This window comes from Chrysosporum bergii ANA360D (assembly GCF_029891735.1).
Taxonomy (GTDB): domain Bacteria; phylum Cyanobacteriota; class Cyanobacteriia; order Cyanobacteriales; family Nostocaceae; genus Umezakia; species Umezakia bergii.
In genome coordinates this window covers 1-52,340 of record NZ_JANQDH010000115.1, presented here as the reverse complement: position 1 = coordinate 52,340, position 52,340 = coordinate 1, and the positions used below count along the sequence as shown (strand labels likewise).

47 protein-coding genes are annotated in these 52,340 nt (G+C 41.3%); 29 read left to right on the top strand and 18 right to left on the bottom strand.

Going from position 1 to position 52,340, the window contains the following annotated elements:
- Nucleotides 1–32: 32 nt before the first annotated feature.
- A complete protein-coding gene (locus NWP17_RS16570) occupies nucleotides 33–236 on the bottom strand; it encodes a hypothetical protein (RefSeq protein WP_280655978.1) in 204 nt (67 codons plus the stop codon).
- 8 nt (nucleotides 237–244) lie between these two features.
- Here NWP17_RS16570 and NWP17_RS16565 point away from each other — a divergent pair, with 8 nt between their 5' ends.
- The gene (locus NWP17_RS16565; RefSeq protein WP_280655975.1) at nucleotides 245–1,636 is read left to right on the top strand and encodes a malic enzyme-like NAD(P)-binding protein; all 1,392 of its coding nucleotides are present in this window, start codon (nucleotides 245–247) and stop codon (nucleotides 1,634–1,636) included.
- Between the two features lie 167 nt (nucleotides 1,637–1,803).
- Here the strand turns inward: NWP17_RS16565 and NWP17_RS16560 are convergent, their stop codons facing one another.
- Nucleotides 1,804–5,361: a CHAT domain-containing protein gene (locus NWP17_RS16560; protein WP_280655974.1), complete on the bottom strand. Its 3,558-nt coding sequence runs from the start codon at nucleotides 5,359–5,361 to the stop codon at nucleotides 1,804–1,806.
- A 108-nt stretch (nucleotides 5,362–5,469) separates the two neighbouring features.
- On the bottom strand, nucleotides 5,470–6,153 hold the full coding sequence (locus NWP17_RS16555; RefSeq protein WP_280655973.1) for a hypothetical protein: 684 nt from the start codon (nucleotides 6,151–6,153) through the stop codon (nucleotides 5,470–5,472).
- Nucleotides 6,154–6,530: 377 nt separating this feature from the next.
- Between NWP17_RS16555 and NWP17_RS16550 the strand changes: the two genes are divergently transcribed.
- Nucleotides 6,531–8,426: a DNA polymerase III subunit gamma/tau gene (locus tag NWP17_RS16550; protein WP_280655972.1), complete on the top strand. Its 1,896-nt coding sequence runs from the start codon at nucleotides 6,531–6,533 to the stop codon at nucleotides 8,424–8,426.
- Nucleotides 8,427–8,439: 13 nt separating this feature from the next.
- Here NWP17_RS16550 and NWP17_RS16545 read toward each other — a convergent pair whose 3' ends face one another.
- Nucleotides 8,440–9,849: a glycosyltransferase family 2 protein gene (locus tag NWP17_RS16545; protein ID WP_280655971.1), complete on the bottom strand. Its 1,410-nt coding sequence runs from the start codon at nucleotides 9,847–9,849 to the stop codon at nucleotides 8,440–8,442.
- A gap of 424 nt (nucleotides 9,850–10,273) precedes the next feature.
- Here NWP17_RS16545 and ebsA point away from each other — a divergent pair, with 424 nt between their 5' ends.
- From ebsA to NWP17_RS16520, 5 genes are all read left to right on the top strand, one after another.
- Entirely contained in the window at nucleotides 10,274–10,657 is a 384-nt protein-coding gene (gene ebsA, locus NWP17_RS16540) for a type IV pilus biogenesis protein EbsA (protein WP_280655970.1), read from the top strand.
- Nucleotides 10,658–10,810: 153 nt separating this feature from the next.
- Nucleotides 10,811–11,893, top strand: a complete 1,083-nt coding sequence (locus NWP17_RS16535) for a phosphotransacetylase family protein (protein ID WP_280655969.1) — start codon at nucleotides 10,811–10,813, stop codon at nucleotides 11,891–11,893.
- 282 nt (nucleotides 11,894–12,175) lie between these two features.
- A complete protein-coding gene (locus tag NWP17_RS16530) occupies nucleotides 12,176–12,679 on the top strand; it encodes a DNA-processing protein DprA (protein WP_280655968.1) in 504 nt (167 codons plus the stop codon).
- 156 nt (nucleotides 12,680–12,835) lie between these two features.
- On the top strand, nucleotides 12,836–13,237 hold the full coding sequence (locus NWP17_RS16525; protein WP_280655967.1) for an MAPEG family protein: 402 nt from the start codon (nucleotides 12,836–12,838) through the stop codon (nucleotides 13,235–13,237).
- 83 nt (nucleotides 13,238–13,320) lie between these two features.
- On the top strand, nucleotides 13,321–13,812 hold the full coding sequence (locus NWP17_RS16520; RefSeq protein ID WP_280655966.1) for a YajQ family cyclic di-GMP-binding protein: 492 nt from the start codon (nucleotides 13,321–13,323) through the stop codon (nucleotides 13,810–13,812).
- Between the two features lie 145 nt (nucleotides 13,813–13,957).
- Here NWP17_RS16520 and NWP17_RS16515 read toward each other — a convergent pair whose 3' ends face one another.
- Nucleotides 13,958–14,422, bottom strand: a complete 465-nt coding sequence (locus NWP17_RS16515; RefSeq protein WP_280655965.1) for a hypothetical protein — start codon at nucleotides 14,420–14,422, stop codon at nucleotides 13,958–13,960.
- Nucleotides 14,423–14,803: 381 nt separating this feature from the next.
- Between NWP17_RS16515 and NWP17_RS16510 the strand changes: the two genes are divergently transcribed.
- Nucleotides 14,804–15,529: a tetratricopeptide repeat protein gene (locus tag NWP17_RS16510; RefSeq protein ID WP_280655964.1), complete on the top strand. Its 726-nt coding sequence runs from the start codon at nucleotides 14,804–14,806 to the stop codon at nucleotides 15,527–15,529.
- A gap of 207 nt (nucleotides 15,530–15,736) precedes the next feature.
- Here the strand turns inward: NWP17_RS16510 and NWP17_RS16505 are convergent, their stop codons facing one another.
- Both NWP17_RS16505 and psaM read right to left on the bottom strand, forming a co-directional pair.
- On the bottom strand, nucleotides 15,737–16,138 hold the full coding sequence (locus NWP17_RS16505) for a slr1601 family putative cell division protein (protein ID WP_280655963.1): 402 nt from the start codon (nucleotides 16,136–16,138) through the stop codon (nucleotides 15,737–15,739).
- Nucleotides 16,139–16,531: 393 nt separating this feature from the next.
- Nucleotides 16,532–16,627 carry a photosystem I reaction center subunit XII gene (gene psaM, locus NWP17_RS16500; RefSeq protein ID WP_006196319.1) on the bottom strand — a complete coding sequence of 32 codons (96 nt, stop codon included), beginning with the start codon at nucleotides 16,625–16,627 and terminating at the stop codon, nucleotides 16,532–16,534.
- A 157-nt stretch (nucleotides 16,628–16,784) separates the two neighbouring features.
- Between psaM and NWP17_RS16495 the strand changes: the two genes are divergently transcribed.
- From NWP17_RS16495 to NWP17_RS16485, 3 genes are all read left to right on the top strand, one after another.
- A complete protein-coding gene (locus NWP17_RS16495) occupies nucleotides 16,785–18,041 on the top strand; it encodes an FGGY-family carbohydrate kinase (protein WP_280655962.1) in 1,257 nt (418 codons plus the stop codon).
- 99 nt (nucleotides 18,042–18,140) lie between these two features.
- The gene (locus tag NWP17_RS16490) at nucleotides 18,141–21,149 is read left to right on the top strand and encodes a valine--tRNA ligase (RefSeq protein WP_280655961.1); all 3,009 of its coding nucleotides are present in this window, start codon (nucleotides 18,141–18,143) and stop codon (nucleotides 21,147–21,149) included.
- A 163-nt stretch (nucleotides 21,150–21,312) separates the two neighbouring features.
- Nucleotides 21,313–21,753 carry a hypothetical protein gene (locus NWP17_RS16485; protein ID WP_280655977.1) on the top strand — a complete coding sequence of 147 codons (441 nt, stop codon included), beginning with the start codon at nucleotides 21,313–21,315 and terminating at the stop codon, nucleotides 21,751–21,753.
- Between the two features lie 104 nt (nucleotides 21,754–21,857).
- On the opposite strand, the gene NWP17_RS16480 is transcribed toward NWP17_RS16485, so the two are convergent.
- Complete coding sequence (locus NWP17_RS16480; protein ID WP_280655960.1) at nucleotides 21,858–23,864, bottom strand: ABC1 kinase family protein; 2,007 nt, start codon at nucleotides 23,862–23,864, stop codon at nucleotides 21,858–21,860.
- A 373-nt stretch (nucleotides 23,865–24,237) separates the two neighbouring features.
- Here NWP17_RS16480 and recN point away from each other — a divergent pair, with 373 nt between their 5' ends.
- The 4 genes from recN (at nucleotide 24,238) to NWP17_RS16460 (ending at nucleotide 29,278) form a co-directional block, all read left to right on the top strand.
- Nucleotides 24,238–25,962 (top strand): DNA repair protein RecN, encoded by a 1,725-nt coding sequence (gene recN / locus NWP17_RS16475; RefSeq protein WP_280655976.1) that lies wholly within the window; start codon nucleotides 24,238–24,240, stop codon nucleotides 25,960–25,962.
- Nucleotides 25,963–26,194: 232 nt separating this feature from the next.
- Nucleotides 26,195–26,794 carry a nicotinate-nucleotide adenylyltransferase gene (locus tag NWP17_RS16470; RefSeq protein ID WP_280655959.1) on the top strand — a complete coding sequence of 200 codons (600 nt, stop codon included), beginning with the start codon at nucleotides 26,195–26,197 and terminating at the stop codon, nucleotides 26,792–26,794.
- Nucleotides 26,755–27,501, top strand: coding sequence for an NUDIX hydrolase (locus NWP17_RS16465; protein ID WP_280655958.1), 747 nt, complete (start codon nucleotides 26,755–26,757; stop codon nucleotides 27,499–27,501). Before NWP17_RS16470 ends, NWP17_RS16465 begins: the two co-directional genes overlap by 40 nt.
- Before the next feature lie 58 nt (nucleotides 27,502–27,559).
- Nucleotides 27,560–29,278, top strand: a complete 1,719-nt coding sequence (locus tag NWP17_RS16460; RefSeq protein WP_280655957.1) for an NAD+ synthase — start codon at nucleotides 27,560–27,562, stop codon at nucleotides 29,276–29,278.
- Here NWP17_RS16460 and NWP17_RS16455 read toward each other — a convergent pair.
- Nucleotides 29,267–29,947, bottom strand: coding sequence for a tetratricopeptide repeat protein (locus NWP17_RS16455; protein WP_280655956.1), 681 nt, complete (start codon nucleotides 29,945–29,947; stop codon nucleotides 29,267–29,269). The genes NWP17_RS16460 and NWP17_RS16455 overlap by 12 nt on opposite strands.
- 455 nt (nucleotides 29,948–30,402) lie before the next feature.
- Here NWP17_RS16455 and NWP17_RS16450 point away from each other — a divergent pair, with 455 nt between their 5' ends.
- Nucleotides 30,403–31,029, top strand: coding sequence for a hypothetical protein (locus NWP17_RS16450; protein WP_280655955.1), 627 nt, complete (start codon nucleotides 30,403–30,405; stop codon nucleotides 31,027–31,029).
- Between the two features lie 283 nt (nucleotides 31,030–31,312).
- Here the strand turns inward: NWP17_RS16450 and NWP17_RS16445 are convergent, their stop codons facing one another.
- On the bottom strand, nucleotides 31,313–31,573 hold the full coding sequence (locus tag NWP17_RS16445; protein WP_280655954.1) for a hypothetical protein: 261 nt from the start codon (nucleotides 31,571–31,573) through the stop codon (nucleotides 31,313–31,315).
- A 71-nt stretch (nucleotides 31,574–31,644) separates the two neighbouring features.
- Nucleotides 31,645–32,328, bottom strand: coding sequence for an iron-sulfur cluster biosynthesis transcriptional regulator SufR (gene sufR, locus NWP17_RS16440; protein WP_280655953.1), 684 nt, complete (start codon nucleotides 32,326–32,328; stop codon nucleotides 31,645–31,647).
- 266 nt (nucleotides 32,329–32,594) lie between these two features.
- On the opposite strand from sufR, the gene sufB reads away from it, so the two are divergent.
- From sufB to NWP17_RS16410, 6 genes are all read left to right on the top strand, one after another.
- Nucleotides 32,595–34,034, top strand: a complete 1,440-nt coding sequence (gene sufB / locus NWP17_RS16435; RefSeq protein WP_280655952.1) for a Fe-S cluster assembly protein SufB — start codon at nucleotides 32,595–32,597, stop codon at nucleotides 34,032–34,034.
- 79 nt (nucleotides 34,035–34,113) lie between these two features.
- Nucleotides 34,114–34,896 (top strand): Fe-S cluster assembly ATPase SufC, encoded by a 783-nt coding sequence (sufC, locus tag NWP17_RS16430; protein ID WP_280655951.1) that lies wholly within the window; start codon nucleotides 34,114–34,116, stop codon nucleotides 34,894–34,896.
- Nucleotides 34,896–36,242: a Fe-S cluster assembly protein SufD gene (gene sufD, locus NWP17_RS16425; RefSeq protein WP_280655950.1), complete on the top strand. Its 1,347-nt coding sequence runs from the start codon at nucleotides 34,896–34,898 to the stop codon at nucleotides 36,240–36,242. Before sufC ends, sufD begins: the two co-directional genes overlap by 1 nt.
- Nucleotides 36,243–36,248: 6 nt before the next feature.
- Nucleotides 36,249–37,511 carry a SufS family cysteine desulfurase gene (locus tag NWP17_RS16420; RefSeq protein ID WP_280655949.1) on the top strand — a complete coding sequence of 421 codons (1,263 nt, stop codon included), beginning with the start codon at nucleotides 36,249–36,251 and terminating at the stop codon, nucleotides 37,509–37,511.
- A gap of 190 nt (nucleotides 37,512–37,701) precedes the next feature.
- On the top strand, nucleotides 37,702–38,301 hold the full coding sequence (locus tag NWP17_RS16415) for a hypothetical protein (RefSeq protein WP_280655948.1): 600 nt from the start codon (nucleotides 37,702–37,704) through the stop codon (nucleotides 38,299–38,301).
- Nucleotides 38,302–38,426: 125 nt separating this feature from the next.
- Nucleotides 38,427–39,089: a class I SAM-dependent methyltransferase gene (locus NWP17_RS16410; protein ID WP_280655947.1), complete on the top strand. Its 663-nt coding sequence runs from the start codon at nucleotides 38,427–38,429 to the stop codon at nucleotides 39,087–39,089.
- A gap of 139 nt (nucleotides 39,090–39,228) precedes the next feature.
- On the opposite strand, the gene NWP17_RS16405 is transcribed toward NWP17_RS16410, so the two are convergent.
- On the bottom strand, nucleotides 39,229–41,076 hold the full coding sequence (locus NWP17_RS16405) for a sensor histidine kinase (RefSeq protein WP_280655946.1): 1,848 nt from the start codon (nucleotides 41,074–41,076) through the stop codon (nucleotides 39,229–39,231).
- A gap of 359 nt (nucleotides 41,077–41,435) precedes the next feature.
- Nucleotides 41,436–41,744 (bottom strand): hypothetical protein, encoded by a 309-nt coding sequence (locus NWP17_RS16400; RefSeq protein ID WP_280655945.1) that lies wholly within the window; start codon nucleotides 41,742–41,744, stop codon nucleotides 41,436–41,438.
- A gap of 34 nt (nucleotides 41,745–41,778) precedes the next feature.
- Here NWP17_RS16400 and NWP17_RS16395 point away from each other — a divergent pair, with 34 nt between their 5' ends.
- The 5 genes from NWP17_RS16395 (at nucleotide 41,779) to NWP17_RS16375 (ending at nucleotide 45,760) form a co-directional block, all read left to right on the top strand.
- A complete protein-coding gene (locus tag NWP17_RS16395) occupies nucleotides 41,779–42,045 on the top strand; it encodes a reverse transcriptase N-terminal domain-containing protein (protein WP_280655944.1) in 267 nt (88 codons plus the stop codon).
- Nucleotides 42,046–42,589: 544 nt separating this feature from the next.
- Nucleotides 42,590–44,020 (top strand): form I ribulose bisphosphate carboxylase large subunit, encoded by a 1,431-nt coding sequence (locus tag NWP17_RS16390; protein ID WP_280655943.1) that lies wholly within the window; start codon nucleotides 42,590–42,592, stop codon nucleotides 44,018–44,020.
- Nucleotides 44,021–44,050: 30 nt separating this feature from the next.
- A complete protein-coding gene (gene rcbX, locus NWP17_RS16385; RefSeq protein WP_280655942.1) occupies nucleotides 44,051–44,452 on the top strand; it encodes a RuBisCO chaperone RbcX in 402 nt (133 codons plus the stop codon).
- Nucleotides 44,453–44,503: 51 nt separating this feature from the next.
- Nucleotides 44,504–44,833 carry a ribulose bisphosphate carboxylase small subunit gene (locus tag NWP17_RS16380; protein ID WP_280655941.1) on the top strand — a complete coding sequence of 110 codons (330 nt, stop codon included), beginning with the start codon at nucleotides 44,504–44,506 and terminating at the stop codon, nucleotides 44,831–44,833.
- Nucleotides 44,834–45,067: 234 nt separating this feature from the next.
- The gene (locus tag NWP17_RS16375) at nucleotides 45,068–45,760 is read left to right on the top strand and encodes a Uma2 family endonuclease (protein WP_280655940.1); all 693 of its coding nucleotides are present in this window, start codon (nucleotides 45,068–45,070) and stop codon (nucleotides 45,758–45,760) included.
- A 23-nt stretch (nucleotides 45,761–45,783) separates the two neighbouring features.
- On the opposite strand, the gene mgtE is transcribed toward NWP17_RS16375, so the two are convergent.
- The 3 genes from mgtE to NWP17_RS16360 form a co-directional block, all read right to left on the bottom strand.
- Nucleotides 45,784–47,151 (bottom strand): magnesium transporter, encoded by a 1,368-nt coding sequence (gene mgtE / locus NWP17_RS16370; RefSeq protein ID WP_280655939.1) that lies wholly within the window; start codon nucleotides 47,149–47,151, stop codon nucleotides 45,784–45,786.
- A 237-nt stretch (nucleotides 47,152–47,388) separates the two neighbouring features.
- Nucleotides 47,389–48,204: a superoxide dismutase gene (locus NWP17_RS16365; RefSeq protein WP_280655938.1), complete on the bottom strand. Its 816-nt coding sequence runs from the start codon at nucleotides 48,202–48,204 to the stop codon at nucleotides 47,389–47,391.
- Between the two features lie 37 nt (nucleotides 48,205–48,241).
- Nucleotides 48,242–48,592, bottom strand: coding sequence for a phage holin family protein (locus NWP17_RS16360; RefSeq protein ID WP_280655937.1), 351 nt, complete (start codon nucleotides 48,590–48,592; stop codon nucleotides 48,242–48,244).
- 429 nt (nucleotides 48,593–49,021) lie between these two features.
- On the opposite strand from NWP17_RS16360, the gene NWP17_RS16355 reads away from it, so the two are divergent.
- Nucleotides 49,022–49,411: a hypothetical protein gene (locus tag NWP17_RS16355; RefSeq protein WP_280655936.1), complete on the top strand. Its 390-nt coding sequence runs from the start codon at nucleotides 49,022–49,024 to the stop codon at nucleotides 49,409–49,411.
- A 10-nt stretch (nucleotides 49,412–49,421) separates the two neighbouring features.
- Here the strand turns inward: NWP17_RS16355 and NWP17_RS16350 are convergent, their stop codons facing one another.
- Both NWP17_RS16350 and NWP17_RS16345 read right to left on the bottom strand, forming a co-directional pair.
- Nucleotides 49,422–50,549, bottom strand: coding sequence for a site-2 protease family protein (locus NWP17_RS16350; RefSeq protein WP_280655935.1), 1,128 nt, complete (start codon nucleotides 50,547–50,549; stop codon nucleotides 49,422–49,424).
- Between the two features lie 132 nt (nucleotides 50,550–50,681).
- Nucleotides 50,682–51,803, bottom strand: coding sequence for an HhoA/HhoB/HtrA family serine endopeptidase (locus NWP17_RS16345; RefSeq protein WP_280655934.1), 1,122 nt, complete (start codon nucleotides 51,801–51,803; stop codon nucleotides 50,682–50,684).
- A 184-nt stretch (nucleotides 51,804–51,987) separates the two neighbouring features.
- Here NWP17_RS16345 and NWP17_RS16340 point away from each other — a divergent pair.
- Nucleotides 51,988–52,340: Uma2 family endonuclease (locus NWP17_RS16340; RefSeq protein WP_280655933.1), on the top strand; the 353-nt coding region annotated here is incomplete at its 3' end.

Sequence of the window (52,340 nt, the reverse complement as noted above, 5' to 3'; positions counted from 1 at the left end):
ATCGCTTCTCGGTACACTCAGAGTTAATCAAGTTAACTGGTGGCTGATTTGGCAATGGCGCTTAGTTGCAAACCTGGGGGATAGCTACCTTCTTGTTTAATACGCTTAATTTCTTCGTTGGTGATGGGTAATTTTAACTTTAATGGTGTAAGATAGAACGCACACCAGCACAATTTTATCAAGCGATCGCTATGATTTAACTGAAATTCGATATAAAATCTAAAGCCTGAAGTCAAAAATTACAATGACACAGCTAACTCCTAATTCTAGTTTTAGTTTGACCCTGCGTTTACAAATTCCCAACCGTGTGGGAATGTTAGCATCAATTACCCAGGCGATCGCTGCTAGCGGCGGTAATCTAGGACACATTGATTTAATCGAGCAAACCCGGCATGAGTCTACCCGCGACATTACCGTAGATGCGGCTAGTACCGAACACGCTGAGACTATTGTCCAAGCAGTCAAAGCATTACCAGAAATTCAGGTACTCAGTGTTTACGATCGCACTTTTAATTTGCATCGTGGCGGCAAAATTAGCATTAATAGCCGTATTGCGTTAAATAGCGTTTCGGACTTAGCCATGGCTTATACTCCAGGGGTGGGGAGGATTTGTACAGCCATCGCTCAGGACCCAGAAGAAGTTTACAACCTCACCATCAAACACAATACTGTAGCTATTGTCACAGATGGGAGCGCGGTGTTAGGTTTAGGAAATCTCGGACCTAGTGCAGCTTTACCAGTGATGGAAGGTAAAGCGATGCTATTTAAAGAATTTGCTGGGCTTGATGCTTTTCCGATCTGCCTTGACACCCAAGATACAGATGAGATTGTGCGAACAGTTAAGAATCTGGCTCCGGTTTTTGGTGGTGTAAACTTAGAGGATATTGCTGCTCCCCGTTGCTTTGCCATTGAAAAGAGATTACGAGAAGAACTAGACATCCCTGTTTTTCATGATGACCAACACGGTACAGCTATTGTCACCTTGGCGGCTTTATTTAACGCATTAAAACTGGTAAATAAGTCAATAGCGGAAATTCGCATTGTCATTAACGGTGCTGGGGCTGCTGGGGTAGCCATCGCCAGGTTACTTCGCAAAGCAGGAGCAGAAAAAATTTGGATCTGTGACTCCAAAGGAATTATCTCCACTAGTCGGACTGATTTGACCCCAGAGAAGCAGGAATTTGCTGTTAAAGCCCAGGGGACTTTGGGGGGTGCAATGCAGGGCGCAGATGTATTTATCGGTGTCAGCGCACCGGGAGTTTTAACACCAGAAATGGTGCAAGGAATGGCCAAAGACCCCATTGTTTTTGCCATGGCTAATCCCATTCCCGAAATTCAGCCAGAATTAGTTAGTAAAGTGGTAGCGGTAATGGCTACAGGTCGTAGTGACTACCCCAATCAAATTAATAACGTTTTGGCTTTTCCGGGGGTTTTTCGTGGTGCTTTAGATTGTCGCGCCCAGTCTATTACTACTAATATGTATTTAGAAGCAGCCAGTGCGATCGCTTCCTTAGTTAAACCTTCGGACTTACACCGGGAATATATTATACCGTCAGTCTTTGATAAACGGGTTGCATCTGCTGTTGCAGCTGCTGTACAACAAGCAGCCCGTCAGGAAGGAATTGCGAATAGCTAATTGCCGAATAGTGGGAAGATGAGGGTGATGGTAATTTTAACCACTTCCTACTTTCGACTTCTACTGGACAGGAATAAAACCCCCTCGTTCCACTGCTTCTTGTCCTGTAGAAGATAAAGCCAACTCAACAAATTGTTTGACTACAGGGCTAGTTTTACTGGGCAATTCTAAATAAACAACTCGTAAGTGAGGTTAATACCTGTAATTTTATATCCTGCCCAGTAGTAAGGATGACTATAAAGTTTTTTATCAGGAACCATCTTACTAGTTCTATATAAATATGTTGCCAAATAAGCCTTAACTTTTAATTGATCAGGATCTAAATTATTGAGTAAATCCTCATACCATTTAGTCAGGTCAAGGGCGGTGAGTTCTTTTAACCATAAGGTTGCTGCTGCTAAGGCGGTAACTGGTGATTGATTGAGTTGTAGTCTTCTATAAAAATCAATCATCACTAAAGCGCTGCTAGATGATTCCACAGTCCATAAACTGCTCACGATATACGGCACTCCTCTGGCAATAAAAGCAGTGGTTAAATCTACATATTCAGTGATAATATCTTCGTATTTATTTGTCTCATTATCACCAGAGGCCAGAGTAACTAACTTATAATGATTGAGATTTCTTTCACAGATTTTTGCCAAGGTGATTTGTACTTCATTCCCTAAACTTAATGCTGATTTTTTCGGTTCATGAACGTTGTTAACCATGCTACCGGCAAAATGAAAAATATGATAATGCTGATCAAATAAAGCATTTTCTACTTCATTTTTGCTCACATTATCGTTTTGAATACATCGAGAATTATTAAACATCTGGCTAATAATATCAGATGCAAACTTGGTAAACTTTAGTAGGGAATAATTGGCGCTGTTGGCTGACTCCAAACTCAGCAAGGTTTGCTGATCTGCCCATGTCCATGTACTTTCAGCTTTGACAGATAAACCTTTTTGCACCGTGGGTAAATAGCTAATGATAAAATTACCAGGTAATTCTGGCTGAGAAAGTGAAGCAATATTAAACAAAGTATGAAGGGGCAATAGATGTAACTGGCGGTGGGGAATTAAAATCAGTTGGGTGATGTCTTCTAGTTCTTGTGTAATGGTGGGAATTTGAAGAATATCGGTGAGTTTGAACAGCCTTGCTTGCATATCCACCCGCCAGGTATGATTGCTTTTGCTGTGTTGGTCTTGGGCTTGACGGAGATATGCTTGGTATGATTGATGCCAATCTTCCAGCCAATTTTCAAATTCAATTAACCGTCTCACAGCTTCTGGTAAAGGTAATTCATCAACAAACTGGGGGTTTTGTTGTAAATCTATTTGGTTGACATTTTGTATGGGTGTAAAGACTAAAATAGGTGAGGGGGCTTGGTGTTTGATGATAAAGGTATGTAGAGCTACTGGGCTGATATGCCAATAAATAATTGCTGTATGGGGATTGAGGAGTTGTTGAACTGAATTGTAATAGTGTGTGTAAATTTTTTCATGCCAATCATATAGTAGCCAAGTTAAACAAGAATTTTTACCTTGTTCTGCCATTTCCCAGGCTTCTACTATGTCGCCGTATTCCACAGCTAAATCTACCTCTAATTGACCAATTCCTGCAAATTTTAGGGCTAGTTGTTTTTTACTGTCATCACCACGAGTTGATTCTGTGAGGATTTGTGCTAATAAATCGGCTGCTTGTTGCTGTAGTTCTTGGGCTTGTGTTATTTCACCAGTGCCTAAAAGTGTTTTAATTAGAGATTGCAAAACCTCTAAATGCAACTCGGCAAAATCTGCTGTTGTCAGAGTTAACAGGGCTTGGTGATATTCAGCTATGGCTTGATACCAATAAATACGAGATGTGGGAAATTTCTTACCTAGCTCATAGTAAGTGTTACCCTTGGCTATGTGCAGTTTACCCCAACCTTCCGGGTGGGTATCTGGGCGAATATGTTTCACCCCTTCCTCTAAACTGGCTAGTTTACCTTCATAGCCTCCCTGTTGCAGGGCTGGGTTTTGTGTGGCAATGTTGGCGGAGAGACTGAAGTTTGTTGGGGTAACTAAATTACTCGCGGCTATCCCCCGACCAATCCAAGCTTCCCAATAGTCAGGTTTAATTTCTAAGGCTTTATCATAGGCTGCGATCGCTTCTGCATATCTTGTCAGATAAAATAATGCCACTGCCTGATTGTACCAAGCCAAGTGAAAATCTGGTTTGATAGCTACAGCCTGGTTATAGGAAGCGATGGCCTCTTCCCTTTGTCCTAAGTTGTCTAAAGCTATGCCGCGATTATAGCAAGCCAAATATAAATCCGGTTGGGCGGCTAGTGCTTGATCCCAGGAAGCGATGGCTTCAGACCAATTTCCCAAATTAAATAATACTACACCCCGGTCAATCCAAACTTCATAGAAATCAGGTTGAATAGCAATAGCTTGGTCATAAGAAGCGATGGCCTCTGTATATTGCTGAATTACAGCCAAAGCTATACCCCGGTAATACCAGTTTGTTGGGTCTTGTGGTTCCAGATGCAGGGCTTGATCATAACTAGAAATTGCTTGTTCAACTTCTCCTAATTTAATCAAAGCCAAACCCCTGCTAGACCAAGCCTCTGGATTTTGGGGCTGAATTGCTATAGCTTGGTCAAAAGAAGCCACAGCTTCTGCAAATCGTCCTAATTCTCCTAAAGTCCCACCCCGGTAATACCAAGACTTGTAATGGTGGGGTTTGAGTGCTATGGCTTCATCATAAGAAGCGATGGCTTCAGGAAAACATTGGAGATGAAATAAAGTTAAAGCATGATTAAACCAATATTCAAAGGCATCGGGATTCATTTCTATAGCCTGAGTATAACAAGCGATCGCCCCTTCCAAATCCCCTATTTTTGCTTGCTGAAGACCCTGATAAAACCAATCTTGGGCTTGAACATTAGCTTGATCAGCAATAATAGCTGGGATTGCTCTCCATGGTGACAGATTACCTGGTAACTGTTGGACTAAATTGGCACTTTGATCTACTCTAACCAACAATTCATCTTCCGACTCTGATGAGACTTGACTAAAATTGTCCATGACATCTTCATCAGTGGGGGTAGCGACGGGTGCTGTTGTTGGTTCCTCTGCTTCACCTGAATATTCCCAAGTTAATTTTCCTCCATCCTCCGTCAACATTTCCCCAGCTGGCTCAACCGGCGGTGTTGCTGGGGTAGTTGTTAATTCTAGGTCGTCAGACTCCCATAACAATTCCCCCAAGTTGCGTATTAACTCCACTCCTGGAGAGTCTAATGGGGGAAGGGTAGAAGTTATGGTTTCACTTTCTTGGGATTCTTGCTCATCGTCGCGCAACTCCCCGGTTAATAAGCGGATACCAATATCATAAGAAAGTTCACCAACCTTACCAATACCCAGTTCCCCCAATTGCACCATCTGTGTTGCTAACTGATGATTAGGTCTTGGTGATAAAAGCAATTTTTCGGCAAATATCAGCAGCCAATCGATCCACCGTTCAACACTGATGCGATCTTCCATGCGCTGTAGATATTCTATTGCCCATTGTTGTCCTCGTCCCTGCTGTACGCCTGCCAACAACTGGGTATATAAAAATTCCAGATCCGCATTAGTGAGTTCTGGTGGTGGTTGTGTCACCTCCAGTTCTGGTGCAGCCCTGAAGGAATTATTTTGCTGATCATCAACAGAGTGGTTAGAAAACTTTTTCAACCACTGCAATAGCTGGGTGAGCATCTGCCATACTCTTGGATTTATTTTTCTCCTAGATTATTGTACAGATGGTTGTGTTCAAAAAATCTTTAATTACTTAACAGCCGCTGTAATTAAACAGGCTGTTCACCTTTAATCTGTTTTTGATTGACTGGGGGCATAATATTGATTTATGAGTACCTGGACAATTATTTGTGGATCATCTGTCTCAATGCCCAATTGCTGGGCAAGTTGTTGGCGTAAATTCTCATCCTGCTGCAACATAATCAACAGCTGATCTAGGGTGACAGTTTGGCTTGTACCCTCACTGGGCAAATTTTCTGACTGACCCACTTCTTCTACCGAGTGATTATTAGGGGGTGCTGAAGTAGTATGACTGGCATCTGGCCCGTCATATTCCCATATTGGTTGTATTGTTTGGGGAGAAAGGCGTGTTAATAACTGCATACCAATTTCATAGGACACATCCCCCACTTCACCAACTCCTAATTCCCCCAGTTGCACTAACCGCGCGGCTAACTCATTGTTAGGTGTGGGTGATGCTAACAGTCTTTGCCCAAAGCGCCGTAACCATTCTACCCAGCGTTCAGTAGAGACACGATGCTCAATATTATCTAGCCACTTTTGCGCCCAACTTTGACCTCTGGCTTGATGCACCCCTTCTATAAGTTGATTGAAAAGAAATTCTAAATCAGTATCAGTCAGGGGTGGTGCTGGTTGTCCTGGTACATCATCCCCCCTGTGGGTAGGAGTTCTTTGCCCTCTAAACCACTGGCGAAAAAGATTTTTGAACCATTGAATTATTTGCCTGAGCATTTGCTGCACCATTGAGTATTATTGATTAAAATCCGGAGACTATGGACCCATACCATTTACCATTGGGGTAAACAATATCGCAGGTTTTAGGATTTCCCCATAACCGAGGTTTACCACGCATTGGAATTTGAGTTATTTTGGCTAATTTTAAATAGCCGTTATGGCGAACTCGGCCCAAGTGAGGTACATCCTTAGCGGGCAAGACTTGTACTGAGCGCTTAGTACTGAGCTTAGTCGAAGTATAGTCGAGGTAGGCCTGCGCTACAAGACGATCATTTATAATAGTTCCATCCTAAATTCGACTCAGTGCTACTAAAAAAAATTAAAAGGAAATTAGCTAGTTAATCATGTGCTAACGGCACTAAAGTCTTTTATCCATGTCTTACCAACCCCTCCATCACAAATATCGCCCTAAGAGTTTTATTGAACTGGTGGGACAGGAAGCGATCGCCACTACTCTCACCAATGCCATCCGCACAGCTAAAATTGCCCCTGCTTATTTGTTCACAGGCCCTAGAGGTACGGGAAAAACCTCTAGCGCTCGCATTCTCGCTAAGTCCCTCAACTGTCTCAAGAGTAACCAACCCACCGCTGAACCCTGTGGGGTGTGTGATGTTTGTCAAGGTATTACCAAAGGTTACTCTCTCGATGTTATAGAAATTGATGCCGCCAGTAATACTGGTGTTGATAATATCCGCGAATTAATTGAAAAGGCACAGTTTGCCCCAGTCCAGTGTCGCTACAAGGTTTATGTCATTGATGAATGCCATATGCTCAGTACCGCAGCATTTAACGCGCTCCTGAAAACCTTAGAAGAACCACCATTACACGTAGTATTTGTATTAGCTACAACTGACCCGCAACGAGTATTACCAACGATTATTTCACGCTGCCAAAGATTTGATTTTAGAAGGATTCAGTTAGAGACGATGATTAAGCATTTAAGTACCATCGCCTCTCAAGAAAAAATTAATATTTCTGCTGATGCTTTAACCTTAATAGCCCAAATTGCTCAGGGAGGGTTGCGAGATGCAGAAAGTTTACTGGACCAATTAGCTTTGTCTGTGGGTCAAGTAACACCTGAGAAAGTTTGGGATTTAGTCGGATCGGTGAGTGAACAGGACTTACTAGCCTTGTTAAATGCCATGGCTGAAAATGACCCAGAAGCAGTTTTAGATTGTAGCCGTAAAATTCTTGATAGTGGTAGGGAACCACTGACTATCTTACAAAATCTCGCTGCCTTTTACCGTGATTTACTCATAGCCAAAACAGCACCCCATCGCCAAGATTTAGTGACCTGCACTCAGCAAACCTGGACAGCATTAGTCCAATTTGCCCAACAACTGGACATGACAACAATTTTGCGGGGACAGCAACATCTACGCACATCTGAGGTGCAACTTAAAAACACTACCCAGCCCCGTTTATGGTTAGAAGTAACATTGTTGGGTTTATTACCAAGTGCCAATATTCAACCTCCAACAGCCAGTACACCCCAGGTAGTCACCACCAGAAATTTAAGTAATAATTCTTACTCAATAGCCGATCCACCATCTCCACCGACAAATCAAAATACCACTGTTAAACCACCAACCCCTACCACACCCCCACCAGTCACTCAGCCACCAGCAACCGATGAACCAGCACCTCCCCAGGAGATTATGATCACATCAGAGTATAACTTAACTCAAATGTGGCAAAAAGTACTGGTTAATATTCAGATGCCTTCTCGACAAGCTTTACTTGGTCAAATGTGCCAAATTATCGAGTTTGATGGCAGCATGGCTCGTATTGCCGTCAAGGGAACTTGGTTAGACACCCTCAAATCTGATCTACCCATGATTAAGGCTGCTTTTCAACAAACTTTCCAGCGGGAAATCCAGGTTTATCTAGAAAAGGGAACTTCTTCTAGTTCCAACTCCAGAAAAAAAAATCCCCAGCCCCAAGACTCTACTAGTCTGAAGCAACCACCAGCAACTAAGTACAATCAGCCAACTGTATCTGTAGCACCAGTGGCTCCTCCACCAACACCAGCACCAACAGCAACAACAAGCCAATCAACAACAAGTGCAGCTAAGGTGAAAAGTTTGCCCCCGCAGATCCAGCCAGCACCCCAGACCAATTGGGAAACTGACGAAGTGGCGATCGCTGCCCACCGTTTAGCGGAATTCTTCCAGGGGGAGGTTATCCGCCTCACAGATGATGATGGTAGTTCACTTGAATCCATAAATACATCTGAGTGGGCGGAGGAATCAGAACTTGATGATGCGTAATTTTATTAATAAACTAATCACTACTTCCTAAATGAACTGTTTTCACCCATTTTAGTCGCTTTGGTCTGACGGACATCCGAGCAGTGGTACTACTCATCACTACTAACCAATGCAACATATACACAACTCCACGCAGTGTTTGCAGCAACAACAAAAATGGGCTGGTAATATTGAGTTTTTTATCTCCACGGATACGAATAAGTCCAGCAAACATCCCCACAACAGACATACTCACTGATAAACTAGTTACCGGGGCTAACATTGGTAAACGATGCCGAGCCACCGCCATTAATAAATCTGGAATTGCTGCTGTAGGTAGGATATACATAGTCAGCATAAACATGAGCATATCCCAAGTTTTTCGCATCCCCATGCGGTTTTTGACAATCAGATCCCAGTAATCCAAATAGCGTTGATAGCCGCCTTCTGCCCAACGATTACGCTGATGCCAAAGGGCGAGAGCAGTGGTAACGCCTTCTTCTTCCACAGCCGGGTAAAATGTACACTCAATGTCCCATTTATCCAGATGTAGACGGAAAGTCATATCTAAATCATCAGTGATGGTTAGTTCATTCCATCCGCCACAACTTTCTAAAGCTGTACGCCGGACAAATTGACCATTTCCACGCAGTTCGCCAATACCACCAATGGCAACACGTTGTTGCTGAAACCAGGTATCTAAAGCCATTTCCGCCATTTGCCCCTGAGTCCAAAAATTTTCCTTAGCGTTGGCGATGGCTTTTCGCACCTGCACCGCTCCCACTTTTTCTCGCTGGAACAAAGGTGCTACTTGTAGCAGTAAGTCTGGAACTACCTGAGCATCAGCATCAAACACTGCTATGATTTCCCCATTGGTCAATGGCAAGACTTGATTTAATGCTCCGGATTTGCCCCCTGTGGCTTGCGGAGAACGCCTGAAAACATTGAGTTGTTTATATTCTTGGGCTAGTTCCGCTAACAACTCTGGGGTTTTGTCGGTGCTGTTATCGTCAACTATCCAGACTTCATACTGACCATCTGGATATTCCAGACTACAAAGATTCCTAACTAACTTACCAATAACTGCTTCTTCATTTTTTGCTGCTACTAAAACAGATATGGAGGGTAAATCTGCCTGCATTTTTTTGGCATAGCGGCGGGGTTTGGCAAATACCACCACTAAAGCGTGAAATCCTAGGAGAGTAGTTAGCCCTAGAACGAGTATTGAACCCCAAGAGGCTAAATGCAGAGCAATTGTACCGCTCCACACTACAGTCAAAACCAGAGCGGCTTTGCGTCTACGTCCTTGAAACCGGGATGGTAGAGACATGGGACAGACCTCTACCACTGACTCTTCCTCATCCGCCGATTGGTCAGATAATAGGGAGTTAAGTTGGTCAAGCTCGTGGTAATAATCGTTTTCAGGCCAGGAATTCGCCGGCATAGGTTACTTGATTCAAAAAGCAGTATTGTTATAAACCTGAAAAAGCGGGAATTCAAACACTCAAACACTCAAACACCCCATTTGCACAGACTTTGACAACCAATTACGGATCAGTAAGTGCAAAGTAGTGGCAATTTGCTTGTGAGTGGAAACTGCAACAGCATTATCCAACGCCTGACAGCGTAGATTTTTGCTTTTATTGCCCCGGCTTCTTCTTTAAAAGTGAATGTAGCTTTATTGTAACCGAATTTTAACATTTCTTAGCACTATGTTTTGATAGTTTCGATTATTTAAACATTTTTACATTTCTACATAATATTAGCCACCAATCACAGTAGGCAAAACTGTAAGAGCGTATACTGAAAAGAAACATCACATCATCAAACACCAATGACCACTGCTATAACTTGAGGAATGTTTAATTATGTCTATTGCTCAACTACAACCTGCTACTCAACAACAAACAAGCGTTTATTTACCTTATATTCAAGGTACGAAGCGTAACTTTTTACCTCTGGCCTTGAGTCTGTATCAAAAAGGCACTTTAGAAGGACAGCGCAAAATTGAAGGTAGTAGCAGTATTCCCTTTGTGGCTTCTTGGAATGTTGCTACCCTGCCTTCTGATTTAACACGTTGCCGAATACAGTTTGACAGCAATGCTGAACTCACCTATGAAGTGATGATGGCTAGTTTTGAATTTATCGGTTTTTTAACAGAAGTGTTGGAAAATTATAAGCGCTATCGCTTAACTGATTTTTCACAAGCTTTCTACCGGAAAGTCTTGCGTGTGGACGAATGGGCTAGTTAAAAAATTGTCAAGATTGTCGATTTGAGATGAGAAGATATTGATTAAGTTGATCAAAACTCCACCTTTTCAGCACTCTAGCCTGTTGCCAGAACCAACTAAAATTAGGAAACACCTAGCTGAGTTCTACTTCCTTTTGCAATTAGGAGTGCGTGTGTGCCAAAATCTGCCAAATATTTGCTGATTGGCTCAACTAAGACCTATAGTGGCAAATCTGCAACAGTCTTGGGTTTGACTCATCAGCTACAGCAAAAAGGACTAGATATTGCCTACGGTAAACCTCTAGGAACCTGTTTTAGTTCATCTGGCGGAACTGTAGTTGAAGAAGATGTGGAGTTTATTGCCCATACTCTTAGCTTGCCCACAAATCGTGTTGCAGCCACAATCCTGGCTTTAGATGAAGTTAATGTCCAGAAACGCTTGCGGGGCGAAGACCAAACTGATTATCGACAGCTCTTAAAACAACAATATTCCCAAATTTATCAGGGAGATTTAGTTGTATTAGAGGGTCCCGGTGATTTGACACAAGGGAATCTTTTTGATTTGTCTTTGTTACAGGTGGCTGAAGCTTTAGATGCAGCAGTACTATTGGTGGCTCGTTATCATTCCCTGCTCTCTGCTGAGGCAATATTGTCTGCTAAACAGCATCTAGGCTATCGTCTGGTGGGAGTTGTTATTAATGATATACCGAGCCAAGAACAACAAACAGTGGATAATCTGTTATGTCCATTCTTGGAACAACAAGACATTCCTGTGTTAGGAACTTTGCCAAAAAGTGACTTGCTACGCAGTGTCAGTGTGGGCGAATTAGTCAATCAGTTAAGTGCTGACGTTCTCTGTCGTGGCGATCGCTTGGATTTGATGGTGGAGAGTTTGGCTATTGGGGCAATGAATGTCAATTCAGCTGTGAGGTATTTCCACAAACGCCGCAATATGGCAGTAGTCACCGGAGGCGATCGCGTGGAAATTCAACAAGCTGCTTTAGAAACTTCCACCCAATGTCTGATCCTGACCGGACAATTGCCACCACCAGAGTTTATTCTCAACCGTGCTGAAGAATTAGAAATCCCAATTTTATCTGTTGACTTAGATACCCTGACTACAGTGGAAATTGTTGACCGCACTTTCGGACAAGTGCGTCTCCATGAACCCATAAAAGTCGAGTGTATTCGCCAGTTAATGGCTGAAAATTTTGATAGCGATCGATTGCTGTCTAAATTATGGAATTCTTCAGTTTAAGTTTACAGTCAACCATGAATTGACCCCAGCCTATTTTGTTGATGCTGGGGTTTCTACATCCCCAGCAGTAGGTTGAGATTTCTGACCCCTCTCACCCATGCTGATTACTCTTGCATTATTATAACACACTAAAAAGCTGTCCTATCAGCACGGGGCTTGTATCCCATTCTTTTGGTCAGGGATAAAATCCGGAAAATATAACAATATGTAACTTAAGTTCACTTCTCACCTACACTCTGTTTGGTAAAATATCCTGGTTGTTTAATTTGATTACGTTCATCTTTGACCCAGTCAACAGACCTCATTAACCTCGACACATTAGCACAGGAACTGGCTACTATTCAGCAAACAGGTTCTAAGCGAATCGCCTTGCTGGGTTCCCGTCATGTGCCAATTACCCATCAAAATTTGATTGAAATGATGACCTATGCCCTAGTTTTATCAGGCAATCGCGTGATTACCTCTGGGGCTACAGGGACAAATTCAGCGGCCATCAAAGGCGCAATGCGGGCTGATCCGAATTTATTGACAGTGATTTTACCCCAAAGCCTGGAACGTCAGCCCCATGAATCCCGTGAACAGCTAGAACAAGTGATGCACCTGGTGGAAAATCCCGGCAATGATCATTTGTCTTTAGCGGAAGCTAGTTATATTTGTAATAAGGAGATTGTCTCCCGTTGCCAGCAACTAGTCTGTTTTGCATTTCACGACAGTGGTACGCTGCTACAAACTTGTAGAGATGCAGAAGAACAAAGAAAAGTGGTCACCCTGTTCTACTTTGACTAACAAGTCAATAAGACCTCCCTTGGGTAATGATAGATATAGGAAACTGCGAATTGGTAATAGGTAGTTAGGTTAGCCCAATTACCTGTTACCTAATTAATCACATTCAAGTAACAACTAGTACTATTAATGGATTTAATCACCCTATCGCCACTGCCTATGTCTAGTATTTTTTTGTACTCCATTGCTGCTGCTGCCATTCTCATTTATCTGCCGTATTTACTGGTAGCTTATGCTCGCTTCCAGATTGGGTATGAAGCCCTTGTTGCTCCTCGCGCCCAGTTTGATAAATTGCCTCCCTATGCTCAAAGAGCAGCTTGGGCACATCAAAACTCTCTTGAAGCATTTATGTTGTTTGCTAGCGCAGCATTGATGGCATATGTAACTGGTGTAAATTCTTCCACAGCAACAATCGCAGTTCTGGCGTTTGTTGTGGCCCGGTTCCTATACTCAATTTTTTATATTTTGAATATACCCCTATTGCGATCACTGATGTTTGCCGTTGGTTCTGTTAGTTATGCTACTCTATTCATTCTCAGCATCATTCAAGCTAATAGTTAATCTGGGAATCACCGAAGTATCAACGGCGAGCAGAGCTACTGGCTAAAGTTAACAAATCTAAAATCTAAAATCTAAAATTGCCTATGGCTTCTACATATTCCTTTGACATTGTGAGCGACTTTGACCGACAAGAATTAGTAAACGCTGTTGATCAAGTTGCTCGAGATATCAAGAGTCGTTACGACCTCAAAGATACTCAAACTACTATTGAGTTAAACGAGCAAAGCATTAATATCAGCACTGACAGCGAATTTACCTTAGATTCTGTCCACAACATTTTGCGGGAAAAAGCAGCCAAGCGTAACCTCTCTCAGAAAATTTTTGAGTTTGGTAAAGTGGAATCAGCTAGCGGTAACCGTATACGTCAAGAAATCACACTCAAAAAAGGTATCAGTCAGGAAATAGCTAAACAAATTTCCAAACTGATTCGCGATGAGTTCAAAAAAGTACAACCCTCCATTCAAGGTGATGCTGTAAGGGTTTCAGCCAAAGCCAAGGATGACTTACAAAGCGTTATCCAGCGTCTGAACCAAGAGGACTTTCCTGTAGCTTTGCAATTTACTAATTATCGTTAGAGCAGGTGTGGGGTGGATCAATATCCACCCTTAATTTTTTTTAACTAAGACCGTCCATCAATGCTTTTTTGAAAGGCTCGACTATCAGAGATGCGGATAGTCAACTACGAGCGCCACCGCCAAGTTTTAGCATAATTACCTGAGATTAAAGAACTTTGTGAGTGTGGGAATGCTGTTTCACGTTGTCTTCTTTATTAACAACTCTAGTGGCATTAAGCACTCTTTTATGCTGGATAGAATACATAAAATCACTGTAGGTTGTACCTAGGGCAATGAGGGATCGTGCTGTTTGATGGCGCTTGTAAGTGCGAGCAGCAGCAAACACCCGGTCTGCAAATTCTTCCGCAATTTGAGCCGAGTTGGGAAAGCAGTCTGGTAAAACTGGTATATTGCCATGGAGAACAGAACCTAGGGTAGTTGCACAGGCTAGCTTATAGGAAGTGGGGATACCTTTTAACAAAGCTTCTAAAGCAGCAGAGGGAATTGGTTCTACAACTTCAACTTCATGTACTTCCCCGTCTTCCTTGATGAAGCAGGTACAGAGACCCATAACTACATAATCATCAGCAGCTAAATCAGGAGCATCTTCATAGAAAATTGCTGTTGTCATAAAAAATTTCTCAAAACTTAAACATTACTGGCTCGCAGCATTAGTCTGGGGACACATTTGCACTTACGCCTATTGATTCTCCGCCGGACTAAAGGAGCAGTATAGGGGCTTTTTGGCATTCTAGCAATTTGTTGCTCTCACTATTTGATTAATCTTCAAGATTAATATTTATTCTTTCTGGAATTCAACTTAGGGTTGAAGTATTAGTTATTAAATTTCAGCATTAATGGTTGAAGTGAGATGAAATCTACCAATTTTTAGTCTGGATACTTAGAAATTAAGTAATGATAGACACCTAAACAACTGACACAGGGGCGAAACTACCATGACAACAAAAACTGTAATTTGATTTCTTAGAGCAAGTAGCTCAGGCAATAAAATATGAATAAGTATTCATTTTTAGCTTCTGGTAACCAGCAAAAGAGGCGATACAATTTTGTTCCAAATAGCACGTTTTATGCTATTGCGCATGAGAATGACAGTATCGGTGGTTGTGGTTTAGGGGATGAGGACTTACGCTCTTGCGCTTTAAGTTCAGCCCGACAAGGAAATTATGCTCAGGCCATCGCATTACTAACGGAATTGATTCATCGCCGTCCGCAAAATTCCATTAATTACAACAATCGGGGATTAATTTATTTTCAGAGTGGCGAAATGCCAAAAGCTTTAGGTGATTACAACACAGCACTGAGATTGAATCCTAATTTGGCGAGTGCTTATAACAATCGAGCTAATTACCATGCAGCTTGTGAGGATTTCACCGCCGCCCTGGCTGACTACGACCAAGCCATTGATCTAAATCCTAGTTATGTCCGAGCGCGGATTAACCGAGGAATTACCTTACGGGACTTGAAAGAATACGAAGAGGCTATTGAGAATCTGGAAGTAGCAATGCTTTTCGGGCAGTTAGAAGGTCATATCTGGGCAGAACTGGGCAGAACCTACCATCTCTGGGGTGATTGGAATTGTGCGATCGCTGATTATCGTCGCGCGCTCTCCCAACTACCGGAAGTAGATCCCCACAGGGAAATATCTGGTTATCCATTGCGTTTACACATCGAAAATTGGTTAAACGAGCTCTTGTCTCCCAAAAATTTCCATAACTAATTTCCATAACTAAATTTTGGACAGCTAAACTGCAGACGTATGAAGGTTTTACGTCGGAGATGGGGGCAGTTAAAATACAAGATGGGCGCGTCAGACTCCATAAATGCTGTAAATAGACTTATATTTTATGTCTGACGCACCCCAGCATAAATTTTTGGTGGGGCGCTTGGGTGATTCCTAACATGGTAAATATTATTCCCGCAATCATCACTCTAATACTTTAACTTCTTGACCATCTTGATTGACGAAGACTACCGGAAGTTGATCAGGCTCAAATCTGTAGGCCTGCTGTTGTCTGATACTATGAGTTTGATGGGGATCAAAATTACGTTTAAATTCTCTCTGTAAACTCTCCACACGTTCTTCCATCAGCTTGACTTCTGTACTGACTTCTCGCAGTCTGTCTTGCTGTCTCCATTGATAAGGAATAAGTTGCAATAGGCCAGATAGTGCGGCTGCGGAAATGGTCAAATTAACGACTATCTTGGCGGTGGTTTCCAAGGCCATCACCTGGTAGGAACGTTGACGAAGATGCCGTTTTGGTCTAGGAGTAATCCGGCGTTGTTGTGTAGGTTGTAGCGGTGGTCTAGAAGGTTGACTCGCGTTCATTATGCTAAAATAACCTTATTGATTTAATGGCATCATCATACAAAGCACACTGGCAATGATTACAGCCTTAGTTAGCTGTCATATTACTTCATTTTTTGGCAATTGCTACACGTATATTTAATGTAAAAATTAAACATAAAATACGTAAATAGCCAGTATAGGAAAGCCTTTAGCATCTGACCACCAAGGACTAGTCTACCTGATGATTTTTTTGGAAAAAATTATATCAATAATATTTAACTATGTCAAAAATATAGCGGCGAATCAAGTTATGGATCAGTGAGTACTTATTATTTTTCTGTTTGGTTGTGAATAAAACAACCATTACTAATTCGATGGTTGTTTAACAGTGGGGTGGTGATATACCCCACTTAAGCATCTCAGAACCAGGCGTTATTTATACAGTTCTGTTGCTAAACGCCAAGCCAGAATTCCTGGAATCAGCGCGACAGCCAAAGCAATATACACTTGAGTATCTGATATAGGCACGGTGGGAACCCTCCTGAGCTTGAAAATATTGAACAGTTCGTTTACTACTTTTCACTGTTTTGCCAAAAATGTCGAATATCTTGTAACAAGATGCAACATAAACAGTGATCAACCAGTAGCTATTTATTAATTTTCATCAAAAACAGTTGATCAAACCATGAATTTTTATTTAGGAATGGATTTTGGCACATCTGGCGCTAGGGCTGTAGTGATTAATCATCAAGCTTCTAGCATGGCAGAAATCAAGTATCCCTGGGTAGATGAGGCTGGTGCTGATTTAGCCACTACTTGGGAAACAGCTTTATTCACTCTGCTGGGACAAATACCAGAAAAATTGCGGCGAAACATTCAGGCGATCGCCATCAATGGTACTTCTGCCACGGTTTTGCTGTGTGATGCCATTGGTAAACCTGTAGATGCACCTTTATTGTACAACGATGGGCGAGGATCAGTGGTGTTGCCGCAGTTGAGAAACATTGCACCTTTACATCACAATGTCTTAAGCGCCACTTCTAGCCTAGCCAAACTGCTGTGGATGATGCAGCAACCGACTTTTAGCCAAGCTAGATATTTTCTGCATCAAGCCGACTGGTTAGGGTTTCTGCTGCATGGGCATTTAGGGGTCAGTGATTATCACAACGCTTTAAAGCTGGGCTATGATGTGGAAAACTTAAAATATCCACAATGGCTGGAACACCTGCAATTACCTATTCAACTACCCACCGTTCTACCTCCTGGTACTCCCATAGGCAAACTGCGCCCAGAAATTGCCTCTCAGTTTAATTTCCCTGGTGATTGCTTGGTGTGTGCGGGTACAACTGATAGTATTGCAGCTTTTTTAGCTAGTGGGGTAACATCCCCAGGGGAAGCTGTGACCTCTTTAGGTTCAACTTTAGTAGTAAAACTCTTGAGTCGTACCCGGGTAGAAGATGCACAGTATGGAATTTATAGCCATCGTCTGGGTAACTTATGGCTGACTGGGGGTGCTTCTAATACAGGGGGTGCGGTACTAAAACAATTTTTTAGTGATGCTGAGTTAGAAAAGTTGAGCAGCAAGATTGATGCCACAAAAGCCAGTGAATTAGACTATTACCCATTATTGCAGCCGGGCGATCGCTTTCCCATTAATGATCCCCATCTACCACCCCGATTGACACCACGCCCTGATGATCCTGTGGAATTTCTGCATGGGTTGTTAGAAAGTATAGCCAAAATTGAAGCTCGCGGTTATGAACTATTAGAGGAAATGGGGGCAGATAAATTAACTCGTGTTTATACTGCTGGGGGTGGTGCTGCTAATTCTAAGTGGTGTGGGATTCGTGAACGACATTTAAACGTTTCGGTGGTTGCTTGTATGAATCGGGAAGCGGCTTATGGTACGGCGCTGTTAGCGAGGAGAGGAGTGAGAAGGTGAGGGTTATTTGCTGCTAATGTGGATTTTTGGCTTTCCCTCAAACCCCTTGTCAGGCTATGGCAAAATTTATAGAGTCCTTCCACAGTTAGTTTTCCCTGCATGACGGCAAATATTACCAACCTCCCCAGTCTCTACGACCCTTTCACCACAGAAGCGAAGTGGCAAAAATTTTGGGAAGAAAATCAACTCTACAAGGCTGACCCCAATCATGGTGGTGAACCTTACTGCATTGTGATTCCTCCTCCTAACGTCACCGGCAGTTTGCACATGGGTCATGCTTTTGAAAGTTCCTTAATTGATACCCTCATGCGCTATCACCGCATGAAAGGACGTAACGCCCTATGGCTACCTGGTACAGACCACGCCAGCATCGCTGTTCACACGATGTTGGAAAAACAACTCAAAAAAGAAGGTAAAACTCGCTACGAATTAGGACGCGAACAGTTCTTAGAACGTGCCTGGCAATGGAAGGCTGATTCTGAAGGTACAATTGTTAATCAGTTAAAACGCCTGGGTGTCTCTGTTGACTGGTCACGGGAAAGGTTTACTTTGGATGAAGGTTTATCAAAGGCGGTTCTGGAAGCTTTTGTCAGTCTCTACGAGTCAGGTTTGATTTATCGTGGAGAATATTTGGTGAATTGGTGTCCTGCTTCTCAGTCGGCTGTGTCTGATGTGGAAGTGGATAATCAGGAAGTTGATGGCTATCTTTGGCATTTCCGTTATCCCCTCAGCGATAATTCTGGGTTTGTGGAGGTGGCTACTACTCGACCAGAAACTATGCTGGGTGATACGGCTGTGGCTGTTAATCCCGATGATGACAGGTATAAACATTTAGTTGGTAAGACCTTAACTCTGCCAATTGTACTCCGGCAAATTCCCATTATTGCTGATCAGTTTGTTGACCCTGAATTTGGGACTGGTTGTGTCAAGGTGACTCCCGCCCATGACCCCAATGATTTTGAAATGGGTAAGCGTCACAATTTGCCGTTGATCAATATTATGAATAAGGACGGGACTCTTAATGACAAAGCTGGAGAGTTCCAAGGTCAAGACCGGTTTGTGGCTAGAAAAAATGTGGTGGCTCGCTTGGAATTAGACGGTGTGCTGGTGAAGGTGGATAATTATAAGCATACTGTTCCTTATAGCGATCGCGGTAAGGTTCCGGTTGAACCACTGCTGTCTACTCAGTGGTTTGTGAAAATTCGCCCTATGGCTGATCAGGCTTTAGATTTTCTTGACAACCAAAATTCACCAGAGTTTATCCCCCAGCGCTGGAGTAAGGTTTATCGTGATTGGTTGGTGAAGTTAAAGGATTGGTGTATCTCTCGTCAATTATGGTGGGGTCATCAAATTCCCGCTTGGTATGCGGTAAGTGAAACCAATGGTCAAATTACTGACTACACACCTTTTGTGGTGGCTAGGTCAGCAGATGCTGCTTGGGAACAGGCTAAAGCACAATTTGGGGAAAATGTCCAGCTAGAACAAGACCCAGATGTATTAGATACTTGGTTTTCTTCTGGGCTTTGGCCGTTTTCTACTTTGGGTTGGCCAGAACTAACTGACGATTTAGCCACGTACTACCCTAATAGTACTTTGGTGACTGGCTTTGATATCATCTTTTTTTGGGTTGCTAGAATGACCATGATGGCAGGACACTTTACTGGTACTATGCCATTCCATGATGTTTACATCCACGGTTTAGTTTTGGATGAAAACGGTCAGAAAATGTCCAAAACTAAGGGGAATGGTATTGACCCATTGTTATTAATTGACAAATATGGTACTGATGCTCTGCGCTATACTTTAGTTAAGGAAGTGGCTGGGGCGGGTCAAAATATCCGCTTGGAATATGACCGCAAAAAAGATGAGTCTTCTTCTGTAGAAGCATCTCGCAATTTTGCTAACAAGTTGTGGAATGCAGCCCGGTTTGTGATGATGAATTTGGACGGACAAACCCCAGCACAACTGGGTCAACCAATGGCTAGGGAATTAAGCGATCGCTGGATTCTTTCTCGCTATCATCAATTTATCAAACAAACTAGTAATTACATTGATAATTACGGTTTAGGGGAAGCTGCAAAGGGTTTGTATGAATTTATCTGGGGTGATTTTTGCGATTGGTATATTGAGTTAGTTAAATCCAGGTTACAAACAGATGCAGATCCCGCATCCCGTCTAGTGGCGCAACAAATTCTCGCCTATGTACTAGAAGGAATTTTAAAGTTACTGCATCCTTTTATGCCTCACATTACTGAGGAAATTTGGCAAACTCTCACCCAACAACCAGCAGACTCTTTACAAAGTTTATCTTTACAACTCTATCCCCAAGCAGATGATAACTTGATTAATCCAGATTTGGAGGCACGGTTTGAACTGCTAATTGGTACAATCCGCACAATTCGCAATTTACGGGCTGAGGCGGATATTAAGCCGGGGGCGAGAATTACCGCCAATTTACAAACTGCTAATCCCCAAGAGCAAGAAATCCTGACCACTGGACAAGCTTATATTCGAGATTTGGCCAAAGTGGAGAATTTAACTATTGCTGGTGGGGAAAAAGTCAGCCCCACAACGGCTACAAAAAAACCTCAGAGGGGTTTAATAACCATTGGCTTAATTATGGCCGGGCTGGTTTTGGTACGTGTAGGTTGGACTACAGCAAATGCGGTTTATCAAGTTCCTTTTCTAGGTAAATTATTTGAAGTAGTTGGTTTTGGTTACACATCTTGGTTTGTTCTCCAAAATCTGATCACAGCCGAGGCTAGACAAAAGTTATGGGCTAGTTGGTTTTCGCCCCGTCCGGAAAAATCACTGACAACATTACAACCACCCCCAGCAGCAGAAAATGTGATTGCTGGCGTTGTGGGTACTGTACAAGTGGTAATTCCTTTGATTGGGGATGTGGTAGATATTGCTACTTTACGCGCTAAACTGGAAAAAAGCCTCAATAAAGCAGAAGCAGAGGCTAAGTCTTTGAGTGCAAGGTTAAGTAACGCTAAGTTTGTGGATAAAGCCCCCCCGGAAGTGGTGGAGGGTGCAAGAGCATCTTTAGCAGAGGCTGAAAAACAAGCGGAAATTTTGCGCGATCGCCTGGCTAGTTTAGGGTAGGTATAAAGGGTAATGGTTGAATTTCAACCGTTACCTATCAAAACATAGTGGGAACGTCAGAAACCCTACGCTAAAGCCTAGGGGATGAAACGCGGCTAAACAGGATTTATCCTGTGGTATCGTTAACAAAAGGCGATGGGAAATGTCAACTAAGCCTGAAACTATGCTGTATCTCGCTCAAGTACATAAAAACACATTCTTAAATAAGTATCAGTTACGCTTGTTAGCACGTCAAGAAAGTGAAAACCTTTGGGTAGTTATCCAGGAGGAAACTTTGATTGTGTTAGACCAAGAAACTACTGTGAGTGAAACTGTGAGTGAAAATTTACTGGTTTTAGTCCAGCTTTCCCCCACTGGTGAAATTGAAAATTTAGAAGATGCTACTAACTGGGTAGTAAAATTAGTACAGAACTACCTAAGTAGTGGTATGACACCGGCGCAGTTACGACAGGAAGCAGAACGGGCGGAAAGTTGGCGACAGTCCCTCACCCTACAAAACCAAGACTTAGCCCGTCGTTCTTTGGAATTAGAAGCCCGTCGGGAACAGATTCAAGCTTTAGAAGAAAGTCTCAAACGTCACAGAAACGGATACAGCCAAGACTAATAAATTCTCAGGAATATTGACACCCCTCCCCGCTTGCTCTGAGGAGGGTGGGGTGAGGAGTCTGGGATATAAAACCTTGATTCGGCTATTGGGTTTTAAAGCCTTTAAATTTTTGCAGGGTTCATTGGTACTGTTTTATTCCTGGTGCTGGTAATGTTTACTTCTTCCCCGGCTAATAATTCCCGAATTAAACGTGTTATGGCTTTTTGCACTAAGCGATGAGTAATTTGTTGACCTAAACGCTGTACACCTGGGTTGAAGAATAGTTGGGTAACTTGGGGGGCCAGTTGCACTGGATCAAAACCACGGGTTTCCTGGAGTATATTTACAATGCGTTTAATATGCTCTAGGGTTTGTTGTTGCTCAACTGTGGCTCCGGGAGTTTCGTTAATAGCTGTTAAACCTACTCGTTCTCGCAGTACATAGGTGAAGTTGTGCAAAAGATTTCTGCTTACAGCATTGACTCCATTTAAAAATTCATCTACTATCCTGTCGCGAATGAATGAACCACGTTCGGAAGACAGAAATTCTAGACCCTGGTTTAAAACTAAGTTAAAGTCGTAGTCTTGATTTCTCTTCGCATTACGCAATAAGTTTTCTAAACGATTCCAACGGAATTTTTCATCTTTAAACAGCAAGTCTTGGAGAGATGTTCTTAATTGGGTGGATGGGTCAGTTAATAAACGTTTAGCAACATAAGGATAAGCTTCGCTGAGAACTTTGAAGTTGGGATCTATATATATTGCAATACCTTCAAGGGTAACTAGGGAGCGAATAATTAAGGCGTAGTAAGGAGGTACGCGGAAAGGATACTCATACATTAGGGCTGAGAGTTCATCAGTAATGCTTTTAATGTTCAAGTCAGCAACACTGGCTCCTTGAGCATCAGCAAACACTCTGGAAAATGCAGGAATAATTGGTGTTAAGTCTGTATCTGGGGCTAAAAAATCCAGCTTTACATAGTCTTTGGCTAAACCTTCAAAATCACGGTTAACAACGTGAACGATCGCTTCTATTAAACCATAGCGCTGGGGGGGCTGTACTTCACTCATCATGCCAAAGTCCAGATAAGCTAATTTGCCATCTGGTGTGGCTAACAAGTTCCCTGGGTGGGGGTCAGCGTGGAAAAATCCGTGTTCTAGTAGTTGGCGCAGGGAGCATTGTACACCCACTTCAATCAGATAACGAGCATCTATGCCTTGGGCTTGAATTTCGGCTGTTTGAGTTAATTTTGTCCCGGTTATCCACTCCATGGTCAACACGCGCCGATTGGTGTATTCCCAGTAAATTTTGGGTACATAAATATCTTTTATGTGGCCATATAACTCAAAAAAGCGCTCTGCATTTTCTCCCTCATGAACATAATCCATTTCTTCAAAGATGCGATCGCCCAATTCATCCAGGATACCCACTAAATCACTGCGGACTCTTTTAACTCTACTTTTTACCCAAGCTGCAAGTTGGCGCAAAATAAACAAGTCAATGGTAATTCGTTCTCTTAAGTCTGGGCGTTGGACTTTAATGGCTACTTCTTCACCAGTTTTGAGTTTACCTTTATAAACTTGACCCAAAGAAGCTGCGGCAATGGGCTGGGGGGATATTTCGGCGTAAATTTCCGGGGGGGATGCTCCTAGTTCTTCCTCAATAAATTGGTAAGCAATTTCGTTAGGGAATGGGGGTAATTGGTCTTGTAACTTTGTTAACTCTTCTAGGTAAGTGGGGGGGACTAAATCCGGTCTAGTGGATAAAGCCTGTCCGATTTTAATATAAGCTGGACCGAGTTTTGTCAATAGCTCTCGCAATTGAACAGCTCGCCGGTGGTGTTTTTTCACCACTATTCCCCGGCGGCTATCCCACCATAAACCAAACACAAAGGCTAGGACTGGCCGCAAAACTGTGAGAATGCGCTGGAAAACTTTCCAGGGGCGCTGGCGATAATGCTCCCTGATTTCTTCAGCATTGTAACGTATAGCCTCAGTTTCGATCTTTTGGTTGATGCGTTTTGGGGAAGGCACAACCAAGGTTGTCAGACTGTTTTCTGTTAATACTTCAGTCACTTGTGGTTTGTCCTCAGTTTTTCGGGGGGTGGGGGGAAGTGTCTTAACAATCATGAAGGAAGCCACCAGTCGGATTAAGTATGTAAAGTATTGTAACAATAAGTTTACAATTAAACATCAGTTAACAGGAAAAAAGTTTTGAGAAGTGGGGGGTTGATCTACTTTGGTGTCCGTCAATCATGACAGGAAATGCCAAGAATGCAAATAAATCATAAATAATTATGAGTCTCAGTAAAAGCCATCAACGATTTTGATACAATAAAACAGGGTGTTAGTTTACAGCAATTTTCGGCTAATTGAACTACTCCTCAATATTCTGGCTTTCTCGGTGCTAAGTTGCCAGGGCTGAGTTAAGACAGCATCCGAGATGGTACTGACCCCCCAATTTCCTGGGCAAATTAACACTCACAAAGGAGTATTTGGCCTGATGTTGCTTTGTCTGCGAATCCAAAATTTTGCCTTGATTGACCAACTGGAATTAGAATTTGGCCCTGGACTGAATGTATTGACAGGAGAAACAGGCGCGGGAAAATCAATTATCTTAGATGCCATTGATGCAGCTTTGGGGGGTAAAGTCTCTAGTCGAGTAATTCGCACTGGGACAAATCGGTCAACAGTGGAAGCTACTTTTACATCTCATCCTCCCTTAACTGCTTGGTTGATTGAACAGGAAATCGATTTAATTGATAATTGTGTGATTGTCAGTAGAGAAATTACAGCTACTGCTAGTAATATCCGTAGTCGGTCGCGGGTAAATGGGGTGTTGGTCAACCGCCAGATCATGGTAGGACTGCGCGATCGCCTGGTGGAAATTACGGCTCAGGGTCAAACTGTACAGGTGGGACAGTCTGCCCAAGTGCGAGAATGGTTAGATATGTATGGTGGGGAGTCTCTGCTCCAACAGCGTCAAGTCGTGTCCGCAGCTTTTAATGCTTATCAACAAGCCCATCTGAGCTTAGAAAAACGCCGGACATCAGAACGGGAACGTTTACAGCAACTCGACTTACTCACTTATCAAACACAAGAATTGGGAACTGCTAACCTCCAAGATCCCCAGGAATGGGAAAACCTGCTACAAGAACGGGAACGCCTCAATCATGTGGTGGAACTGCAACAAATGAGCTACAAGGTGTATCAGTTCTTGTATCAAAACGACAACGAAACCCCAGCAGCAGCAGATTTATTGGGAGATAGCGAGGCTACGTTAAATCATATGGTAGAGTACGATGTGCAACTCCAAGCCCTGTTAGATTTAGTCAGGGATGCTCAAACTGCCATCACCGAAGTGGGAAGACAAATTAATGCTTATGGAAGTAGTTTAGAAGCTGATCCCCAACGATTACAAGAAGTGGAAGAACGCATCCAAGAATTAAAACAAATTTGTCGCAAGTATGGACCGACCCTCACAGAAGCGATCGCTTATCACCAACGCATCCAAGAACAATTAGCAGAACTGAATAACAGTGAACAATCTATTGAAAGTTTAGAACACCAAGAAAGGGCTTGTTTTGGGCAACTTACCCGAGCTTGTGCAGATTTAACCACATTGCGCCGCAACACCGCAGCAGATTTAGAGGCGCGATTACTGGCTGAACTAAAGCCCCTAGCTATGGAAAAGGTAAAGTTTCACATGGAAATAGCCCCCACTTCCCCCACGTCCACAGGTGCAGACAAAATCACCTTTATGTTAAGCACCAACCCAGGGGAACCACTACAACCCTTGATAGCAGTTGCTTCTGGGGGAGAAATGAGTCGCTTTTTATTAGCCCTAAAAGCTTGTTTTTCCCAAGCAGATGCAGGTGAAACCATGGTATTTGATGAAATTGATGTTGGGGTTTCTGGTAGAGTAGCTCAAGCGATCGCCGAAAAATTACATCAACTGAGTCAAAATAATCAGGTATTATGTGTCACCCATCAACCCTTAGTAGCAGCTATGGCTGATCGACATTTCCGGGTCAATAAGCAAACTATTACTCAAGGTAGTCATACTGAACAACGTACTGTAGTACGAGTTACTAATTTAGATAATCTCAGTCATCGCCGGGAAGAACTAGCCCAGTTAGCTGGTGGTAAGTCTGCTACAGATGCCATTGCTTTTGCCGAATCTTTATTATTACAAGCAGCTGATCATCGTCGCCAAGAAACAATTTAGTCATTAGTCATTGGTCATTATTCAGTCCTAGCTACTTGGTAATTTTGGTTTAATTCACTATTACAGCATATTAAGTAATTGTACATCTACCCATAAACATATTTGATTTCTCTGGAATAAACAGACTATATAACTAGATTAATTTCAACGCTTGACAGGATTTATAGTAAAATATACCATTACTGATAAAAGTAGCTTTTTTAGTTTTTGTTAACAATGGGGATGAATTATAATGAGAATAGCCTTGTTTGGTACTAGTGCTGACCCGCCCACGGCTGGACATCAAAAAATCCTGAGATGGTTATCTGAGGGTTATGATAGGGTGGCAGTTTGGGCTGCTGATAATCCTTTTAAATGCCATCAAACAACTTTGCAACATCGAGCAAAAATGCTGCAACTGTTGATTAATGATATCCATAGCCCAGTCCATAACATTGCTTTAGAACAGGATTTAAGTAGCTTGAGAACAATAGAAACACTGGAAAAAGCCAAGTTTCGTTGGGGTGAGGATACTCAGTTTACCTTGGTAATTGGTTCTGATTTACTGTGTCAGTTGCTGCGTTGGTATCGTGCTGAAGAACTGTTACAGCAGGTTGAAGTACTTGTAGTACCACGTCCAGGATATGCGATAGATCAGTATACCTTGCAGGCAATACAAAATCTAGGCGGCAAAACTGCGATCGCCAGCTTAACTGGTATAGATGTTTCTTCCACTGCATATCGTGAACATGGAGATACTCAGGCCCTTACTCCTCCAATTGTCGCTTATATTCATCAAGAGCATTTGTACGAATGCCAGAACGCAACCACAAGAAAATACCAACTTCACTAAATCAACAACCTTTGGCCAATTTTAAAGTTGGTGTTGATAATGTCATTTTTTCGGTAGATACTGCCCAAAATCGCCTGTTAGTCCTTTTAATCATGCGACAGCAGGAACCATTTTTAAATTCTTGGAGTCTTCCCGGTACTTTAGTACGTGAAGGAGAATCTTTAGAAAATGCTGCCTATCGCATAATGGCAGAGAAAATTAAGGTAAAAAACCTCTATTTAGAGCAGTTATACACTTTTGGCTGGCCGGAACGTGATCCACAAGAAAACACTGGTAGTTATGGTGTACGTTATTTGTCAGTGAGTTATTTTGCCCTGGTCAGGTTTGAAGAGGCAGAATTAATTGCTGATAAAGTTAACGGAATTGCTTGGTATCCAGTTAAAGAAGTACCCCAATTAGCTTTTGACCACAATGAAATTTTGGCCTATGGACACAGACGCTTACGAAATAAACTAGAGTATAGCCCGGTGGCTTTTGATGTTTTGCCGTCTAACTTTACCTTAAATGATTTATATCAGTTATACACCACAGTTTTAGGCGACAACTTTGCTGATTATTCTAATTTCCGGGCGCGGTTACTCAAGTTAGGTTTTTTGGCAGATACTGGAATTAAGGTATCACGGGGTGCTGGTCGTCCGGCTAGTTTGTATAAGTTTGATGCTGATGCTTTTGCACCCTTTAAGGATAAACCTTTAGTTTTTATTTAACCACCCAAATCTCACTTGAATTAATCTTTTTTGTTAACTTCCTAATTTAACATCCACAATGAAAATTGCCATCGCTCAACTAAATCCAATCATTGGTGATTTGACCGGAAATGCTGCCAAAATTCGGCAAGCAGCCCAACATGCTACTGCTCGGCGTGCGCGTTTATTATTAACACCAGAACTTTCTTTGTGTGGTTATCCCCCCAGAGATTTATTACTAAATCCTAGTTTTGTAGCAGCCATGGGGATAACATTACAAAAGTTGGCTCAAGATTTACCTCCCAATTTAGCTGTGTTAGTGGGAACTGTTTCCCAAAATTTAAAAGTGCATACCACCGGCGGTAAAAGTTTATTTAACAGTATTGCTTTGTTAGCAGATGGCAAGATTCAGCAAGTTTTTCACAAACGGCTATTACCTACCTATGATGTATTTGATGAAAACCGTTATTTTGAACCGGGGCTACAAGCTAATTATTTCACCTTAGATAATGTTGATATTGGTGTAACTATTTGCGAAGATTTATGGAATGATGAAGAATTTTTAGGCAAACGTAGTTATGCAGTAAACCCCATTGCTGATTTAGCCATTTTGCGTGTGGATATCATTGTCAATTTATCTGCTTCACCCTACAGCGTTGGTAAGCAGCAGTATCGAGAATCTATGCTCAAACATAGTGGGCTGCGTTTTGCACAGCCAATGATTTATACTAATCAAGTGGGTGGCAATGACGATTTAATTTTTGATGGACGCAGTTTTGCTTTAAATCGTCAAGGTGAAATTGTCTGTCGTGCCCATGGTTTTACCACTGATTTAGTTACCGTTGAATTTGAGGAAGGCGAGCGAGATTTACAGTTAAGTTCTGTAGCACCTGTATGTCAGTCAGATGATGAGGAAATTTGGCAGGCTTTAGTGTTAGGAGTCCGAGACTATGCCCATAAGTGTCGCTTTAATAAAGTTGTGCTGGGTTTGAGTGGGGGAATTGATTCCGCGTTGGTAGCAGCCGTTGCATCTGCTGCCCTCGGTTCAGAAAATGTTCTTGGTGTCCTCATGCCTTCCCCTTATAGTTCCTCTCATTCTGTTAGCGATGCTTTGGCATTAGGAAAAAACTTGGGCATTGAAACTACTATCTTAAAAATAGAGGAATTAATGCAAACTTACGATCGCACCTTGGCTGACTTGTTTGCAGGTACTGAATTTGGCATTGCCGAGGAGAATATTCAATCCCGCATTCGTGGTAATTTATTAATGGCTATCGCCAACAAATTCGGTTATTTACTATTATCCACAGGTAACAAGTCAGAAATGGCAGTGGGTTACTGTACTATTTACGGTGATATGAACGGTGGTTTGGCTGTAATTGCCGATGTTCCCAAAACCCGTGTATATTCAATATGCCATTGGTTAAATAAAAATGGCGAAATTATTCCCCAGCATATTCTCATCAAACCCCCCAGCGCTGAACTCAAACCTGGTCAAGTTGATCAAGATTCCCTACCCTCATACGAAATCTTGGACGATATTTTAGAACGCCTGATTCATAACCACCAATCTGCCGGCGAAATAGTCGCTGCAGGTCATGATCCTGGCATTGTCAACCGAGTAATTCAAATGGTGGCACGTGCTGAATTTAAACGCCGACAAGCACCCCCAGGATTAAAAATTACTGACCGCGCCTTTGGTACTGGTTGGCGAATGCCAATAGCCAGTAGTTGGGATGCTGTGAAAAGTGGCTATGAAAATCAAACTATTCCCACGCCAAGAAGTTTAACCCCCTAACTCCCGCAACATTCCATTGATCCTATTAACTCCCGCCAAGTCATTTTGCCGTTGATACAAGTTACGGGCTTTTTGCAGCACATTATTGGCTTTTGCGGTTTGTCCTCGCTGTTTATACATCTTAGCCATGAATTCATAGGTTTGAGGATTGTTGGGGTCAAGTTTAATTGCTTCTTCATAAGCCCAATTGGCTGCTGTAAAGTCTCCTAAACGCGCTTGTGTGATACCTAATCCTAAATAAGCATTTAAATTATTACGGTTAAGCTGCACAGCCAGACGGTAGGATTCTTTCGCCCCCTTAATGTCGTTCAAATTAACTTTGATGTAACCCATAGCGTAGTGAAAATCACTATTATTGGGGTTGATGGCGATCGCCCGACGATAATAATCTATAGCTAAGGAGAAATTTCCTTGTTGAGCATAAAGGTAGCCAATGCCAGAATATATTTTAGCGTTCCTCGGATCTATCTTAGCCGCTTGTTGATAAATAGCGATCGCTCCAAGATAGTCTTGAGCCTGTACAAGCTTCTCTCCTTGCTCAAACAGTTTCTTTAATTGCGGGTTTGTGGTTTGCGCCATAACCACCTCAGCCTGAGCCACTGAAGGGATACTCACAGCAGTGCATCCTAAGAAGAGAACACCAACTAAAATTGATATGCTTTTGTACATAGTAAATATCCTAAATTTCTAAGGGAGTTTTTTGTACATTATTAAAACAAAATTTTTTCCTTTTGAAAACCTGATCTATTCACATTTACAAAATTTACATAAATAAGATAAATTGTCAATTCAGATACTTTTTGACATTATCAGACTTCTGATGATTAATTACCCAGTATATACCATCAAGTCATTTTTGATCAGGCAAAGTGGCTGTTATTAATCATAGGTACTTCCAAGAGGGAACAGGGAACAGTCATGGGCAATGATAATAATGATAATGTTGTAGTGCGAGCATCCTGCTCGCTACTGTTGAATAAATCCAAAATCCAAAATTCACTAATCCTACTGAAGATAGAGTAATTAAGTCATTCTGACGATAGATATAAAAAATCATATCTAGGCATTTAAATTTAAGCATAAGCATAAATGATCAAATGAATATACCAGAGAGAAAATAAACTATGTCATACATAAATCGCTTAGGCGAAGATGTTATTAATGAACCCGGCGCAGCAGGTAGAGTAGCTGAATATCATGACCGAGTTCGCTGGGGACCAATAATTGCTGGTGTATTGGTTGCCTTAGCTACTCAATTGATCTTGAGTTCTTTATTTGGCGCTATCGGTGCTGGTACAATTGCTGGGTCAGGCGCACCCAGAACCATAACACCTGATGTTGCTGCTAATGTGGGAATTTGGTCAACACTGGCTTTGTTAATTTCCCTGTTTCTGGGCGGTTGGGTGACTACTCGTGCTTGTGGTCCCATGAACCGAAACACAGCCTTACTCAATGGCGGAATACTCTGGGCTACTACTCTAGCATTGAGTTCTTGGTTATTAGCAAGTGGTGTATGGGGTACTTTTGGTATTGTTGCTCCCAATGTTGCCGTGGCTATACCCCAAGCAACTGCGCCAGGCGCTCCTTTACCGCCAACCACTGTTACAGCTGAACAAGCTCGCCAAATTGCCGCGGCCACATCTAGGGCTTTGTGGTGGTTTGTATTCGGTTCTTTATTAAGTTTAGCAGCTGCTCTGATGGGGGCTGTTGTTGGCGCTCGCACTCCCCGAACTAATAACTATCGCAGTTAAAGGATATCTGAAATAAGATTCATCCCTAAAAGTACCATTAAAAGGTACTTTTTATTTATAAATAAATATTGGCGTAGAAGTTCAATTTCTCCAATGACAACTCAATAAAAAGTATTTATCAGGACTAAAAGTAAGAGTCATCTTTCCATTTTTCCTAATCATATTCTGCGTGAGTTAGGATATATATACTTAATATAAATTAACTCCCCTTCATAATCTATACTAACAATCAAACGCTACTTATACAGAAAGTAACAATGTTATACCGGGTACAGATTTAAAATTACCACTTAAGATATGAAGCATCAATTCCTTGCTCGCGACTAATTTTGGCATCCTTTTCAAACCAAGTAATTAACTGCTGTGTTGTTAAATCTTCAATAGCAACACCATGTTCTTGGGCGATATGCTTGAGCAGTTTCAGAGATGAAATGGTTAACCTAGTTAAAAATTTTTCAGAAGAAGATAACAAAGCTGCATCAACTTGTGCTGATTCTTCTAAAGTGAGAAATTGTGTTGAGGACTGTTGCGGTGATGTATTCATAATTTAATTTAGTAAAAACCTTTACCATTCAAATATTAGCGATGATTTAAACTGAATGAAACAACAAAAAGTTACTGATGAGATTTGTCTGAGCGAGCTTGCAGCAGATAGCCACAACGATGCTCACCATTGATAATCCAATGGGTACGTTCTACTTGACAATCTGGTAGTAGCGCAGCAAACATTTCTAATTCATGACCGCAGATGGTAGGGAAAGATTCGGCGACATTAGAAATGGCGCAGTTGTGTTCAATGAAGATAAAACTATCCTCCCTTGAAGATTCAACAGGGTGATACTCCGCCATGAAACCTTCCGCCTTTCTTAAATCCACTAACTTAGCTACACGCTCTTTTAGTGAACCTTCCCCCAAGCGATGGCGGTATTCTAGAGCTTTACGCTCCCACTGTTTTTGTAAAATAGAGCTTACTTGGTCATGTCCCACTGTTTCTGCTAAAGTATCCAGCAAAGAGACAGCAAATTCACCATAGCGATCGCTTGGGTGATGATTCAAAGTTCGTTGCAGGTAATCTCGTCCCCGGCGACTCAGTTGATAGATATGTTGCGGCCGCCCCATACCCATTTGTACAGATGAATAAAAAACTAGCTCTTCCGTTTCCAAATCTTTGAGATGACGGCGAATGGCTTGCTTGCTGACATCTAAAACTTCCGCTAACTCAAAAGCAGTTGCTTGTGAGTGTTTAAGCAGATACTCTAAAATATCTTGCTTAGTTGAGGTCTGGTGAGTAATCTCCATTTTCTCTACAAGACGTTGCGGGAACGCCCCAAAATTTTTTTTTAGAAAATTTGACTTTAACAACATTGTTGTTGTTAATTTAGCGTAAAATGAAAATAAATTAAACAACCCATGGGTTGTTTTACTCTCCAAATCCTATTCTAACAGCCCTGTCACCACTCGGCCACACCATCGGGAAATCGGCTCCCTAGCCCGTCTCCCATCCTTAAAGAGATTTTTGTTACAGATTTGCCAATTTCAATTCCGAACACAAGAGATTAATACCAATGAGTGCCACTGTCAAAACCTTAGTCAACCAGCCCTACAAGTACGGTTTTATCACAGATATTGAAACCGACACTATTCCCCGTGGACTAGATGAGGATGTTATCCGCTTGATTTCCGCCAAGAAGAACGAGCCACAGTTCATGTTAGATTTTCGCCTTAAATGTTATCGCCAGTGGCAAAAAATGACTGAACCAACTTGGCCAAGCGTGAAATACCCACCCATTGATTACCAAAACATTATTTACTACTCCGCGCCGAAAAAAAACAAAGCCAAACTCAACAGCCTGGAGGAAGTAGACCCCACTTTGTTAGAAACCTTTGAAAAATTGGGTATTTCCCTATCCGAACAAAAGCGTTTAGCAAATGTGGCTGTTGATGCGATTTTCGATAGCGTTTCTGTGGCTACCACATTTAAAGAAAAATTAGCGGAAGATGGAGTCATCTTCTGTTCAATTTCCGAAGCCCTACAAGAACATCCCCAACTTGTCCAGAAGTACCTAGGTAGTGTGGTTCCCCCAGCAGACAATTATTTTGCTGCTTTGAATGGTGCTGTATTTAGTGACGGTTCTTTTGTGTATATTCCCAAAGGCGTAAAATGCCCAATGGAACTATCTACATATTTCCGCATCAACTCCGGTGATACAGGACAATTTGAACGGACTTTAATTATTGCTGAAGAAGGTAGCTATGTTTCCTACCTAGAAGGCTGTACTGCGCCCATGTATGACAGCAACCAACTACACGCCGCAGTAGTGGAACTGGTCGCTCTGGACAACGCCGAAATTAAATACTCTACTGTACAAAACTGGTACGCCGGTGATGAAAACGGTAAAGGAGGAATTTATAATTTCGTGACTAAGCGCGGCTTGTGTCAAGGTGTTAACTCTAAAATTTCCTGGACTCAAGTAGAAACCGGTTCAGCTATTACTTGGAAGTATCCCAGCTGCGTTTTAGTGGGTGATAACTCTGTGGGTGAATTTTATTCGGTAGCGCTGACCAATAATATGCAGCAAGCTGACACGGGGACAAAAATGATTCACGTGGGTAAAAACACTCGCAGCACCATTATTTCTAAGGGAATATCAGCAGGTAAGTCTAGTAATAGTTATCGCGGCTTGGTAAAGGTAAATCCCTCTGCTGAAGGAGCGAGAAATTATTCTCAATGTGACTCTATGCTGATTGGTGATAATGCCCATGCTAACACTTTCCCTTATATCCAGGTGCAAAACAATACTGGTAAGGTAGAACATGAAGCTTCTACTTCCAAAATTGGGGAAGATCAACTGTTTTACTTCGCTCAAAGGGGTATTTCTCCAGAAGATGCAATTTCCATGATGATTAGCGGCTTTTGTAAAGATGTGTTTAATCAGTTACCTATGGAGTTTGCTGTGGAAGCTGACAAGCTGTTGAGTTTGAAGTTAGAAGGTAGTGTTGGCTAAAGATGAAACCTTTACAGGTACTGAGTAGTGCCTGTGGTTTAAAAACAATGTAGAGCATACAAGTAAAACAGAGGATAAAATGATTATTGCCAATGGTGAAGTTGTGCTGTCAGTTAAAGACTTGACGGCTAATGTTGATGGAACTCCCATTCTCAAAGGTTTAAATCTTGAGGTGCGCTCTGGTGAAGTTCATGCAATTATGGGACCAAACGGTTCTGGGAAGAGTACATTTTCTAAGGTGTTAGCTGGACACCCGGCTTATGAAGTGACTGGGGGTGAGGTGATTTTCCAAGGTGAAAATCTCCTGGAAATGGAACCAGAAGAACGGGCTAGAACTGGTGTGTTTTTGGCGTTTCAATATCCCCTAGAAATTCCTGGTGTGAGTAATTTGGATTTTTTACGGGTGGCTTATAATTCTCGCCGTAAAGCTCAAGGTTTGGAAGAATTGGACGCTTTTGATTTTGATGATTTGATTGAGGAAAAATTGGATGTGGTGAAAATGAATCCTGCTTTCCTCAACCGCAGTCTTAATGAAGGATTTTCGGGTGGTGAAAAAAAGCGGAATGAGATTCTGCAAATGGCTCTACTAGAACCAAAGTTAAGTATTTTAGATGAGACTGATTCAGGTTTAGACATTGACGCTTTGAAAATTGTCGCCAATGGAGTTAATCAATTAACCAGTCCAGAAAATGCCACTATTATGATCACTCACTACCAGCGTTTACTTAACTATATTGTGCCTGATTTCGTTCATGTGATGGCTGATGGTCGAATTCTCACCAGTGGCGGTAAAGAATTAGCCCTAGAATTAGAATCTCGCGGTTATGACTGGGTATTAGAAGCAGCTGGGGTGGGTGTATAATGACAATTACTCAAAATCATGCTTTGTTGGATAAAAATGATGATCTAACTAAGTTATTAAATCAGGTATTTCCCGCTCAAAGTGAGGATTGGTTGCAGGACATCCGCCAAACTGCTGCTAATTGGGTAAATGGTTCTACCATCCCCACTACCAGTAATGAGGAGTGGCGCTTTACTGATTTGTCAGCTTTGCGCCGGGTGGAGTTTCATAGCACCGGACAACTAACATCTGTTGATATTTCGGCTTTAACTTTACCAGAAGCTGTTAACAGTTGTTTAGTGTTTGTTAATGGTATTTATGCGCCGGATTTATCTACGGTTGCAGATTTACCACCAGGGGTGGTGGTTAGTAATTTGGCTAATTTGTCTGTGTCTGAGCAGCAGAATGTTAAACAGTATTTAGCCCAAGCTGAGGGGTCAAAAGAGGTTTTTACTGCTCTCAACACTGCGGGAATATCTGATGCTGCGGTGTTGTGGGTGGGGAAAAATGTCATTGTAGAAACCCCTATTCATTTTTTGTTTGTCAATACTGCTAGTGACCAAGCAAGCATTTACCAGCCGCGTTGTCTGGTAGTTGCGGAATCTGGTAGTAGTGTAACTTTGGCGGAAGACTTTAGTTTTGCTGCGGGTGGGTATACCAACAGCACGAAGACGGAGGCGGTTTATTTTACTAATGCGGTGACGGAGATTTGGCTGGGTGAAAATGCTCAAGTGAATCATACTAGAATTGGGCGGGAAGGTTTAGAGGCTTTTCATGTGGGGAAGACTGCGGTTACTCAATTTCGTGATAGTCGATACACTTGTCACGCTTTGACTTTTGGTGGTAAGTTATCACGCCACAATTTAGAGATTTTCCAAACGGGTGAGCAAACTGAAACTGTTCTCAACGGTTTGACGGTCATTTCTCAAAAACAACTGGCTGATACTCACAGCGCCATCGCTCTCAATTATCCCCACGGTAGGAGCAGTCAATTACATAAGTGTATTATAGGCGATCGCGCTCGTGGAGTGTTCAATGGCAAAGTATTTGTGCCCAAACCAGCCCAGTTAACAAACGCAGCCCAGTTAAATCGTAATTTACTACTATCATCAAAGGCCAGAGTTGATACTAAGCCCCAGTTGGAAATTACCGCCGATAACGTTAAATGCGCTCATGGTGCTACGGTGAGTCAATTAGCAGATGATGAAATTTTCTATCTCCAAAGTCGGGGAATCAATGAAACTGATGCACGTCAGTTGTTGATTAACGCTTTTGCTGGGGAAATTATCAACCAAGTACCAATCAATTCTCTGCAACCATTGCTATTCAAGATAGTTAACACTCTCACATCTTTAACTGATGGTTAATTACCCATGACTTTTACTCCTACTAAAACCCTGGCTGATCAAGTTCGCGCTGATTTCCCTATATTACATCAGCAAGTTAACGGTAAACCTTTGGTTTATCTGGATAATGCAGCTACTTCTCAAAAACCTGTGTTTGTGTTAGATATATTGCGGGATTATTACGAACAATATAACGCCAATGTGCATCGTGGCGCTCATAGCCTGAGTGCTAAAGCTACTGATGCTTACGAAGCAGCGCGAGATAAAATTGCTAAATTTATTAATGCTGCATCACGTCAAGAAATTGTTTACACCCGCAATGCCAGTGAGGCCATTAATTTGGTAGCCTATAGCTGGGGGATGAACAACTTACAACCCGGAGATGAGATTATTCTGTCGGTGATGGAACACCATAGTAATATTGTTCCTTGGCAGTTGGTTTCTCAACGAACAGGTGCATTGTTAAAGTTTGTGGAATTGACACCGGCTGGTGGTTTTGATTTAGCACAGTTGCAACACCTGATTTCTGAGAAAACTAAATTAGTTGCGGTTTGTCATGTATCTAATACTTTAGGCTGCATTAACCCGGTGGCGGAAATCGCTGACTTAGCCCACAGATACGGTGCTAAACTCTTAGTTGATGCTTGCCAAAGTTTACCTCATATGCCCGTGGACGTGCAACAAATCAACTGTGATTGGTTAGTTGCTTCTGGTCACAAAATGTGCGCACCTACGGGCATAGGATTTTTATATGGTAAGTTACAACTGTTAGAATCAATGCCGCCATTTTTTGGTGGTGGTGAAATGATTGCCGATGTGTATTTAGATTATTCTACTTACGCAGAATTACCACACAAATTTGAAGCTGGTACACCGGCAATTGCTGAAGCGATCGCCCTAGGGGCTGCGGTAGATTATCTTAGTAGTATTGGTATGGATAAAATCCACGCCTATGAAGCCGAACTCACCGCTTATTTGTTCCAACAACTAGCCCAAATACCCCAAATTCAAGTTTACGGACCCCTCCCCAATTTCCAAGGCGAAGGTAGAGCCGCTTTAGCTGCATTCACAGCCGCAAATGTCCACCCCAGCGATTTGTCTACATTATTAGATCAAGAAGGGGTAGCCATTCGTTCGGGACACCACTGCACCCAACCATTACACCGTTATTTAGGTTTACCGGGAACTGCACGGGTAAGTTTATCTTTCTACAACACTCGCGCAGAAATTGACATTTTCATCACAGCCCTAAAGGAAACTGTGGAGTTTTTTGCTGGCTTCCTGGCTTAAAAACAAGGTGGGTAAGTACCACCTTGGTTATATTCTGCCCTAATTTACATATTGCAACAAAAATATCTTTAAAAAATGTGATGATGAAACTTTAGTTATGGTGTAATCCAAAGAGATATAAGGGGGAAAATTGGGAAATTTGCCAATTTTCCCCCTTATGAGAAGGTCAATATATGGAGTGTGAGTTTAAATGTCATATAGTGATTTTACTCTCGACAAAGTGAGGAAAAATTTTAATCTAACTATTTCAGATACAGTTGATATTTTTGCATCTATTCCAGAATTAGAATGTCCCCACATTCTAGCAGAAATATTACAAGAAAATATACCTTTAGCTTTGGCTAGTAATAGTGAAAAGTCTCGTTCAGAAATGATAATTGCCCCTATTATCATAGCATTGAGGAAATATTTAAACCATAAAATTAGTTTATTTTCTGGTATTGACTTTACTATAGATACTGCACAGGGTTTAAATGGTAATTGTGATTTTATTATTAGTCGCTCACCGGAATTATTAATTGTTAATGCTCCAGTTGTTGTAATTGTGGAAGCTAAAAAAGAAAATATTAATGCTGGTTTAGGAGAATGTGTAGCCGAAATGGTAGCAGCCAAATTGTTTAATGAACGTGAAGGTAATGATATTACAACAATTTACGGAACCGTTACTACTGGGACTAACTGGAAATTTCTCAAACTCATTAATCAAGTAGTGGAAATCGATTTGAGCGAATATTATATTAATAATGTAGGTAAAATATTAGGTATTTTATATCATGTTGTGATGGAATAGATATCCTAGTGCTATTAGTGTATTTATCTAGGAGAGTCAAAAGATGGGTGAAATTGCTTTGTTAAAAGCATTTCACGCCCTGATCGGAAATAAAATATATTTAGGGGGGGTAGTAATTGATGGTTATGGAAAGAATTTTAGAACCAGAAGTGATGGACTCTTGGGAAGAAGCTATTGAGTATGATGCTATGGACTTCATTGAGGTAAATACAGCTTTTGCATCCCAGTCCATAGCCTTGGGCCTAACACAAGCTGGTTTAGTCTTAGATGCGGGAACTGGTACTGGTCGGATTCCGGTGTTAATTGGCCAAATGCGCCCACAATGGCAAATTGTGGCCATTGATTTATCAAAAAATATGCTCCAAATTGCTTCACGACATATACAGCAAGCAAATTTACAACAACAAATTTGTTGTCAGTTGGTTGATGCTAAACACTTACCATATGCAGATGGGGTATTCGATATGGTAATATCTAATAGCCTTGTGCATCATTTACCCGAACCACATCTGTTTTTTCAAGAATTAAACCGCGTCACCAAACCCAATGGGGGTATTTTTATCCGGGATTTATTGAGACCAGATGATCAAAAGATAATCAATGCTTTGGTTGAGAGTATTGGTAATGAATATGACCAGCACCAGAAAAAATTATTTCGTGATTCTCTCCATGCTGCACTGACAATAGATGAAGTGAATCAGTTGGTTGCTGCTGTGGGCTTGGCTAATGTGAAAGTTTATCAATCAAGCGATCGCCATTGGACAGTGGAACGACGTTGGACTAATTAAGCATAGCAGCCTAACTAACCCTACCCGGACTTATATAGCATTTCTTAAGCACGTGAGATACAAATGTAAATGATCGTCTTGTGGCGCGAGCATCCTGCTTACTGATGATATACCTCACTTAGGCTAAATTTGCCATAACTTAATCTGTTTTAATCGGCAAAATAATTATAAATTCAGTACCTTTTCCTAATTCTGACCTTACTTCAATTTTACCTTTGTGTTTTTCAATTATTTTGTAACTGATACTTAAACCCAAACCAGTACCTTTACCCACGGGTTTAGTTGTAAAAAAAGGATTGAATAATTTATTGATAATTTCTGGGGTAATTCCCGAACCGTTATCTCTAATCACCACTTTGATCAAATGATCATCTAACTTGAATGTATCTATATTAATATGCTTGTCTGGTTGATTTTCCGCCTCGACTACAGCATCTATAGCATTATTTAAAATATTCATAAATACTTGATTTAGTTGAGCAGGATAACATTCAATTTCAGGTAAATAACCATAATTCTTAATTATGGTTATTTCTTTACTAATTTTATGATTCAGAATAAATAGGCTATTGTCAATTCCCTCGTGAATGTTCACTTCTTTTTTATCTGCTTCATCTAGTCGGGAGAAATTACGCAAAGACAAAACAATTTGCCGAATACGTTCAGCACCCATTTTCATGGAACTAAGCACCCTTAATATGTCTTTAGCTATATAATCTAAATCTATTTCAGCAATTCTGTCTGCAATTTTTAAATTTGACTCTGGGTACTCTTGCTGATATAAATCTATTAAACTCAATAAATCTTTAATATATTCATTAGCATATTCAACATTACCATAAATAAAATTAACAGGATTATTTACTTCATGGGCTATACCTGCTACCATTTCTCCCAAAGAAGACATTTTCTCGCTTTGGATTAATTGTGTTTGAGTTGCTGTCAAGTCTTGGAGTATTTTTTGCAGTTCCTGAGTGCGTTCTTCTACTCGTTGTTCTAAATTTTGCCGCTCTAGTTCCAGTTCTTGAGTGCGTTCTTCTACTCGTTGTTCTAAATTATCACGCGCTAGTTCTAGTTCTTTAGTGTAATCTTCTACCCAATCCACCAGTTGATTTAAGGAAGTAGCTAAAGTACCTACTTCATCATTACTATCTATATTAGCTCTCAGTTGAAAATTTGACTCTTGAGTAATTCTTCTCGCTACGTCGGTGACTAATCGTAAAGGACGAGCAATTAATTTACTAGTATATAGTGCTAGTGCAGCAGCAATTCCAACCGATAGCAACATACTAGCAAGAATAACTAAGATTCTCAGTTTTTCAGCTTTTTCATAGCGAGTAACTGCTTTTTGTTTTTGAATATCGGCATAATCGATAATTTGAGTTAACTGATATGAAAGTTGGTCGAATTTGACATTAATATTAACTTCTTGTTGTTTCTGAAGTAGAACTATTAAATCTGTATAGTTGAATTCTTCTCCTGAGATTTTTTTTTGTTCCAGATGTTGCCAAAAAGATACTACTGTCTTAGTATATAATTGTGTAGTTAAAAAGTAATTGTTTAAAAAAGCATCAAAGTTTTTTTTACTCATAATTAAGTCATTACCATGACTTTCAGTAAATTTTTTGATTTTATTTAAATGTTCATTGACTGTAATTAGTTGGTCTTTAAATAGATTTTTTTCAATTTCCAATGCCTCTGAATTCCCTACAAGAGTACCTAAACGTTGTGGATGTAGTCGTATTCTAGTTACAGAATTTTCTAAATCTTTTAAAAGTGATTGCTGCTGATAAGACAAACTGAATTGATTATAGGCATCTACTTCGTTATTATGTGCAAGTAACAACCCACTGATTGTACCAATAAAAGAAATACTAATGGCTACAGCATAGCCATAACCAATTTTTTGGGCAATATTCCAACGATTACTTAGGTGGTTGAGCCAGCTAATTTTGATTGTCAGGTTATTTTTATACTGTATAATCATTCATTTATATTTAACTTGTGTTATGCAACTGCCAATTAACATGATCAATTATCACTCTCACATCTTTATCTTCATAATTAATTTTGTATAGGTAGCTCTTGTGATAGTAGTACTTCCCAAGTTATTGTTTTTTATTGTTAGTTGCCACTGTAAAATTACTGAAAGGGACTTTTAATATTTTAAAGGATTGATGGCATAAGGGAAAATTTCTTGCCATGACAAGTTGCCAATGAGTGTTAGGGTAAACTGATATGTGTCCTCAATTTAGAGGTCAAATACACTTGAGTGCTAGTGACTTCATACTAACCCCTTGGGTATTTTTATATGCTGATTTTTGTTCCTTTTTCTTCTCTTTATTCTCAACCATGGATACAGTCAGGCTTGAGCAATTTAGCTAAAATAAATGTGAATCCTGGCAGATGAATTTGCATTTCCTTTCCTACTACCTGAATTAATCCACCGGATGTGGCAATGAGCATCTCGACGCTGGAGAAGTTTCCGTATTTATTGGGAATTTTTAAGGAATAATCAAACACAGGTTTATCTCCCACGTTCATTGCTACTAAAAGCGGCTGTTTGTCACCTGCATCATGGATAATTACACACCATATACCATTGTTTTCAGAACATAATAAGCTGCGTGTCCCAAGATATGCTGACAGACTCACGGTGGTATGGATGATAAAGTTGTAAGTAGGGAAAATGTCTAAAACGAGTGTAAAGACTACGGTAGAATGGAACACGATCAACTGGAAACAGTTGGAACGTCGCGTTTACAAAATCCAAAAACGAATTTATCAAGCCTTAGCCCGTGGTGATGTCAAGTATTACACCAACATTGCGACGATAAAAAAGACAGCCAATGATGGAAGTATTACGGGTATTCATGATAAGAACCATACCAATAAGGATCCGTATTATGTGAAAGCCTCAAGTAAGGTTTTGAAGACGAGTCGGTCAGGTGACTGACCAGCTTAGTTTAATCAGTAAAAGTCTTGCCCCCAACGGTGGCAGTATACAACTATAAATAAATTTTGTAAACTGTTCTTAACAAAACGTTAAAAACTTAATTTAATGAAAAAAATCAACACATAAGTTAACAACTTTCCCAGAATAACTGATCAAATTCTTGATATATTGTGAAACAAGCTACAAATTAAGTGCTGTGCAACTTCTTTTTCTTTCGCTTACCACACTGATGGATTTCTGTCAACCACATTCTCTGTTGGTCTGTTCACAATTATTAGGCGCTATCAGGAATGGGGCAAGAGAAAGAAATAAAAGAGAATTTTTATTCACAGGATGAGGAAACAGCAGAAGTGCAGATTCACGCGCCCCAATTTTGGGAGAACATTTGTTGCAAAATGTTAACAAATGTACGTTGGCCACCTCTAACAAAAAATTTTTCCTAATTTTTCCCCAATTAGTGAGGGTAAAAAGCTGGAGTGAGAGAAAATTGCACAAAACGTGATTTGATTAAGTAATTAAAGAGTGACTTCTTGGAAGGGAATTTATGTCTTACGCTCAAACGAAGCCCCAGAGTAAATCAGGGTATCAAGCCGGGGTTAAAGATTACAGACTAACCTATTACACCCCAGATTACACACCTAAAGATACAGACCTTCTTGCCGCATTCCGGATGACTCCCCAACCTGGAGTTCCCCCCGAAGAAGCTGGTGCTGCTGTGGCTGCTGAGTCTTCTACTGGTACTTGGACAACTGTGTGGACAGACTTACTCACAGATCTAGACCGCTACAAAGGTCGTTGCTACGACATCGAACCAGTTCCGGGTGAAGACAACCAGTACATTGCTTATGTGGCCTATCCTCTGGATTTGTTCGAGGAAGGATCTGTGACCAATATGTTTACCTCTATCGTTGGTAACGTATTTGGTTTTAAAGCCCTGCGGGCGCTACGTCTAGAAGACTTGCGGATTCCTGTAGCTTACCTGAAAACCTTCCAAGGACCTCCTCACGGTATCCAGGTAGAACGGGACAAATTAAACAAATATGGTCGTCCTTTGCTGGGTTGTACTATTAAGCCCAAATTAGGTTTGTCCGCTAAAAACTACGGACGGGCTGTATACGAATGTTTACGCGGTGGCTTGGACTTCACCAAAGACGACGAAAACATCAACTCTGCGCCATTCCAAAGATGGCGCGATCGCTTCTTGTTTGTAGCAGAAGCTATCCATAAAGCACAAGCAGAAACCGGTGAAATCAAAGGTCACTACCTCAACGTCACCGCCCCCACCTGTGAAGAAATGCTGAAGCGGGCTGAATTCGCCAAAGAACTGAAAATGCCCATCATCATGCACGACTACCTCACAGCAGGTTTCACCGCTAACACCACCCTGGCTCGTTGGTGTCGTGATAACGGTTTATTGCTGCACATTCACCGGGCAATGCACGCTGTAATCGACCGTCAAAGAAACCACGGTATTCACTTCCGCGTATTAGCTAAAGCTCTGCGTATGTCTGGTGGTGACCACATCCACACTGGTACTGTGGTTGGTAAATTAGAAGGTGAACGTGGCATTACTATGGGCTTCGTTGACCTATTGCGGGAAAACTACGTTGAGCAAGACAAATCTCGCGGTATTTACTTCACCCAGGATTGGGCTTCTATGCCTGGTGTAATGGCAGTGGCTTCTGGTGGTATTCACGTATGGCATATGCCAGCACTAGTAGAAATCTTTGGTGATGACTCCGTACTACAATTTGGTGGTGGTACTCTTGGACACCCCTGGGGTAATGCACCTGGTGCAACTGCTAACCGTGTAGCTTTGGAAGCTTGTATCCAAGCCCGTAACGAAGGTCGCAACTTGGCTCGCGAAGGTAACGACGTTATCCGCGAAGCTGCTAGATGGAGTCCTGAATTGGCCGTTGCTTGCGAACTGTGGAAAGAAATTAAATTCGAGTTCGAGGCCATGGATACTGTCTGATCCTTTTACTTTTATGGGCTGGGGTCAAACATGAATCTAAAGCAAATTGCGAAAGAAACAGCCAAAACTCTCCAAAGCTACCTCACCTATCAGGCGCTGCGGACTGTGTTGGCACAACTAGGTGAAACAAACCCGCCTTTAGCGCATTGGTTGCAAAACTTTTCATCGGGGAAAATCCAAGATGGAGAAGCATATATTGAGCAACTTTTCCGAAAACAGCCAGATTTGGCACTGAGGATCATGACCGTTAGAGAATATATAGCGGTGGAAATCGCCGAGTTCCTCCCAGAAATGGTTTGTACTGGCATTCAGCAAGCCAATATGGAACAGCGTCGCCAGCACCTAGAGCGCATCACACGAATAGATACATCTCACCCCAGTCCACCATGGGACAACCAGACCAGTTCAGACCCCAATAGTGAACAGTCATAATTTGACTGTTCATCAACAACTAATACCCATCGCAATCCATTATCAAAAGCCATGCAAACTTTACCAAAAGAGCGTCGTTACGAAACCCTTTCCTACTTACCCCCCCTTTCTGATGCTCAAATTACCAAGCAAGTTCAGTACATTCTGAATCAAGGTTACATCCCAGCTGTAGAGTTCAACGAAACCTCAGAACCCACAGAATTTTTCTGGACAATGTGGAAACTACCTTTATTCAACGCCACATCCACTCAAGATGTATTGAGCGAAGTACAAGCTTGCCGTTCTCAATACAGTAACTGCTATATCCGTGTTGTAGGTTTTGACAACATCAAGCAGTGCCAAGTTCTCAGCTTTATTGTTCACAAACCCAGCAGATACTAAAACTCAACCAGCTGAATTAATTTGGGGAAACTTGAGTTAATTTTGCCCCATTAGAGAGGTAGAAAAATCTACCTCTTCTATTTATTTTGTATTGCGGGCATTTTGCCCGCTAAGGATGTACCCCACTGGGGCAAAATTTGCTATGAAGTCTAGGTAGTTTTTTCAAAAATCAAATAGTCCCATATAAGAATTGTCTATACTAAATGCAGCAACATTGCTATGAAGAAGCTACTAATGTCATCATCAATTGAAACAATTTTTGATAAAAATATACAAATTCCCCCGTTAGAAAGTGGCGATCGCCTCACACGTCCAGAATTTGAGCGCCGCTACACAGCCATGTCAAATATTAAGAAAGCTGAACTTATAGAAGGAATTGTATACTTGGCCTCACCGTTACGTTTTAGAAGTCATGGACAACCTCATGGAAATATGATTGGCTGGTTGTGGACTTACAAAGTGGCTACCCCTGGTGTGGAGTTAGGTGACAATGTTACAGTCCGCCTAGACCTAGATAATGAACCACAGCCTGATGTGATTTTGTTCATTGACGAACAACTAGGGGGACAAGCACATATTAGTCATGATGACTACATAGAAGGCGCGCCAGAATTAGTGGCGGAAGTTGCTCCTAGTAGTGCCGCAAATGATTTGTATGATAAAAAACGAGTATATCGCCGTAATGGAGTGCAAGAATATCTGGTTTGGCAGATTTTTGAGAACAAACTGGATTGGTTTTATTTAGACAATGGTGAATATATGTTGTTAAATACTGATGCTAACGGCATCATCAAAAGTCGTGCTTTTCCGGGTCTCTGGTTAGATGTACCTGCATTATTAACAGGAGAAATGACAAAAGTTTTAACAGTCCTGCAACAAGGCTTGAACTCTCCAGAACATCAAGAATTTTTGCAACGTCTATCATAAATATAGCCCATTTCAGGTAAATCTCACAATCCTAAAATCAATCGAGCTAAATTGAGATAAATTAACACTCCCAACACATCAACAGCAGTGGTAATAAACGGGGCTGACATCAAAGCCGGATCTAACCCCATAGCACGAAATATAAATGGTAAAGCGGAACCAGAAACAGAAGCTAAAACGCAGATAGAAAGTAAACTTAATCCTACAGCCAGGGCTACAAAGAAATTACCTTGTAAAAAGTATGCCCACAGGATCACTACAGTACCTAACATAGCTCCTAACAATATGCCAGCGATCGCCTCTCGTCTGACTATATCTAACGCTTGATGAGGGCGGACATCTTCTGTATTCAAACCCCTAATCACCACTGTAGAAGACTGCGCTCCCACATTCCCCCCAGTACCAATCAACAAGGGTATAAAGGCCGTTAAAGCAACTACTTTTTGTAAAACATTCTCTTGATTAGTAATCACCGCAGCAGTGGCACTATTGGTAATTAACAGAATCAACAACCATACTACCCGCCTACGGGCAACAGTAAACAAGTTAGTTTGAAAATAATTATCACCGCCAGATTCTACACCACCCAGTTTATAAATGTCTTCTGTGGTTTCTTGCTCTAAAATATCAAGAACATCATCCACAGTGACAATACCCACTAAACGCTGTTCTGCATCCACTACAGGTATAGCCACAAAGTCATAGTGTTGAATTGTCCGGGCTACTTCCTCTTGGTCTGTATCTGTATGTACAAATACCACATCACGGGTCATAATACTGCCAATAGTTTGGTGTGGTTGAGCCAATATTAAGTCCCGCAGAGAGAGAATACCAGTTAGGCGACGAGCATCATCTGTCACATAAATATAGTAAATTGTCTCTCTCAAGTTAGCCAAAGAACGAATTTGCTCCAGGGCTTGAGTAGTGGTAATATTTTCCTTAAGTGACAAATACTCAGGGGTCATAATTCGCCCAGCAGTGTTGGGTGCATAACCTAACAGCAAAGCAGTTGCATCCCGTTCAGCCGGACTTAGTTGCTGCAACAGTCGCCGGACGACTTTAGCAGGAAGTTCATCAAAAAGACGCGCACGATCATCAGGTGACATATTCTCGACAATTTCTTGTACATCCTGACGCTTAAAGTCTTCGATTAGTGTTTGTTGGACACTTGGATCCAGGTATTCAAAAACTTCTATAGCCTCTTCTTTAGAAAGTAACCGAAAAGCGATCGCTTGGGTAGCTTCTGGCAAACCTCCAATTGACTCGGCAATATCTGCAAGCTGAACCGGAACTAACAAGGCTTTGGCACCTTGATAGTTCTTTTGTTCCATTAGCACTTGTAGCTGCTGGCGTACTAAGTCTTGTAACTCTTGTCTGGTTCTGCTTTGCATATGTGAAATCAAACGTGGCTGATGCAGGGAATGTTCTCTAAGTGCTGGCGGTATTGCCCGAAATGTGTCAGTTTACCATTACCTCTAAGCTGTAAGGGCAAAAAAATTGTATCACCTCAGCGGCCATTCCATCGGCCACAGGTAACCTTTGCCTAGTCCACAGACTCAGCAATATTCAGTACTGCTAAACATCCCAAATTCTCATCAGTAGATGTTCTGTTGACACTCCCACAAACATTAACTTGACTTACTTGAATTTAACGAAACAAGCGATCGCTTGTTGACTTCTGGCCAGTTAACTACTTGCCACCAATTGTTTAAATACTCACCCCGACGGTTGCGATATCTCAAATAATATGCGTGTTCCCACACATCGTTACCCATAATCGGGTATGCACCATCCATAATGGGGTTATCTTGATTAGCTGTGCTGACAATTTGTAATTTACCTGCGGGGTTACGCACTAACCACACCCAACCACTACCAAAGCGATCGCTTCCTGCTTTGTTAAACTGTTGTTTAAATTCCTCAAAACTGCCAAAAGTTTCCTTAATCTCTGCGGCAATTTCGTCTTGTGGTTCTCCACCACCTTCCGGACTCATGATTTGCCAAAAAATGGTGTGGTTGAGATGTCCACCACCGTTATTACGAACCTTTATGCGGATGTTCTCGGGAACATCGTTTAAGTTCCGTAGCAAAGCTTCCACACTGCTTTTTTGCAAATCTGGTTCATCTTTGAGAGCATCATTAAGGTTTTTCACATAGCTGGCGTGATGTCCGTCATGATGTAGTTTCATAGTTTCTGCATCAATGGCTTTTCCTAATGCCGCATAATCATAAGGTAAAAGAGGTAGCCTTGCCGGTCCTGCGCTAAGTTCCTCGTCAGGAGAAGCTACAGGGGGAAATATTGCAGCTGTGGTAATTGCTTGAGGGGGTTGTGATTCAGCTATGGGTACTGTTGTTTGACCCGTCGTTTGACAAGACATTACTAGAATCGACAGCAGCAGACTTGTGAGGAAAAGGGCAATTTTTGCTCTGATAAATTTTGACATAATCATTCACACTACTAATCTAGAAAGATTATATTTTTCATACCCCTGTTCTGACAATAGCCAAGAGAATAGAATTAACAATTGCTAAAGCCAGAGAACCAATTAATGCACTCCAAAAGCCCCATCTGAGACTGAAACCCGGAACTAAAGCGGCAGCTAGACCAAAAATAATGGCATTTAACACGAAGAAAAATAATCCAAAACTCAAAATAATGACAGGTAATGTCAATAAACTCAGGATTGGCAGCAAAATCGCATTTAATATGCCGAACACAGCCGCAGCGATCGCAGCCTTAGCAAAACTATCAATTTCAATTCCTAAAGGCAGTCTAGAAATAATTAAAAAGCTAATTGTCGTCACAAACCAAGTTAGAATTATGTTTAACATTGATTCTTCCTCACAGATAATTAATTACTACTTTTCCTAATTTCATGAGCATAAAAAATACTTGCTCTGGTTGATTTTAACATGAAATATTTATCTTTTAATTCAGCTGTTTAATCTATTTCTTTAGATATACAACTAAAACTCATAAACAAAACTATCGGCAGATATAAGATATTATTACCTTTGCTAAATATATAATATTGATATAAATATAATATAACCATTTAGAGGAATAGCAGACATAATATGCTAACAATATGCTAACACAGTTTAATAACAAATTAATTTTTATGTTTTATGTCAAATAAAAAGACAAAAATATGGCGTAAGATAAAAGCGGATTAACAAGAATTAATATTATGTCTATTATCAAATCACCAATTAACTTTGTATCGCCAACCAACTTATATATAGCTGAGGTTTAAAAATATGTCTGTTGAGCAAATTTTGCTAAAAAAAATAGCTGAAGATATAAATTTTTCCCAAGTCACTCGTAGTGAAGTTCAACAAGAGCAAATGCCACAAGACAGCTTAGATATACCTGATATAGTCTTAACTTTATCTCCTGTAGCCCTGCTATTCAGTTGGGTGATGTTTTTCTTGATATTGCAAAAAATTCGCACATTTTTGGACAACAAAATGGTTTTTACTGCCAAAGGTTCACATAAAGTCCCCTGTAAAAACTGTAGGTTTTATTCAAATAATCATTACCTAAAATGTGCTGTACAACCTTCCATTGTCTTGACTGAAGAAGCAAAAGATTGCTCAGAATACTCACCGAAAAATGGTAAATTTTCGCGAAATGGCTTCTTTAAATAGTCAGTTAACTTTAACTAACCTGACCTAAATCTCGTTGTCGCTGTAACCAACTAGCCAAATCATTGGCGGTAATGATACCCCTGAGTAAACCGTTTTGAATTACCAGTACACGGCGGATTTGTGAGTCTTGCATTTTTTGCAAAACTTTAGACATTTCCTCGTCGGGACGAGCGGTAACACCGTTTTCTGTAGGAATCATTGTATCTTTGACAGTCCGATATTGCCATTCTTCTCTGGGAATATCTTTGACTTGATTTAAAGTGATAATGCCTACAGGTTGATTATCTTCTGTGACGGGAAAGGAATGATAACGACGATTGAGAAAATAATTATCTACTAATTCTTGGAGTTTTATATCAGGACTAACAGTTTCTGGATAAGGGGTCATAATTTCTCGGGCTTGTATCCCTTCTAAAGTAGTGCGAAGCAAAAGTTCTTCATAGCTAGTCTCAGCAGCATTATACAAAAACCAACCAATGAGAATTAGCCATAGTCCGCCTAAGATTACCCCAGAAAACATATCCAAAATACCAAAGGCAATCAACAAATAACTTAACCATTTTCCTGCTGTAGAAGCGATTTTTGTGGCTTTTTTCAGATTCCCAGTATATTTCCAGAGTAAAGAACGAAAAACACGACCACCATCTAAAGGAAAGCCTGGCAGCATATTAAAAATAGCTAGGGCTAAATTAATGGCTGCTAGGTAAGCAAAAACACCTGTAAATACTACACTCCAACTAAAACTGATACCCACATACCAAATCAAAGCAAAAAAGCCAGACAGCAGCAAACTAACTAACGGGCCGACTCCAGCTATTTGCAATTCATCCCCTGGAGTTTCCGCGTCCATACGGGTTCGGGAAACTCCACCAAAAATAAATAGGGTGATACCTTCGACGGGAATTCCTTTAGTTCTAGCTACGAAGGAGTGAGAAAGTTCATGTGCTAGCAGTGATGCAAAAAATAATAAGGTTGCTACTATGCCCATGCCAAAGTAAGTGGCATTGTCAAATCCAGGATAGTTGGCAGGAAATACACCAGCGCTTAAAGTCCATAGGACAAGAAAGAAAATCAACAACCAAGATAAGTCTACTCGGATTTCAAATCCTAAAATAGAACCAAGACGAAAACCTTCCATAGTAATTCTTGATTAAGACAGTTTGTTTTTCTGTCTCAAAAACTTTGTAAATATCACCGCAAGTGTAGAAAAAGGTAATTTATTTTGCTTCTAACAAATGATAGAAAGATAAGATATATCTTTTGACGGTTGCTATTTCGTCGGTAAAGCTTCTGCTTGCACTGTTATTTCTTTTCTGTTAGCATTGCGAGTAATAGTAATTGCCATGGTATCGCCAATTTTAGTACTTTCTACTTGTTCCTGTACTTGTTTAATATTTTCAATAGCAAGATTGTTAATACTTTCAATAATGTCTCCAGGACGCATTCCGGCACGGAATGCGGGGGAGTTGCGGAGGACTCCAAGGACAACTACACCTGTATCCTGAGTAATTATAATACCAATATCACTTTGATTAATTTTTTCACGCAATTCAGGACTTAACTGAGCCATTTGTACACCGATGTAGGGGTGATCAACTCGTCCTTTTTCGATCAATTGTGCTGCAATTCTTTGGGCGGTGTTGATGGGAATGGCAAAACCTAGCCCTTGAGCGCCTTGGATGATAGCGGTGTTCATACCAATTACTTCTCCCTGGGCATTTAGTAAAGGTCCGCCGGAGTTACCTGGATTAATGGCTGCATCCGTTTGGATAAAGTCAACTCGTTCTGCTGGTACACCCAGGGCAGCGACGGAACGCTGTGTGGCGCTAATAATTCCTTGGGTGACCGTGTTATCTAATCCTAAAGGATTACCAATGGCGATCGCTGATTCTCCTGGCTGTAAGTTATCTGAGTTACCTAATTTTACCGTGGGTAATTCAGTAGCTTCAATTTTGACCACAGCAACATCTGTTACAGAGTCTACGCCGATGACATCGCCTTGAAAACGGCGACCATCTTTTAATAAAACTGTGACATTATCTGCATCTGCTACTACATGGGCATTGGTAAAAATTATTCCATCAGCAGTAGTAATAAATCCTGATCCAAGACCTTGTTGCACTTCTTCCCTAGTGGGCAATTGTCGCTGAAAAAATCTTTCCATTAGAGGATCAGGGGATATTTCAACAGTGCGGGTAGAGTCAATTCGCACTACAGCCGGCCCTACCTCTTGTACAACACGAGTTATATAGTTTAGGTCTGAGTTGGCGCTTTTGTTGGCTGGGACTTTTGGCGCTATGGGTTGTTGAACATTGGTGACATCTTTGGTAGGGATACACCCAGTCATGAGTAAAACCAAGCAAAGAGCAGGTTGCTTTAAAAGTTGTTTCATAGGTTAAGATTGGGACTGGGGGATGAATACCCAATCAGTGTCAGGGAAGAAAATCATTTCATCCTAGCCTGGCACTGTGGTAAGTAGATAAACCTATTGTGCATCATAACAGCATCAAGTGAAAATTACGGCAGATGTTAACCGATAATTAAACTATATGTGTTAAAGGATGGAGGAAGTCATGATGAGTGCTGTAACTATACAATTACCCCCTCCTATGCAATTTACTGATGAAAAATTTGCCCAACTTGTTCATCTTAACAAAGATTTACGCTTGGAATTGTCTGCTGAAGGAAAATTAGTCATCATGTCACCAACGGGGGGGGAAACGGGAAACCGAAATTTTGAAATTTATGTTGATTTAGGCATATGGAACCGTCAAAATAATTTGGGTAAGGCTTTTGACTCTTCCACTGGTTTTAAACTACCCAAGGGTGGAACTCGTTCTCCTGATGCTTCTTGGATCAGAACAGCCAGATGGGATAATCTCACCCCAGAGCAAAGAAAAAAGTTTCTGCCTTTGTGTCCTGATTTTGC

What these genes read in the sequence shown, in the direction of transcription:
- NWP17_RS16565 (WP_280655975.1), top strand. Translation starts at nt 245, where the DNA reads ATGACACAGCTAACTCCTAATTCTAGTTTTAGTTTGACCCTGCGTTTA.
- NWP17_RS16560 (WP_280655974.1), bottom strand. Translation starts at nt 5,361, where the DNA reads ATGCTCACCCAGCTATTGCAGTGGTTGAAAAAGTTTTCTAACCACTCT.
- NWP17_RS16555 (WP_280655973.1), bottom strand. Translation starts at nt 6,153, where the DNA reads ATGCTCAGGCAAATAATTCAATGGTTCAAAAATCTTTTTCGCCAGTGG.
- NWP17_RS16550 (WP_280655972.1), top strand. Translation starts at nt 6,531, where the DNA reads ATGTCTTACCAACCCCTCCATCACAAATATCGCCCTAAGAGTTTTATT.
- NWP17_RS16545 (WP_280655971.1), bottom strand. Translation starts at nt 9,849, where the DNA reads ATGCCGGCGAATTCCTGGCCTGAAAACGATTATTACCACGAGCTTGAC.
- ebsA (WP_280655970.1), top strand. Translation starts at nt 10,274, where the DNA reads ATGTCTATTGCTCAACTACAACCTGCTACTCAACAACAAACAAGCGTT.
- NWP17_RS16525 (WP_280655967.1), top strand. Translation starts at nt 12,836, where the DNA reads ATGTCTAGTATTTTTTTGTACTCCATTGCTGCTGCTGCCATTCTCATT.
- NWP17_RS16520 (WP_280655966.1), top strand. Translation starts at nt 13,321, where the DNA reads ATGGCTTCTACATATTCCTTTGACATTGTGAGCGACTTTGACCGACAA.
- NWP17_RS16515 (WP_280655965.1), bottom strand. Translation starts at nt 14,422, where the DNA reads ATGACAACAGCAATTTTCTATGAAGATGCTCCTGATTTAGCTGCTGAT.
- NWP17_RS16510 (WP_280655964.1), top strand. Translation starts at nt 14,804, where the DNA reads ATGAATAAGTATTCATTTTTAGCTTCTGGTAACCAGCAAAAGAGGCGA.
- NWP17_RS16505 (WP_280655963.1), bottom strand. Translation starts at nt 16,138, where the DNA reads ATGAACGCGAGTCAACCTTCTAGACCACCGCTACAACCTACACAACAA.
- NWP17_RS16495 (WP_280655962.1), top strand. Translation starts at nt 16,785, where the DNA reads ATGAATTTTTATTTAGGAATGGATTTTGGCACATCTGGCGCTAGGGCT.
- NWP17_RS16490 (WP_280655961.1), top strand. Translation starts at nt 18,141, where the DNA reads ATGACGGCAAATATTACCAACCTCCCCAGTCTCTACGACCCTTTCACC.
- NWP17_RS16485 (WP_280655977.1), top strand. Translation starts at nt 21,313, where the DNA reads ATGCTGTATCTCGCTCAAGTACATAAAAACACATTCTTAAATAAGTAT.
- NWP17_RS16480 (WP_280655960.1), bottom strand. Translation starts at nt 23,864, where the DNA reads ATGATTGTTAAGACACTTCCCCCCACCCCCCGAAAAACTGAGGACAAA.
- recN (WP_280655976.1), top strand. Translation starts at nt 24,238, where the DNA reads ATGTTGCTTTGTCTGCGAATCCAAAATTTTGCCTTGATTGACCAACTG.
- NWP17_RS16470 (WP_280655959.1), top strand. Translation starts at nt 26,195, where the DNA reads ATGAGAATAGCCTTGTTTGGTACTAGTGCTGACCCGCCCACGGCTGGA.
- NWP17_RS16465 (WP_280655958.1), top strand. Translation starts at nt 26,755, where the DNA reads ATGCCAGAACGCAACCACAAGAAAATACCAACTTCACTAAATCAACAA.
- NWP17_RS16460 (WP_280655957.1), top strand. Translation starts at nt 27,560, where the DNA reads ATGAAAATTGCCATCGCTCAACTAAATCCAATCATTGGTGATTTGACC.
- NWP17_RS16455 (WP_280655956.1), bottom strand. Translation starts at nt 29,947, where the DNA reads ATGTACAAAAGCATATCAATTTTAGTTGGTGTTCTCTTCTTAGGATGC.
- NWP17_RS16450 (WP_280655955.1), top strand. Translation starts at nt 30,403, where the DNA reads ATGTCATACATAAATCGCTTAGGCGAAGATGTTATTAATGAACCCGGC.
- NWP17_RS16445 (WP_280655954.1), bottom strand. Translation starts at nt 31,573, where the DNA reads ATGAATACATCACCGCAACAGTCCTCAACACAATTTCTCACTTTAGAA.
- sufR (WP_280655953.1), bottom strand. Translation starts at nt 32,328, where the DNA reads ATGGAGATTACTCACCAGACCTCAACTAAGCAAGATATTTTAGAGTAT.
- sufB (WP_280655952.1), top strand. Translation starts at nt 32,595, where the DNA reads ATGAGTGCCACTGTCAAAACCTTAGTCAACCAGCCCTACAAGTACGGT.
- sufC (WP_280655951.1), top strand. Translation starts at nt 34,114, where the DNA reads ATGATTATTGCCAATGGTGAAGTTGTGCTGTCAGTTAAAGACTTGACG.
- sufD (WP_280655950.1), top strand. Translation starts at nt 34,896, where the DNA reads ATGACAATTACTCAAAATCATGCTTTGTTGGATAAAAATGATGATCTA.
- NWP17_RS16420 (WP_280655949.1), top strand. Translation starts at nt 36,249, where the DNA reads ATGACTTTTACTCCTACTAAAACCCTGGCTGATCAAGTTCGCGCTGAT.
- NWP17_RS16415 (WP_280655948.1), top strand. Translation starts at nt 37,702, where the DNA reads ATGTCATATAGTGATTTTACTCTCGACAAAGTGAGGAAAAATTTTAAT.
- NWP17_RS16410 (WP_280655947.1), top strand. Translation starts at nt 38,427, where the DNA reads ATGGAAAGAATTTTAGAACCAGAAGTGATGGACTCTTGGGAAGAAGCT.
- NWP17_RS16405 (WP_280655946.1), bottom strand. Translation starts at nt 41,076, where the DNA reads ATGATTATACAGTATAAAAATAACCTGACAATCAAAATTAGCTGGCTC.
- NWP17_RS16395 (WP_280655944.1), top strand. Translation starts at nt 41,779, where the DNA reads ATGTCTAAAACGAGTGTAAAGACTACGGTAGAATGGAACACGATCAAC.
- NWP17_RS16390 (WP_280655943.1), top strand. Translation starts at nt 42,590, where the DNA reads ATGTCTTACGCTCAAACGAAGCCCCAGAGTAAATCAGGGTATCAAGCC.
- rcbX (WP_280655942.1), top strand. Translation starts at nt 44,051, where the DNA reads ATGAATCTAAAGCAAATTGCGAAAGAAACAGCCAAAACTCTCCAAAGC.
- NWP17_RS16380 (WP_280655941.1), top strand. Translation starts at nt 44,504, where the DNA reads ATGCAAACTTTACCAAAAGAGCGTCGTTACGAAACCCTTTCCTACTTA.
- NWP17_RS16375 (WP_280655940.1), top strand. Translation starts at nt 45,068, where the DNA reads ATGTCATCATCAATTGAAACAATTTTTGATAAAAATATACAAATTCCC.
- mgtE (WP_280655939.1), bottom strand. Translation starts at nt 47,151, where the DNA reads ATGCAAAGCAGAACCAGACAAGAGTTACAAGACTTAGTACGCCAGCAG.
- NWP17_RS16365 (WP_280655938.1), bottom strand. Translation starts at nt 48,204, where the DNA reads ATGTCAAAATTTATCAGAGCAAAAATTGCCCTTTTCCTCACAAGTCTG.
- NWP17_RS16360 (WP_280655937.1), bottom strand. Translation starts at nt 48,592, where the DNA reads ATGTTAAACATAATTCTAACTTGGTTTGTGACGACAATTAGCTTTTTA.
- NWP17_RS16355 (WP_280655936.1), top strand. Translation starts at nt 49,022, where the DNA reads ATGTCTGTTGAGCAAATTTTGCTAAAAAAAATAGCTGAAGATATAAAT.
- NWP17_RS16350 (WP_280655935.1), bottom strand. Translation starts at nt 50,549, where the DNA reads ATGGAAGGTTTTCGTCTTGGTTCTATTTTAGGATTTGAAATCCGAGTA.
- NWP17_RS16345 (WP_280655934.1), bottom strand. Translation starts at nt 51,803, where the DNA reads ATGAAACAACTTTTAAAGCAACCTGCTCTTTGCTTGGTTTTACTCATG.